The organism is Chlorobaculum sp. 24CR, from assembly GCF_004118635.1.
In the GTDB taxonomy this organism is placed as follows: domain Bacteria; phylum Bacteroidota; class Chlorobiia; order Chlorobiales; family Chlorobiaceae; genus Chlorobaculum.
In genome coordinates this window covers 1-47629 of sequence record NZ_SDGU01000056.1, presented here as the reverse complement: position 1 = coordinate 47629, position 47629 = coordinate 1, and the positions used below count along the sequence as shown (strand labels likewise).

General features: G+C 56.8%; 47 protein-coding genes and 1 tRNA gene. 21 read left to right on the top strand and 27 right to left on the bottom strand.

Going from position 1 to position 47629, the window contains the following annotated elements; all coding sequences use genetic code 11:
• Window positions 1–371 precede the first annotated feature (371 nt).
• A complete protein-coding gene (locus EST62_RS10295) occupies window positions 372–830 on the bottom strand; it encodes a nucleoside deaminase (RefSeq protein WP_129051996.1) in 459 nt (152 codons plus the stop codon).
• 143 nt (window positions 831–973) lie between these two features.
• Here EST62_RS10295 and sucC point away from each other — a divergent pair, with 143 nt between their 5' ends.
• A complete protein-coding gene (gene sucC, locus EST62_RS10290; RefSeq protein ID WP_129051991.1) occupies window positions 974–2152 on the top strand; it encodes an ADP-forming succinate--CoA ligase subunit beta in 1179 nt (392 codons plus the stop codon).
• A gap of 485 nt (window positions 2153–2637) precedes the next feature.
• Here sucC and EST62_RS10280 read toward each other — a convergent pair whose 3' ends face one another.
• Genes EST62_RS10280 through EST62_RS10270 form a run of 3 tightly spaced genes read right to left on the bottom strand, consistent with a single transcriptional unit; the run spans window position 2638 to window position 6831 of the window.
• On the bottom strand, window positions 2638–4593 hold the full coding sequence (locus EST62_RS10280; protein ID WP_129051990.1) for an ABC transporter permease: 1956 nt from the start codon (window positions 4591–4593) through the stop codon (window positions 2638–2640).
• Window positions 4590–5570 carry an efflux RND transporter periplasmic adaptor subunit gene (locus tag EST62_RS10275; protein WP_129051989.1) on the bottom strand — a complete coding sequence of 327 codons (981 nt, stop codon included), beginning with the start codon at window positions 5568–5570 and terminating at the stop codon, window positions 4590–4592. The genes EST62_RS10280 and EST62_RS10275 overlap by 4 nt, the downstream gene beginning before the upstream one ends.
• Window positions 5557–6831, bottom strand: coding sequence for a TolC family protein (locus EST62_RS10270; protein WP_129051988.1), 1275 nt, complete (start codon window positions 6829–6831; stop codon window positions 5557–5559). Before EST62_RS10270 ends, EST62_RS10275 begins: the two co-directional genes overlap by 14 nt.
• Before the next feature lie 179 nt (window positions 6832–7010).
• Here EST62_RS10270 and EST62_RS10265 point away from each other — a divergent pair, with 179 nt between their 5' ends.
• A complete protein-coding gene (locus EST62_RS10265; protein WP_129051987.1) occupies window positions 7011–8966 on the top strand; it encodes an ABC-F family ATP-binding cassette domain-containing protein in 1956 nt (651 codons plus the stop codon).
• A gap of 167 nt (window positions 8967–9133) precedes the next feature.
• Here EST62_RS10265 and sugE read toward each other — a convergent pair whose 3' ends face one another.
• From sugE to hemN, 3 genes are all read right to left on the bottom strand, one after another.
• Window positions 9134–9454, bottom strand: coding sequence for a quaternary ammonium compound efflux SMR transporter SugE (gene sugE, locus EST62_RS10260; RefSeq protein ID WP_129051986.1), 321 nt, complete (start codon window positions 9452–9454; stop codon window positions 9134–9136).
• Between the two features lie 115 nt (window positions 9455–9569).
• Window positions 9570–10715 carry a Gfo/Idh/MocA family protein gene (locus EST62_RS10255; protein WP_129051985.1) on the bottom strand — a complete coding sequence of 382 codons (1146 nt, stop codon included), beginning with the start codon at window positions 10713–10715 and terminating at the stop codon, window positions 9570–9572.
• A 207-nt stretch (window positions 10716–10922) separates the two neighbouring features.
• Window positions 10923–12353 (bottom strand): oxygen-independent coproporphyrinogen III oxidase, encoded by a 1431-nt coding sequence (hemN, locus tag EST62_RS10250; RefSeq protein ID WP_129051984.1) that lies wholly within the window; start codon window positions 12351–12353, stop codon window positions 10923–10925.
• Window positions 12354–12480: 127 nt separating this feature from the next.
• Between hemN and purE the strand changes: the two genes are divergently transcribed.
• The 9 genes from purE (at window position 12481) to fic (ending at window position 19714) form a co-directional block, all read left to right on the top strand.
• Window positions 12481–13008, top strand: coding sequence for a 5-(carboxyamino)imidazole ribonucleotide mutase (gene purE, locus EST62_RS10245; RefSeq protein WP_129051983.1), 528 nt, complete (start codon window positions 12481–12483; stop codon window positions 13006–13008).
• Window positions 12995–13501 carry a cupin domain-containing protein gene (locus EST62_RS10240; protein WP_129051982.1) on the top strand — a complete coding sequence of 169 codons (507 nt, stop codon included), beginning with the start codon at window positions 12995–12997 and terminating at the stop codon, window positions 13499–13501. Before purE ends, EST62_RS10240 begins: the two co-directional genes overlap by 14 nt.
• A 166-nt stretch (window positions 13502–13667) precedes the next feature.
• On the top strand, window positions 13668–14960 hold the full coding sequence (locus tag EST62_RS10235; RefSeq protein ID WP_129051981.1) for an NAD(P)/FAD-dependent oxidoreductase: 1293 nt from the start codon (window positions 13668–13670) through the stop codon (window positions 14958–14960).
• Window positions 14944–15204 carry a hypothetical protein gene (locus EST62_RS10230; protein ID WP_129051980.1) on the top strand — a complete coding sequence of 87 codons (261 nt, stop codon included), beginning with the start codon at window positions 14944–14946 and terminating at the stop codon, window positions 15202–15204. The genes EST62_RS10235 and EST62_RS10230 overlap by 17 nt, the downstream gene beginning before the upstream one ends.
• A 69-nt stretch (window positions 15205–15273) precedes the next feature.
• Window positions 15274–16482, top strand: a complete 1209-nt coding sequence (locus tag EST62_RS10225; protein WP_129051979.1) for an aspartate aminotransferase family protein — start codon at window positions 15274–15276, stop codon at window positions 16480–16482.
• Window positions 16483–16531: 49 nt separating this feature from the next.
• A complete protein-coding gene (locus EST62_RS10220; RefSeq protein ID WP_167599303.1) occupies window positions 16532–16720 on the top strand; it encodes a hypothetical protein in 189 nt (62 codons plus the stop codon).
• 460 nt (window positions 16721–17180) lie between these two features.
• On the top strand, window positions 17181–17630 hold the full coding sequence (locus tag EST62_RS10215) for a hypothetical protein (RefSeq protein WP_129051977.1): 450 nt from the start codon (window positions 17181–17183) through the stop codon (window positions 17628–17630).
• A gap of 1 nt (window position 17631) precedes the next feature.
• On the top strand, window positions 17632–18909 hold the full coding sequence (locus EST62_RS10210) for a hypothetical protein (RefSeq protein WP_129051976.1): 1278 nt from the start codon (window positions 17632–17634) through the stop codon (window positions 18907–18909).
• Window positions 18910–19159: 250 nt separating this feature from the next.
• Window positions 19160–19714: a protein adenylyltransferase Fic gene (gene fic, locus EST62_RS10205; RefSeq protein WP_129051975.1), complete on the top strand. Its 555-nt coding sequence runs from the start codon at window positions 19160–19162 to the stop codon at window positions 19712–19714.
• Between the two features lie 55 nt (window positions 19715–19769).
• Here the strand turns inward: fic and EST62_RS10200 are convergent, their stop codons facing one another.
• The 3 genes from EST62_RS10200 to EST62_RS10190 all read right to left on the bottom strand — a co-directional run bounded on the left by EST62_RS10200 (window position 19770) and on the right by EST62_RS10190 (window position 22456).
• A complete protein-coding gene (locus EST62_RS10200) occupies window positions 19770–20069 on the bottom strand; it encodes a DUF2442 domain-containing protein (protein WP_129051974.1) in 300 nt (99 codons plus the stop codon).
• 139 nt (window positions 20070–20208) lie between these two features.
• Window positions 20209–21459, bottom strand: a complete 1251-nt coding sequence (gene bchY, locus EST62_RS10195) for a chlorophyllide a reductase subunit Y (protein WP_167599302.1) — start codon at window positions 21457–21459, stop codon at window positions 20209–20211.
• Window positions 21440–22456 (bottom strand): SPOR domain-containing protein, encoded by a 1017-nt coding sequence (locus tag EST62_RS10190; protein ID WP_167599301.1) that lies wholly within the window; start codon window positions 22454–22456, stop codon window positions 21440–21442. The genes bchY and EST62_RS10190 overlap by 20 nt, the downstream gene beginning before the upstream one ends.
• 121 nt (window positions 22457–22577) lie before the next feature.
• Here EST62_RS10190 and xseA point away from each other — a divergent pair, with 121 nt between their 5' ends.
• From xseA to EST62_RS10170, 4 genes are all read left to right on the top strand, one after another.
• Entirely contained in the window at window positions 22578–23786 is a 1209-nt protein-coding gene (gene xseA, locus EST62_RS10185) for an exodeoxyribonuclease VII large subunit (protein ID WP_129051973.1), read from the top strand.
• A 76-nt stretch (window positions 23787–23862) separates the two neighbouring features.
• Window positions 23863–24315 carry an SAM-dependent methyltransferase gene (locus tag EST62_RS10180; protein WP_129051972.1) on the top strand — a complete coding sequence of 151 codons (453 nt, stop codon included), beginning with the start codon at window positions 23863–23865 and terminating at the stop codon, window positions 24313–24315.
• Window positions 24312–25607 (top strand): ParA family protein, encoded by a 1296-nt coding sequence (locus EST62_RS10175; RefSeq protein WP_129051971.1) that lies wholly within the window; start codon window positions 24312–24314, stop codon window positions 25605–25607. Before EST62_RS10180 ends, EST62_RS10175 begins: the two co-directional genes overlap by 4 nt.
• The gene (locus EST62_RS10170; protein ID WP_129051970.1) at window positions 25600–27039 is read left to right on the top strand and encodes a hypothetical protein; all 1440 of its coding nucleotides are present in this window, start codon (window positions 25600–25602) and stop codon (window positions 27037–27039) included. Before EST62_RS10175 ends, EST62_RS10170 begins: the two co-directional genes overlap by 8 nt.
• A 29-nt stretch (window positions 27040–27068) precedes the next feature.
• Here EST62_RS10170 and kdsB read toward each other — a convergent pair whose 3' ends face one another.
• The 5 genes from kdsB to EST62_RS10145 form a co-directional block, all read right to left on the bottom strand.
• Window positions 27069–27815: a 3-deoxy-manno-octulosonate cytidylyltransferase gene (kdsB, locus tag EST62_RS10165; RefSeq protein WP_129051969.1), complete on the bottom strand. Its 747-nt coding sequence runs from the start codon at window positions 27813–27815 to the stop codon at window positions 27069–27071.
• A gap of 220 nt (window positions 27816–28035) precedes the next feature.
• Window positions 28036–28485, bottom strand: a complete 450-nt coding sequence (gene dtd, locus EST62_RS10160) for a D-aminoacyl-tRNA deacylase (RefSeq protein ID WP_129051968.1) — start codon at window positions 28483–28485, stop codon at window positions 28036–28038.
• Window positions 28482–28799, bottom strand: coding sequence for a DUF167 domain-containing protein (locus EST62_RS10155; protein ID WP_129051967.1), 318 nt, complete (start codon window positions 28797–28799; stop codon window positions 28482–28484). The genes dtd and EST62_RS10155 overlap by 4 nt, the downstream gene beginning before the upstream one ends.
• 4 nt (window positions 28800–28803) lie before the next feature.
• Window positions 28804–29091 carry an Asp-tRNA(Asn)/Glu-tRNA(Gln) amidotransferase subunit GatC gene (gene gatC / locus EST62_RS10150; protein ID WP_129051966.1) on the bottom strand — a complete coding sequence of 96 codons (288 nt, stop codon included), beginning with the start codon at window positions 29089–29091 and terminating at the stop codon, window positions 28804–28806.
• Between the two features lie 51 nt (window positions 29092–29142).
• Window positions 29143–30486 carry a citrate synthase gene (locus EST62_RS10145; RefSeq protein WP_129051965.1) on the bottom strand — a complete coding sequence of 448 codons (1344 nt, stop codon included), beginning with the start codon at window positions 30484–30486 and terminating at the stop codon, window positions 29143–29145.
• Between the two features lie 218 nt (window positions 30487–30704).
• On the opposite strand from EST62_RS10145, the gene EST62_RS10140 reads away from it, so the two are divergent.
• Window positions 30705–30779 (top strand) — tRNA-Asp (locus EST62_RS10140).
• A gap of 68 nt (window positions 30780–30847) precedes the next feature.
• Here the strand turns inward: EST62_RS10140 and EST62_RS10135 are convergent.
• Complete coding sequence (locus tag EST62_RS10135; RefSeq protein ID WP_129051964.1) at window positions 30848–31054, bottom strand: heavy-metal-associated domain-containing protein; 207 nt, start codon at window positions 31052–31054, stop codon at window positions 30848–30850.
• A 172-nt stretch (window positions 31055–31226) separates the two neighbouring features.
• Between EST62_RS10135 and EST62_RS10130 the strand changes: the two genes are divergently transcribed.
• From EST62_RS10130 to EST62_RS10115, 4 genes are all read left to right on the top strand, one after another.
• Window positions 31227–31841, top strand: a complete 615-nt coding sequence (locus EST62_RS10130; protein WP_245153593.1) for a tetratricopeptide repeat protein — start codon at window positions 31227–31229, stop codon at window positions 31839–31841.
• An 85-nt stretch (window positions 31842–31926) separates the two neighbouring features.
• Entirely contained in the window at window positions 31927–33252 is a 1326-nt protein-coding gene (locus tag EST62_RS10125) for an isochorismate synthase (RefSeq protein ID WP_245153591.1), read from the top strand.
• Complete coding sequence (menD, locus tag EST62_RS10120; protein ID WP_167599299.1) at window positions 33249–35006, top strand: 2-succinyl-5-enolpyruvyl-6-hydroxy-3-cyclohexene-1-carboxylic-acid synthase; 1758 nt, start codon at window positions 33249–33251, stop codon at window positions 35004–35006. Before EST62_RS10125 ends, menD begins: the two co-directional genes overlap by 4 nt.
• Before the next feature lie 120 nt (window positions 35007–35126).
• Window positions 35127–35705 carry a rhodanese-like domain-containing protein gene (locus tag EST62_RS10115; RefSeq protein ID WP_129051961.1) on the top strand — a complete coding sequence of 193 codons (579 nt, stop codon included), beginning with the start codon at window positions 35127–35129 and terminating at the stop codon, window positions 35703–35705.
• Window positions 35706–35909: 204 nt separating this feature from the next.
• Here the strand turns inward: EST62_RS10115 and EST62_RS10110 are convergent, their stop codons facing one another.
• The 11 genes from EST62_RS10110 to EST62_RS13675 all read right to left on the bottom strand — a co-directional run bounded on the left by EST62_RS10110 (window position 35910) and on the right by EST62_RS13675 (window position 47257).
• Entirely contained in the window at window positions 35910–36680 is a 771-nt protein-coding gene (locus EST62_RS10110; RefSeq protein WP_129051960.1) for an arylamine N-acetyltransferase, read from the bottom strand.
• 121 nt (window positions 36681–36801) lie between these two features.
• Window positions 36802–37119 (bottom strand): type II toxin-antitoxin system HicB family antitoxin, encoded by a 318-nt coding sequence (locus EST62_RS10105; protein WP_209019434.1) that lies wholly within the window; start codon window positions 37117–37119, stop codon window positions 36802–36804.
• 2 nt (window positions 37120–37121) lie between these two features.
• The gene (locus EST62_RS10100; RefSeq protein ID WP_129051959.1) at window positions 37122–37373 is read right to left on the bottom strand and encodes a type II toxin-antitoxin system HicA family toxin; all 252 of its coding nucleotides are present in this window, start codon (window positions 37371–37373) and stop codon (window positions 37122–37124) included.
• Window positions 37374–37425: 52 nt separating this feature from the next.
• Window positions 37426–37944, bottom strand: coding sequence for a DinB family protein (locus EST62_RS10095; protein ID WP_129051958.1), 519 nt, complete (start codon window positions 37942–37944; stop codon window positions 37426–37428).
• Between the two features lie 78 nt (window positions 37945–38022).
• On the bottom strand, window positions 38023–39972 hold the full coding sequence (locus tag EST62_RS10090) for an SWIM zinc finger domain-containing protein (RefSeq protein ID WP_129051957.1): 1950 nt from the start codon (window positions 39970–39972) through the stop codon (window positions 38023–38025).
• A gap of 112 nt (window positions 39973–40084) precedes the next feature.
• Complete coding sequence (locus tag EST62_RS10085) at window positions 40085–40411, bottom strand: TfoX/Sxy family protein (RefSeq protein ID WP_129051956.1); 327 nt, start codon at window positions 40409–40411, stop codon at window positions 40085–40087.
• 13 nt (window positions 40412–40424) lie between these two features.
• Window positions 40425–40913: a hypothetical protein gene (locus EST62_RS13520; RefSeq protein WP_167599298.1), complete on the bottom strand. Its 489-nt coding sequence runs from the start codon at window positions 40911–40913 to the stop codon at window positions 40425–40427.
• Between the two features lie 45 nt (window positions 40914–40958).
• On the bottom strand, window positions 40959–43940 hold the full coding sequence (locus EST62_RS10075) for a type III restriction-modification system endonuclease (RefSeq protein WP_129051955.1): 2982 nt from the start codon (window positions 43938–43940) through the stop codon (window positions 40959–40961).
• Window positions 43937–44986, bottom strand: coding sequence for a YhcG family protein (locus EST62_RS10070; RefSeq protein WP_129051954.1), 1050 nt, complete (start codon window positions 44984–44986; stop codon window positions 43937–43939). Before EST62_RS10070 ends, EST62_RS10075 begins: the two co-directional genes overlap by 4 nt.
• 9 nt (window positions 44987–44995) lie before the next feature.
• The gene (locus tag EST62_RS10065; RefSeq protein WP_209019433.1) at window positions 44996–46930 is read right to left on the bottom strand and encodes a site-specific DNA-methyltransferase; all 1935 of its coding nucleotides are present in this window, start codon (window positions 46928–46930) and stop codon (window positions 44996–44998) included.
• Between the two features lie 57 nt (window positions 46931–46987).
• The gene (locus EST62_RS13675; RefSeq protein ID WP_209019432.1) at window positions 46988–47257 is read right to left on the bottom strand and encodes a hypothetical protein; all 270 of its coding nucleotides are present in this window, start codon (window positions 47255–47257) and stop codon (window positions 46988–46990) included.
• Window positions 47258–47392: 135 nt separating this feature from the next.
• Here EST62_RS13675 and EST62_RS10055 point away from each other — a divergent pair.
• The coding region (locus EST62_RS10055) for an alpha/beta fold hydrolase (protein ID WP_129051953.1) at window positions 47393–47629 on the top strand (237 nt) is incomplete at its 3' end.

Genomic DNA, 47629 nt, shown 5'->3' with positions numbered 1-47629 from the left:
AGGAAAACGAATTTCCTGAATCAGGACTTCTCCCCGGATATGCCGTTCGAGACCTGGACGAGCGATATGACCTGCTTGTGGACCGATAGCGGTTGGTAGTACCTCACGGTGATTATGGAACTCTTCAATCGGGAGATCATCGGTTATTCACTCAGCAGGAGTCCTCTTCCATTCTGATCGTGGCGTACCGTACGCCAGCAAATCATTCAGGAAAAAACTATCCGGGTACCGGATGATCCAAAGCATGAGCGGCAAGGGAAACGGTTATTGACAATGCGGCCACTTTTTTGTTGCAATTCCAGTTTTAACCAGACAGTACGGTATAACCCAAACGAAACCCCCTCAGCCTCCTGATTCTCTTCTCTCTTTTTTTACCGCCCCCGCATCCCTCGGAAAAAGTCTTGCAACAAACTCTCGGCTTTGCGCTCCATGATGCCGCCATACACCTCGGGCTGGTGGTTGAGAGCGTTGCAGCCGGTGATGTTGAGGACGGTTCCCGCCGCGCCCATCTTGGGATCCCACGCGCCAAAGACCACGCGGCTGATTTTCGACAGCACGATCGCCCCGGCGCACATCGGGCAGGGTTCGAGCGTAACGGCCAGCGTGCACCCTTCGAGATATTTGCTGTCGAGCGTGGCCATCGCCGAGGTCAGGGCAATCATTTCGGCGTGCGCGGTGGCGTCCGACAGAGTCTCCACCTGGTTGTAGCCGCGCCCGATGATCGAGCCGTTCGGGTCGAGCACCACCGCGCCGACCGGCACCTCCTTGCTTTCATACGCCTTGATCGCCTCCCTGAAGGCGAGTTCCATGCAGTGGTTCAGGTCAGACATCATGATTCGAAGAAATGTGCGCTACGAGCCACAGCGGTTTCAGTAAGACGAGAAATTTTGTTATCATAAAGTTTAAATCTTTTTTCCGCGTTAAGCCCGGTACCGACCGGCAAGCATTCTCCCGTAACCATAGAACCTCTGCGATGAATATTCATGAGTATCAGGGCAAAGGCATCCTGAAACAGTTCGGCGTGGCCGTTCCGAAGGGCATAGTAGCATTTTCGGCTGAAGAAGCAAAACGGGCGGCAGAGCAGCTCTTCGAGGAGCAATCGAGCCCCGTGGTGGTCGTCAAGGCGCAGATTCATGCCGGTGGCCGCGGCAAGGCGGGCGGCGTCAAACTCGCCAAATCACCCGAAGAGGTGTTCGAGGTCGCCCAGAAAATGCTCGGCGCGACGCTGGTGACGCATCAGACCGGCCCCGAAGGCAAGGAGGTTCGCCGCCTGCTCGTCGAAGAGGGGATGAATATCGACAAGGAGTTCTACCTCGGCATCACCCTCGACCGCGCCACGTCGAGCAACGTGCTCATGGTCTCGACCGAAGGCGGCATGGAGATCGAGAAGGTGGCCGAAGAGACCCCGGAAAAACTGCTCAAGATCCACGTCGATCCGGTCTATGGCCTGCAAGGCTTCCAGGCTCGCGAGGCGGCATTTTCCCTTGGTCTCAAGGGTGAGCAGTTCCGCAACGGCGTCAAGTTTATCGAAGCGCTTTACAAAGCCTACACCACCATCGACGCCTCGCTGGCCGAGATCAACCCGCTGGTCATCACCAAGGAGGGCCGGGTGCTCGCGCTCGACGCCAAGATCAACTTCGATGACAATGCCCTGTACCGTCATCAGGATTTCCACGAACTGCGCGACATCACCGAAGAGGATTCGCTCGAATACGAAGCCTCGAAGTCGAACCTCAACTACGTGCGCCTCGACGGCAACGTCGGCTGCATGGTCAACGGCGCGGGGCTGGCGATGGGTACCATGGACCTCATCCAGCTCTCCGGCGGCAGACCGGCCAACTTCCTCGACGTAGGCGGAGGAGCCAGCCCCAAGACGGTCGAAGAGGGGTTCAAGATCATCCTCGGCGACAAGAACGTCAAGGCGATTTTAGTCAACATCTTCGGCGGCATCGTCCGCTGCGACCGCGTGGCCGGAGGCGTCATCGAAGCCGCCAAGAACATCGGTCTGACGGTGCCGGTGATCGTGCGGCTCGAAGGCACCAACGCAACGGAAGCGCAGAAGATGCTCGACGAATCGGGCCTCAACCTCATCTCGGCCAAAGGGCTGAGAGACGCCGCCGAAAAGGTGCAGAAAGCGCTCGCCACGGCCTGACAGCCTGTACATCATACAAACGGAAAAGCCCGCCCCCACAGAACTTCATGGAGGCGGGCTTTTCCGTTTTGCCACTAACAGGAGAAAAAAATGAGGTTTTTTGCAAGCAGCGCTTTCAAATTTCAAAAAAAAGCCGGGCGAAAGGATCAACCAACCTGTCACCCGGCTACGTCAGCAACAACCTGTCCTTCTTCGCGATTTACCTGTACAACTACTGTATTCATCTTGACTCATCACATTCAACCATACATAACGTGGCGAAGAAGAACCGGAACGCTGCTGTCACTCAACACAACAAAAAAAGAACAGCACATCACAACCTTACGCATGAACATTCAACACAATAACTAATCTGATCTTTCAACTCATCTCTTACACTTAGTATGACGATGATCCCTGAAGTTCCTTGCGCGCTTTTTTATTTTTTTCAAAAAATATTTTTCGTGCGCGACCTCCTTCGACTCAGCCGGGTTTGAGGAGAACGATCATTCGTAGCGCAGCGCCTCGACCGGCTTGAGCGCGGCGGCTTTCCGAGCGGGCCAGAGGCCGAAAAAGAGGCCGATCAGCACCGAAAAGCCGGTGGCGAGCACCACCGAGAACATCGAGGTTTGCACCGCCCACCCGGCAAACGTCGAGAGCATCACCGACACGCCGATGCCGACCGCAATGCCGATGAGGCCGCCCGTGAGCGTCATGCCCACCGATTCGATCAGGAACTGAAGCATGATGTCCCCCTTCCGCGCACCGATGGCTTTGCGCAGACCGATCTCGCGGGTGCGCTCCGTCACCGAGACCAGCATGATGTTCATGATGCCGATGCCGCCCACCACCAGCGAGATGGCCGCAATCGAGCCGAGCAACATGCTCATGGTCTGGGTGGTGGCGCTGAGCATCTGCTGGAACTCCGTCATGTCGCGGATGTTGAACGAGTCGTCGTCATCGGGCTGAATCTTGTGCCGTTTGCGGACGAGCGCGTCGATAGCCCGCTTGGCCGGTTCGATGTTTTCGGCGCTCGACACCTCGACGTAGATGCTGTCGAAATACTCCTTGCCAAGCACCCGGTACATGGCGGTCGTCACCGGAATGAGCACCACGTCGTCCTGATCGCGCCGTCCGGCAAAGCCTTTCGGGGGCGCGACGCCGATAATGGTGAAGTTGATGCGGTTGACTTTGAGCGTCTTGCCAACAGGATCACCGTTGCCGAACAGCTCGGAAACCACGGTCGTGCCGACAATGGCCACCTTGCGGCGCGACTGGATCTCCTGGCGGGTAAACCATCGCCCGATGGTGGGCGTCGCATCCCGCATTTTGGCGTAATCGTAGCCAACGCCTTCGACGGTGCTGTTCCAGTTCTTATCGAGATACACCATCTGCGCCGACCCGGTTACATCACCGGAGACGTAATTGACCAGCGGAGCGAGCTCCCGAATCGCCTCGGCATCCTGCGCGGTGAAGCGCGTGAAGGTTCCGGTGCCCTGCGCCGCGCCGCGAATCCTGGCCGAACCGCCCCGAAGGGAGAGCAGGTTCGAGCCCATCGATTTGAGCCGCTCCTCCATCGAGGCCTGCGCTCCCGTGCCGAGCGCCATCATGGCGATCACCGAGGCGACGCCGACCAGAATGCCGAGCACCGAGAGCAGCGTCCTGATCTTGTTGGAGGTGATCGACCGGAACGCCTGCGAAACGAAGCCGAGCATCCGCGAAGGCTTGAAGAGCGGCTGGTGCTCGATCTTCATGACCGCCGGAAGGGCTTCGGGCCGGAACTCCATCCCCTCCCGCTTCCGGTCTTCGATAATCTTGCCATCCTTCATGGTAATCACCCGCCCGGCATATTCAGCGATGTCCGGCTCGTGCGTCACCATGATGACGGTCTTGCCCTGCTGGTGCAGCTCGGTGAGAATCCGCATGATTTCGTGCGAATTCTTCGTGTCGAGATTGCCGGTCGGCTCGTCGGCGAAGATGAGCATCGGGTCGCGAATCAGCGCGCGAGCGATGGCCACCCGCTGCTGCTCGCCGCCCGACATCTGACTTGGACGATGACCGGCGCGGTGGCCGAGACCGACCATTTCAAGACTTTTGAGCGCATCGGCACGGAAATCGCCCTGCTCATCGCTGTAGATGCAGGGCAGCATCACGTTGTCGATGGTGCTCATGCGCCCGAGCAGGTGGAACTGCTGGAACACGAAACCGGCGACGTTGTTGCGCAGCGTGGCCAGCTCATCGCCGTTCAGCTTGCCGACCTCCTTGCCCATCAGGCGGTACTGGCCGCTGTCGGGCACGTCGAGCAAGCCGAGAATGTGCATGAGCGTGGATTTGCCCGACCCCGACGCCCCCATGATGGCCACGAACTCGCCCTGGCCGATCTTCAGACTCACGCCGTCGAGGGCGCGAACCGGACTCTCGCCAATGGTGTAGGTTCGCCTGATGTCAACGACTTCGATCATTCTTTTCTCTTCTGCTTGTCACGCGGCGGGGAGGGCAGAAATGGATTGCTTCCGCCATCATCCTTCGGCAGAACAAACGCTTTGCTTTGAACCACCACGACGTCCGAAGCCGACAAGCCGCTCTCGATCTCGACGTTGCTGTCGTCCTGCAAACCGAGACGCACCGGCACGCGCCGGACGGAGTCGGGAGCCGCCGCCCGCATCAGCACGACCGACCGGCCGTTCTGACTCCTCACGGCGGCGAGCGGCAGGGTGAGCACGTTCTCTTTTTCTTTGACGATGATGTCGATATTGGCGCTCATACCCGACCGGAACACCTCCGGCACCGTCAGGGGAAGGATATCCACATGGTAGATATTGACGTTGTTGACCAGCGTGGATTCGTAATAGATGTGATCGACCACCCCCTCGACGCGGATGTCGGGATAGGCATCGAGGCTGATCCGCGCCTTCTGACCGACTTTGACGTTGCCAATGTCGGTCTCATCCACGTCGGCCTGCACGATGAGCCGGTCGGAGAGCACCAGCACGGCGTCGCTGGTGGTGATGGTCTGGCCCGGGTTGAGATTGCTGACAATCACCTGCCCGTCGATGGGCGAAATGAGCGCGGTCTGGTTATAAACCCGGTTCCAGTAATCGACTTCGCTCTGCCCCTTTTGCGTGGCCGCGTCGAGCAGCGCCGCCCGTTCGGTGGAGCTGACCAGCGCGAGCACTTGGCCTTTTTTGACAAACTCCCCCTCCCTGACCAGAATCTGGTCGATGCGTCCGCTCACGGGCGACTTGATTTCGAGCCGGTTCTGAGGCTTGATGGTCGCCGTGGTCGAAACCATCTGGCGAATATCGCCGATTTCGGGACGGTACTCGCGGTACGAAACCTTCGGCTTGCTGTCGAAAACGGCCCGGAAAATGAAAAATCCGGCGACGACGACGACGGCGGCGACCGCTCCCCAGATGAGCTTCGCTTTACCTGCTTTCAAGAGTGCCTCCTTTTGCCTGAACCCAGGCCGCCTCGGTGAAGAGGAGATTGGACTGGGCGTTGAGATATGATTTTTTCGCGCTCACGAGATTGTCTTCGATGATCGTCCATTCGTTGAAGGAGACCAGCCCCGCGGAGTACTGCGCGTCGGCGATTCGCGCCCGCTCGGAAGCGGCGGCGAGAAATTTTCTCTGCACATCCACGTTGCCGGAGGCATCGATGAAGCTCTTCCACGCCTGCGCGAGGCTGCGCTTGAGCGAAAGAGAGAGGCTCTCCTCGTCGGCGCTGAGCTGGTTCACCACCGCCCGCGCCTTTGCAACGCCCGCCTTGACGGAGCCGCCCGCGTAGATCGGCACCGAAACGTCGATCCCGGCTTGCCAGTCGGTGCGGTCAGGCGGAAGCTGCCGGAATGCGCTGTTGCCGACGCCGGTGCTCAGGTAAACCGACGGCATAAACGCGCTCCGCGCCGCCTGCAAGCTGTACCCGGCGGCATCTTTCTCGGCAGTGAGATTGAGATAAGCCGGACTCTCCTTTGCGATCCGGTCGAAATCTGGCGACTGGCGAATGCTCTCTTTCGCCGTGAACTTGCCGGTCACGCGGAGCGGGCCGGACGAGGCGCGGCCAAGCTGCGTACCGAGCACCACCTGCGCAAGTTTGAGACCACGCCGCGCCTGCGCCACTTCGTACTCCGCCTCGCCGAGGTCGGCGCGGGCCTTGCTGAGTGAACCGATATTCTCCGTACCCGACTTGTAGAGCAGGGCGATCAGGCGCAGATTCTGCTTTCTTTTCGTTGCGATCTCTTCGGCGAGCGACACCTGCTTCTGCGCGGTCAGGAGCTGCACGAACGCCGTGCGCAAAGCGTAGCGGGTATCGACCGACACCGACTCTTCGCTGTAGCGCGACGCCTTCAGCGATTCGGTGGCGGATTTGACCTCGCTGGAGGTTTTCGCACCGTCGAAAAGCAACTGGCTGGCGTTGACGCCGTACGACCACGCCCCCGCGGGAGCCGCGGCGCTCGATCCCGAACGCTCGCCGCCAGCCGACGCGCTGACGGAGGGCAACATACCGCCCTTGACGATCCTGCGTTGCGCCTCGGACTGGCGGACACTTTCCGCCGCCGAGCGCAGATCGGGATGATGCGCGGCAGCTTCGGCGAGGCACTGCGCCCAGTCGAGCGTCTCCGTCGCCAGCGCGGAGGCCTGCGGCAGACAAGCGAAAAGCTGCACGACGGCAATAAAAAGAGCTGACCGGAGTGGTCTCATGATCCTGATATAATGTTAAAATACTTTGCGATACACACGGGTTTGACGCCGCAACCGCTTGTTTCCAGCGCTTCCACCGGAAAATTCCCGAACGCCCGGCTCTTCGAGCTGAATCCGGAGATGGCATGGCGCTTTAACGAAATATCGTATCTTCACACCAAACCTGAAACCGCGACTCCATGCTCGAAGCACGAAATCTCTCTCTTTCGGCAGGCACCAAGGTGCTCTTGCGCGACACCTCATTCCGGATCGGCGACAAGGATCGCGCTTCGCTGGTCGGCCTGAACGGCACCGGCAAATCCACGCTCCTGCGCCTGCTCGCCGGCCAGCTCAAGGAGGACGGGCCGATGAGCGACGGCCATATCATGAAGTCCGCGACTACCTCCATCGGCTACCTGCCGCAGGAGATTTCGTTCGAGGGCGACCTCGACAAAACCGCCCTGCAGTACGCGCTCGAAGCGAACAAAACGCTGCACGAGCTTTCCGAAAGAATCACGAAGATGGAGCACGAGCTCGCCCTTCCCGATCAGGATCACGCGGGCGAGGAGTACCACAAGCTCATCGAGCGCTTCAGCGACGCCTCGCACGACTTCGAGCGGCTCGGCGGCTACCGGATGCAGTCCGACGCGGAGAAGATTCTCTCCGGCCTCGGCTTCAGCGGCGCGGACTTTTACAAAAAGGTCAAGGAGTTCTCCGGCGGCTGGCAGATGCGCCTGCTCATCGCGCGGCTGCTCTTGCAGAACCCGACGCTCCTGCTGCTCGACGAGCCGACCAACCACCTCGACATCGACTCGCTGCGCTGGCTGGAGCAGTACCTCCTGAACTACGAGCACAGCTACCTGATTGTCTCGCACGACCGCTTTTTTCTCGACAAGCTCACCACCAAAACGCTCGAAATCGCATTCTCCGAGATCACCGAGTACAAGGGCAACTTCAGCTATTACGAAAAAGAGAAGGCCGAGCGCTACACGCTCCTGATGTCGCGCTACGAGAACGACATGAAAAAAATGGCCGACCTGAAATCCTTCGTTGACCGCTTCCGCTACAAGGCCACCAAGGCGCGGCAGGCGCAGAGCCGACTGCGCCAGATGCAGAAGCTCGAAGAGGGGTTGCAGGCCCCGGAGGAGGATCTGTCGCAGATATCCTTCTCGTTCCCGAAGGCCAGGCCGTCGGGCCGCGAAGTGCTCCGGCTGGAGGGGGTCTCCAAGTCCTTCGAGCTGCCGGACGGATCGACGAAAACCGTGCTGCGCAACATCGACCTGGAGATCATGCGCGGCGACCGCATCGCCATCGTCGGCTCGAACGGCGCGGGCAAGACGACGTTCTGCCGTATTCTGGCCGACGAAATCGACTTCGAAGGCAAGCGCCAGACCGGCCACCACGTCAGCATGAACTACTTCGCCCAGCACCAGACCGACAATCTCTCGCCCGAAAAGAGCGTCCTCGAAGAGATGATGGACGCCGCTCCCTCCTCCGAGGCGCAGCGCCGGGTGCGCGACATTCTGGGATGCTTCCTGTTCAGCGGCGACGCGGTCGAAAAGAAAACCGCCGTGCTCTCCGGCGGCGAGAAGTCGAGGGTGGCGCTCGCCAAAATTCTGCTTCAGGCCTCGAACCTGCTCATCATGGACGAGCCGACCAACCACCTCGACATGCGCTCCAAGGAGATGCTGATCGACTCGCTCGAAAACTACGACGGTACGCTGCTCATCGTCTCGCACGACCGCTATTTCCTGGATAGCCTCGTCAACAAGGTGTTCGAGATCAAAAACGGTGGAGTGCAGGTCTATCTCGGCACCTACGCCGAATACCTCGAAAAGGCAGAAAAAGCGTGGGAGGAGGAAAAAAAGCAACTGGCCCAGGCCGCCGCAAAACAGGAGGCCGAGCGCAAAGCCGCCGCCTCGAAACCGGTCGCGAAAAAACCCGCCCCGCCCAAAGCCAACCGCAAAAAGATCGAGGCGCTCGAAAAAGAGATTCAGCGCCTCGAAGAGTCGAAAGCCCAGCACGAAGCGATGATGGCCCAGCCCACCTTCTACGACCAACCCGCCGAAGAGAGCCGCAAAGCCACCGCCGAATACGAAGAGGTTTGCCGCGAGCTGGACGCGCTGTACGTTTGCTGGGAAGAAGAGGCGGGGTAGGGGAAATTATGAATTATGAATGTTGAATTATGAATTGAAGAGGGCAGGCGCGAGGGGCTCCATACAGTGCGCAGCAGCAATTCCTCCTCTTATAAGTCCTATAGAGCCCATAAGACCTATAAGTCCTATTCTGCCAAAGCTTTGAAGCAAGAAGAAAAAAACCGCTCTTATTTGCCAGGAAGAAAGCGCAGCCCCGCAACACCGGCGATGATGAGGAAAATGCAGAAGATTCGTGCGAGATCACGCGATTCGTCGAAAAGCAGCATTCCCGCCACGGCGACACCCGCCGCGCCGATGCCGGTCCAGACGGCGTAGGCTGTGCCGACCGGCACGCTCTTCATGGCGATGGAGAGCAGCCAGAAGCTCACCAGCATCGCCGCGACGGTCAGCGCCGACGGCACGGGCCGCGTAAACCCTTCGGAATATTTCAACCCCACCGCCCAGGCGCACTCGAACAGCCCGGCAACAAACAGCATCACCCACGCCATAACACATTGTTTTCAAACAGTTTCACCAGAAAAGCGAACACGCAGGCTCGCCCCGACAAATCCCCATCTTTCAATTCATCATTCATCATTCAACATTCATCATTCATAATTCTCTTCACGCCTTCACCCACCGCTTTTCGCGGTCGGAGTCGAGACCGGCTTGCATCACCCTCTGGATGGCGAGGCCGTCGCGGAAGCTGGCGGCGTCTTGCAGAACGACCGGGTCGCCGCTCTTCAGCGCCTTGACGATGCGGTGCGCCAGAAAGGCGAAGCCGACGGCGAAAATGCCGTGCACGGCCAGCGAGGACTGCTTGATCTTCTCCTGAAGCACCAGCTCGTCCCAGGGCAGAATCGGCTCGACCTGCGTCCAGCGTGGCGCGTCGATCAGGCTGCGACCGCCCTTGAGTTCGCTGTTGACGATCTCCCAGAGCTTGCCTGCGCCGTCGAGCCGAATGGTTTTGAGGCTGCCGACCACTTCGAGCGAGAACCAGGTGTAGGAGCCGACCGTGGTGACGTGCATGAGCGACGACGCGCCGAGCGCCACCGACGAAGGGCCAAACTTCATGAACATGGCGAAGCTGTCGTCCGACGTGACCGGCAGGCTTTTGCCCGGCGTCGAGGCGTCGGGGCGCTGCGGAATCGAGGTCGAGAGGTTGCAGCACACTTCGGAGATTTCGCCGACCAGAAAGCGGTTCAGGTCGATCAGGTGCGAGCCGATCGCCCGGAGCGCACCGCCCCCTTTCGAGGCGTCGCTCCACCACGACCACGGCAGGTCGAGCCGGTTGCGCGAGGCCAGGTTCACCACGGCGCGAACCTCATAGACCTTGCCGATCTCGCCGCTGTCGATCATCTGCTTCATGCTCCTGACCGCCGGATGGAAACGCAACTGGTGATCGATCAGGGAGAGCGATGGCGATCTGGACGCGAGCACCGTCATGCGTTCGGCCTCCTCGACGGTCAAGGCGAAGGGCTTTTCGCAGAGCACGCCGACGCCCTTTTCGAGCACGCCCGACACCATCGGCTCGTGCAGAAAGGTGGGCGTCGTGACGCACACCATATCCAGCGGGCACTCGTCGAGCATCTCGCGCCAGTCGGCGTACCCGTTCGGAATGCCGAAGCGATCCATGAACTTCTGCCGCCGCCGTTCCGTCGGGCTGGCGACCGCCGCCAGCTCCACCTCGTCGATCAGCGAAAAGGCCGGGGCCTGCGCCACCTGCGCCCAGCCGCTGCCGATAAATCCTATCCTGATTCGTTGTTTCATCGTTTGATATGCTTGTTCATCACGCTAAGCGCAAATTCCGGAGGGTTTTAACCCTCCGGACATTTAGGATTCTTACATTCAAATTGCCCCGGCTTTCAAGCCGGGGAACAAATTTCGAGCACCGCAAAACTTTCATAAAAATCAAAAACAACCAAAAAAAAGGGCGATCCTGAGATCACCCTTTGAAGAAATTGTTACCCGGCCACCTCAGGTTGTCTGCTGAAGCTTGGCCTGACGGGCCTTTTCAATGTACTCTTTCTGGATGTCTCGCGACACGTTGTACGCCTTCGAAAGGCTGTCGGAGCGCCAGAGGTGCGCGTCGAAGGCCATGCAGACATTTCGGAGAAACGGTATGCCGATCTCGGTGACTTTGACGCTCTTCTCGCCGAGTTCGACAATGCCGTCGTTCTCCATGTCTTCGAGGCGATAGCGAGCCACGTCGAGTTCCTCGGTGTAGAGGGCCGGGTCTTCCCACGAGGTCTCCTGGCGGCACATCAGGTTCAGGATGTGGCGGCGAAGCACCAGATCCTCATCGGAGAGCAGGTGGCCGCGCATGATCGGGAAGCGGCCCTTGTTGACCTCCTCCATGTAGCGGTCATCGGTGCGCTCGTTCTGCGCGAAGGCGTACCAGGTGTCGCTGATCGACGAAGCGCCGAGAGCGAGCATCATCTGCGTGGTGTTCTCGGTGTAGCCCATGAAGTTCCGGTGCAGGGTGCCGTTCTTCAACGCCTCGTAAAGCGCGTCGCCCTCGATGGCGAAGTGGTCCATGCCGACCTCGTGGTAGCCGATCGATTCGAGCATCGCGCGCCCCTTGTCGTACAGCTCCTGCTTGATGTCGCCCACCGGAAGATCCGCCTCCTTGAAGCGGCGCTGCCCTTCGTAAAGGTGCGGGTTATGGCCGTAGCCATAAAACGCGAGGCGGTCAGGACGCAGCTCCATCACCTTCTGGATGGTGTCGGTGACGGTGGCGAGGGTCTGCTTGGGCAGGCCATAGACGAGGTCGAAGTTGACCGAGTTGAAGCCGATCTTGCGAGCCATGTCGATCTTCTCCTTGACCAGCTCGTAGGACTGCGGGCGGTTGATCTCCTGCTGCACCGCAGGATCGAAGTCCTGGATGCCGAAGCTCATGCGGCGGAAACCGACGCTGTAGAGCGCTTCGAGGTGCTCTTTGGTGGTCGAGCGAGGATTGGTCTCGAAGCTGAAAATGTAGTCGTCCATCTTGTTAACATCCTTGAACAGGGTCTCGACCAGACGGATGATGTTTTCGGGACTGAGGAAGGTCGGTGTGCCGCCGCCGATATGCAGCTCCTTGACGTTGAGCTTGCCGGGAAAGACGTCGAGGTACATCTGCCACTCCTTGATGAGGGCGTCGATGTAGGGCTTCTCGAACGAATGATCGGTAGTGCGGTGAGCGTTACAGCCGCAGAAGTAGCAGTAGTTTTCGCAGAACGGGATGTGGATGTACATGCTGATACCCGAGGTCTCGTTGCTTTCGTTGAAGCCCTTGACCATAGCCTCCTTCCACTGCTCCTGGGTCACGCCATCCTCGCTCCAGGACGGGATGGTGGGGTAACTGGTGTAACGCGGCCCGGGATTGCTGTACTTCAAGGCCAGCTTTGCGACGACATCTGTTGTCATTGTATTCTTCCTTGGCAAGTGTTATTTTTTTTGTTTGACTTGGGGAAAATACAAAAACTCCGCAAATTCATAGCCTTCAAACTGCAACGGCCTTAACATTCGCAAGGTCGCACAATTTCTTTTTTCCATGACACCATTATCCACAGACCCGCAGACGCCGCTGGTCGGCATCCTGATGGGTTCCGATTCCGATTTCGACATCATGAAAGAGGCCGCCACGGTGCTCGACGAGTTCGGGATTCCGTTTGAAATTTCGGTCATCTCGGCGCACCGTACACCGGGCGACCTGGAAGCCTACGCCTCGTCCGCCGAAGAGCGCGGCCTGAAGACGATCATCGCCGGAGCGGGCGGCGCGGCGCACCTGCCGGGCGTCACGGCGGCCATGACGGTGCTGCCGGTCATCGGCGTGCCGATCTACAGCAAAAAGCTCAGCGGCCAGGACTCGCTCTACGCCATCGTGCAGATGCCCGCCGGAATTCCGGTGGCCACCGTCGGCATCGACAACGCCCGCAACGCCGCGCTCTTGGCCGTGCAGATGCTCGCCCTCGGCGACGCCGAACTGATGCAAAAGCTCAAGGAGTTCCGCCAGCGCCTTGCCGAAGCCTCGCGCCAGAAAACCGCGAAAATCCGGGAAAAGCTCCGTGCGAACGGCTGAGTTCTGGATAGAGCGGCTCCGGCTCGAACGCCACCCCGAAGGGGGCTGGTACCGCGAAACCTACCGCAGCGAGGGTGAGTACAACTTCAGCGGAGCCACGACCTTCGGCTCCGTGCGAAGCTACGCGACCTCGATCTACTACCTGCTCCAGCAAGGCGACCGCTCCCGCCTGCACCGCATCCACTCCGACGAGCAGTGGTACTTCCACGCCGGATCGCCGCTCGACGTGCACGGCTTCCCCGAAACCGGCGAGCCGTCGCGGTTCACGCTTGGCGACAATCCGGACGCCGGGCAGACGCTGCACTCGTGGGTTCCGGCGGGATCTTATTTTGGCGCCTGTCTTCCGGAGCAATCCGGCGCCCCGGACGCCTACGCGCTGGTGAGCTGCGTGGTCGCGCCGGGCTTCGACTTCCGCGACTTCACCTTCGCCGACCAGGCAACGCTCGTCGCGCGATTTCCCGCCCATGCCCGGATCATCGAAAAACTGGGCTGAAAAGCCCAGACCGGCGTAACGCTTCGGTAACGGCGATAGCAAGATTCGCATCATTTTTATTACTTTCCAGAGTTTGTGCATGATGAGGGCATCTTTGCCGTAACTTGACATGCTATACGGAAGTCAAGGCATGGATTTGAGAAATGAACGAGAGAATCTGAACGAGATGAAAAAAAAGGTCGTGATTGTCGGCGGTGGTTTTACCGGTCTGAACGCCGCGAGAATCCTCAGTAACAGAAACGATGTCGAAGTCACGCTTATCGACAGGAAGAACTACCACCTCTTCCAGCCGCTGCTCTACCAGGTCGCCATGGCCGCGCTCGGCGAGGGCGACATCGCCACGCCGCTGCGCAACATGCTGGCCAGGGACGGCAACGTCACGGTCTTCAAGGGCGCCGTCTGCAACGTCGATCTCGAAGCCCGGAAGGTGAAAACCGATTTCGGCGATGTCGAGTACGACTACCTCATCCTTGCCTGCGGAGCGCAGCACCACTACTTCGGCAACAACCAGTGGGAGGAGTTCGCCCCCGGCCTGAAAAACCTCGCCCAGGCTTCGGAAATTCGCCGCCGCGTCATGGAGGCGTACGAAGCCGCCGAACGCACCAACGACCCGAAAGAGCGCAAAAAGCAGCTCACCTTCGTCATCGTCGGCGGCGGGCCGACCGGCGTCGAGCTTGCCGGATCGATCGGCGAAATGAGCCGCTTCACCCTTTCGAAATTCTATCGGCACATCGACCCAAAGCTCACCCGCATCTTCATCGTCGAGGCCGCCGAGCGCATCCTCGGCACCTTCTCGCCCGAACTGTCGAGCAAAGCGACCCGCGAGCTGGAAAAGCTCGGCGTGCAGGTCTGGACATCGAGCATGGTGAGCGACGTGGACAGCGACGGCGTGCAGATCGGGCGCGAGCGCATCGAGGCCGCCACGGTGCTCTGGGCGGCAGGCGTCAAGGCCTCGGAAATCGGCCACAACATGGGCGTCGAAACCGACCGCAGCGGACGCATCGTGGTCGAGCAGGATCTGAGCCTTCCCGGCCACCCCGAGGTGTTCGTCGGCGGCGACCAGGCCTGCTTCACGCTCGACAACGGCTCGACGCTGCCGGGCATGGCTCCGGTAGCCATGCAGGCAGGCAACGCCATTGGTCGGGCGATTGTCGATGAGCTGAAGGGCAAGCCGCGCAAACCGTTCAAATATCGAGACAAAGGGCAGATGGCCACCATCGGGCGCAACAAGGCGATTGTCGAAATCGGCAACCTGAAATTCGACGGCGCAATGGCCTGGTTCACCTGGCTGCTCGTGCATATCTATTATCTTTCGACCTTCCGGCACCGCGTCTTTGTTTTGATGCAGTGGGGCTGGTCGTATTTCACCTTCGGCTACGGCGCGCGCCTGATCGTCAACAAGGACTGGCGCTTCTACCGGGAGCAGAAATCGTCGCCTTGCGATGACAAGAACGCCTGACGCCGACCCTGACGGCGCGGTGAGTTCCCGAAAAAAAGGGCGCTTGCCGATCACCATGGCGCTCGACGCGCTGCTTTCCGTCACATTTCTGGTGCTCGCCGCGTATATTGGTTTCTATGCTTCGCGGATGAATGGAGCCGATGGCCGCGACCTCTTCTGGTTCTCGCTGCTGCTCGGCGCATACGGCATCTGGCGAGCGATCCGCAGCCTCATCCGCCATCGCCAACGGAACGAGGAGAGCTGACAGGTCAGCGCTGATTTCGATAAGATGAAAAAAATCACAACCCTGATTTTTAAAGAACAAACCATGACGATGAACACACCTGCAATAAATCTCGAAACTGAAAAGCAGCTCTTTTTTCACAACTACGCCAGACTGCCGCTCGACATAGCCAGCGGCAAAGGTTCATTCCTCTACACCGCCAGCGGCGACCGCTACCTCGACATGATCGCCGGAATCGGCGTCAACGCCATCGGCTACGGCGACAAGCGCCTTCTCGACGCCATCACCGCACAGGCGACGAAATACATCCACGTCTCGAACCTCTTCATGCAGAAGCCGCAGTTCGAGCTGGCCGCGAAGTTGCTCGAAATTTCGGGGCTCTCGAAGGTCTTCTTCTGCAACAGCGGCACCGAGGCGATCGAGGCGGCCATCAAGCTGGCGCGACGCTTCGCCTCGCGTGACGGCGACGCCAGCAAAACCCAGGTGCTCTCGCTGACCAACTGCTTCCACGGCAGAACCTACGGTGCGCTCTCGCTGACCGCCAAGCCGAAGTATGTCGGCGGCTTCGAGCCGCTCGTGCCCGAAACCGGCATGATCGATTTCAACGACGTGGAGGATCTGGAACGCAAGGTTTCCAGCCGCACGGCGGCGGTTTTCGTTGAGTTCGTGCAGGGCGAGGGAGGCATCCACAAGGTGAGCGAAGCGTTCATCGCGAGGCTGAAGGCGCTGGCCGCGGAGCACGATTTCCTCATCGTGGCCGATGACATTCAGGCCGGATGCGGACGCACGGGCGCGTTCTTCAGCTACATGCCCTACGACGTCAAGCCCGACCTCGTCTGCGCGGCCAAGCCGCTCGGCGGCGGACTGCCGCTCGGCGCAATCATCGGCTCGGAGAAGGTCGCGGAGGTCTTTGCCCCCGGCAGCCACGGCACGACCTTCGGCGGCAACCCGGTCGCCTGCGCGGCGGGCCTGGCGATGATCGAGGCGATCTACGCCGACGGACTCATGCAGAACGCCCTCGAAACCGGCGCGATGATGAGGGCGGCTTTCGAGAAGATGGCTGAAAAGTACGCGCAGATTCTCGAAATACGCCAGTACGGCCTCATGATCGGCGTTACGGTGCATCGCGAAGCGAAGTACTACGTCGAGGAGGCGCTGAAGAGAAACGTCCTGGTCAACGCCACCAGCAACAACGTCATCCGCCTGCTTCCGCCGCTCTCGATCAGCAAGGAAGAGGCGCAACTCTGTCTCGATACGCTCGATGAAATCTTCACCGAAGAAGCAAAAGCGGACGCCTGAGCCAGCGGCCAGGCAGCCGCCAGCCCCCGCAAAACCGGCCCCAGCCACGATGCCGCTCGGTGCGATGAACTACCTCTTCATCGCGCTGGGCGCAACCGTACTCGCCCTGAGCTACGCGCTAATGTATGTAGAAAAAGCCGTTGACGGATTCTTCGCCCTCGACATCGCCCCGTTCACGCTGGTCGGCGCATACGCCTGGATTCTCTTCGCGATCTTCTGGCGGGAAAAGAAGAAGTAGAGCCGATCTACCGGAGAGTACTGAGCCGACCAACCCGCCACCGAAACCGAAAGAGAATAATTTCCCGGAACAGCACTTGTACCCCGATCCTTTGTTTGCAATGGCTTACAAATTTTCTACCTTCATACAATGTGTTGGCTGAAGTACAAGGTAGAATCACCTTTCCCCCACAGCAAATGCCTTACGCAAGCGCCATCATACGGTTCACGCCTCTCGAACGCAGGGCAAAAAAGCCACTGCGACCGGGCGCACACCAGAGCCGTTATTGCAAATATTTGCTTATCTCTGAGGCAGATAGGATGATTAGTCTGATGCACCGGCTGGGGCTTCCGCACAAGGGTTACAACGATTCGGCTGTCAAAACGAACACAATACGTTATTACGCTTATTCGTCCAAGATATTGGTAGTATGGCGCATTAGAATAGCGCGACTAAATAAGCTAAGCGTAAGTTGGCAGAAATGTCAAAAAAAATAAAAAACACTATGAAATTTAAAAATATAAATTCTGACACAGATTGCGACTGCACCTCAAAAGCAGAAATTGATTCTTCTAATGAATATGTTAGAAAACTCAGAAAAGACAAAGTTGAGGATAAAGATTTTCAAACTCATTGGGAAAGAGGAATTCGAGCAGAGAATGAAGATTGTGATATAATTTGTTCTTATAAGGCAGTATCAATTAATCAAATTAAGCCTGAATATGAAAATCTAATTTTAGAAAAATATAAAACCACATTCAACTTTAACAAAAAAAAGGGGTCCTATTATTTGAAGTTTCGATTTAACAAAGATGCTGGAAAAGTAATATATTCACCAGAAGAAGATGATAAAAGCCACTACAATTTTTACAAGGCTGATGATTTTAATTTAGGAAAGATAGTTGTGATGGAAACAGTTAAATTTGCATAGAATGAATGACTTTAATCTACATAGAAGACAGTTAATAAAAAACGACCAAATAGAAATCGTCAATAATTATTCTGTCCTGCATTTTGATGACTTTCCGATTCTTTACATCGGCACAAACAAATACGGAAACAAGATTATCGGCTCCCATCTTGAAGAAGATGACGACACAAAAATGATACTAACCTTACACACGATATTAACAAATAAAGAGTTCCATCAATTTTTAAATGGGAAAATTTCATATTTGGAAATATTAAAAAATTCGACGTCCATAAGTATAGTTGAAAAGGATTATAAGTTTAAAATTCTCAAAGCATATGACATAGATTTTGATTCATTACCAAATGAATACCTTCCGACTTCAGAGTCATATTGTCCAGCAACAGTTAAATCCCATTCTTTAACATTCTCTATTAGCTTGCAAGGAAAGCTGGCAGATTTAAATAAAGCCATTGCAGATGAAGTCTCAAAAATTCAGAATGGTTTTACAGAATTTCTTGAAGATAGAATTAAATCTTTAAAAGGGTTTGATTTAGTTCCTAAAGCATTGTTACAACCTTACGCAGAAGGCAGTTTCAAAATTAATTTTGAATTAGATTTAAGTCAAAAAAGTAAGAAAGGCGGAAATCTTTTTCTTTCGCAGGCACCAATTGACAAATATATTGCCAATTACATTAACTACATTTCTGAAAACTTCACAGAAGACAAGGATATATTTACCTCTAAAAATGAGGACTTTTCAGACAAACTAAAAGAACTTGAGGCAACTCTGAGTGATGTTTACGAAAAAGCGTTTATTACTAAACCAAATAACATTAATTCCTTTATTAAAGAAGATTTAATTAAGTCGGCAGGTAAATTTGAAAAAATAACCGAACAAGTCGGAAAGCATTTTGAAAGTGCATCTATTTTAGGTATCACGGAAACTGCCGAAACCTCATTAGGGTTTATTGATATCGATTATTGCAATAAATTTCAAACTATTGTAGAGGATATCGAGGTTTCCAAAAAAGGGATGACTATAGATAGCGAATTCAAGGAGTATAAAATTTACATTTATCATTTAAACACTGACACAAGAACGGGCAACGCGTTTATTAGAAATCTTGACAATGAGGAAGAAATGTCTAAACCAAAAATTAAAATAAATGGAGATGATGGACTCGAACAAACAAAATATACGGAAAGTCTTTATCTTAATAAATGGATCAGCGTTAAAGCAAAGGCAAAAAAAATTGGTGAGAAGTTTAAATATTTAGATATTGATTACGATAATTGATATTCGTATCGTCCAAAAGTGTAACAACTACAAAGTTCATATTGAATAGTGGCGCCTCAGTGCTTAAATCAAGTTTATTGCATCTATCAAAGCATGTGTTGGGTTGACAATGAAGCTTCTAAATCGCTACATTTATGAAGCTGCAATCCGTTACCCGCAAGCGTATAAGACCGCAAAAATAAAAGTATAAAAAGAATTTATTCCGATAGAAGAAAAAGAGTCATGTAATCTAAAATCCTTTTTTCGTACCATGAGAAATATCGACAAACAAAGCATAGAAAACGCTTATCGCTTATTCGAATCAGGCGATATTACAAAAATTGAAATTGGGACAACAAAAGGACTACAACAAATCCACTCTTATCTATTTTATAAACTATTTGATTTTGCTGGAGAAATACGCACCAAAAACATATCAAAAGGCAGCTTCAGATTCGCAAATTCATTGTATCTGAAAGAGATTCTTGTAAAAATCGAACAAATGCCAGAAAACTCATTTGAAGACATCATTGCCAAATATGTAGAAATGAATATCGCCCATCCATTCATGGAAGGAAACGGCAGGACGATGCGCATCTGGCTGGATATGATTTTAAAAGCCAGACTAAAAAAAGTAATAAACTGGCAATTTATCGATAAAGACCTGTACTTGCAGGCAATGGAAAGAAGCCCCGTCAATGACTTGGAAATCAGAACATTGCTTCACGCAAATCTGACAGATGAAATCGATAACCGGGAAATCATCTTCAAAGGAATCGAACAATCCTATTATTATGAAGGGTATAAAAAAGAAGACGACGAATAAACGTTAGGAGAAATTTTAAGATATTAGTAATCGAGGCAAATAGACGGGTATTTCGTTATTGATTACAAGAATGTTCGACTTTGCGCATCTGTGATGCAAAAGCCTTGACATGTTCATCCCATGCGTAGAGCAAATCAGGGTCAAAGTCTGCTCCATTTGGCCATACGATTGTCCCCACTTCATCGTCAACCATCACCTGTCTGAAAAAATCAGGATCGCGAAGCGGTTCATAAAGTTCACCATACAAAACGGATTCCAGATCGATTTCCTTTGCCGTGCCATTATCGAAATGTACGCGCAAATAATAATTGTCGAGTACATCCACCCCAATGATCTTTACAAATTCATGTTTCATCGTGCGTTATTGTATTGGGTGATGACAGTTAAAGATGGTTCGCCACGTCCCGACTTGTCGGCACTCGCGATGACATTGTCAGTGCTGTTTCAAAAGCCGGAATTGCGGAGCTGGGGCTCCGCGCTCCCAGGCCATCCCTTCACTCCGCCGTCGGCATGAAATACTCCTTCATCCTCCCGTAAATTTCGCGCTTTTCGATCAGTCCGGCAATCATGCCAAGTACCGAAGCCGCGCCGGAGGCGAAAAAGATCGGGCGCGCGGAGATGTTGTTGGTGTAGTAGATCGCCGGAATACCGTGCTCTTTGGCAAAGCTGTCGAGCGAGGTGGTGCCGATCACCAGATCAGGCTTGTGCTCCAGCACGGCCTGCATATCCTCTTCGAGATATTTCCGGTAGCGCACCTCGGTGCCGAGCATCGCGAGCAGGCGATGATCCTCCTCGCCGAGCGGCGTGCGGGCGATGGAGGTCGAGGCGTACGGCACGTCGAGGCCCGCTTCGAGCAACAGACGCACCAGCGGCAGCTCGTTGCCCTCGTAGCCCGCGACAATCACCGAACCGTGCAGCTTTTGCGCGAACCCGGCCATCACCCCCTTGGCTTTCTGCCGCTCCTCCTCGGCCACCTGTTTGACGGTCTCCGGGTCGAGGTCGAGCGCCTCGCCGATTCGCTCGATCCACTGGCCGGTGGCGTTCGCGCCGATGGGGTTGCCGCCCACGATCTTCACCCCCGCCGACTCGAAGAGCGCTGCCGTGCGCTCGTAAAACGGATGCAGCACCGCGCAGGCCGACGCGCGTCCCGCCTGCACGTAGTCGTCGAGGTCAGCGCCGGGCAGCGTTATGACCGACACGACGCCGATCTTCTGCAGAACACCGCCAATCATCATCGCATCGACCGGAAAGATTTCCCCCAGCACCACGAGCGTCTTGCCCTTTTTCGGCTCGCCGAACGCGCCGAACCGCTTGACGAGCGACGAAACCGCCACGTCCTTGGCCTCCGGGTGCGTCCGGATCTGGAACGCCGGAAGCCGCACCAGCAGCACCTCGGCGTTGCCGACACGTTTCGGAAGCAGCTCCTCGGCGATGCCCGCCGTCTCCGCGACGCAGGTGCTCACCACCGGAATGAAGCGCACCGCCGGGTCTTCGGCAATCTTCTCGATGGTGCGACGGACGTCGTCGATCATCGTGCCGCCCGAAATCTGCACGTTCATCAGCTCCGGCGACACAATCGAGCGCCGCGCGGCGTAAAAGTGCGACACGAAGGTCAGTCCGTACAGGCAACCCTGGTCGGCAACCATGCAGACCTGCGCGCCATCGATGCGCATGAGGACGCGCAACCCGCCGAACGCGGGGCACATCGATTGCGGATGCAGTTTGTTACAAGCCTTGTTCTCCATACAACACGACATTTTTTGGTGCTTGCTGAATATAGCTGTGAGTCGGCAGGCCTTTTGGCATCGACTTCATGCTGTCGAGCGCGGCATCCCGCGTCTCGAAATCACCGATGACGAGCCGGTAATAGCGGTCTCTGCCGGAAAAAACCGGCCAGAACCTGACCCGGTGTCCAAGTGCTGAAAGACGCTGCCACTCAAGTTTCGCGCTCTTTTTTGACGAGAAGGTCGCAACGACTACTGTAAAGCGTCCCTTGCCGAGCATGGGCGAATCGGCCACTGCGACCTCTGGTTCCGGTGCCTCTTCCGCGAGCGCAACGCTTGCCACAACTGGCGCTGGAACACCCGTATCAGCAGAAACAACAGCGGGTTGCGTATCGGATACGGGTGGCGCGAACTGCCGGTACAGAAACCAGCCCCCGACGAAGAGCGACAGCGCGACGAAGAGCGCCACCGGCTTCATCATCCCCCGGCGCTCCGGAGACGAACGCCCGGACTCGACCGCCGCCTGCTCCGGCATCACGATCTCCTTCAGTTCACCGTAGCCGATGTTGAGCAGCGCTTCAAGCGATCCGTCCGGCTGGAAGCGAAATTTCCCCGACTCCACGGCAAACGATCCGAATCCGCGCAACTCGAACCCGCTCGCGCTGCCGAGAAGCTGCGCGACCATGCCGGAGAGCGCCTGGGCGAAACGCTGCGCCTGGTCGGGCGCCATGTCGAGCCGCGCTGCCGCGATGGTTGCCGTTTCGCCGCTTCCCTTCGGGCGTGACGCGAACTCCACCCGGTTCCTCGGCGGCTGGTAGCGCGTGCCGCCCGAATCCGTCTTGCGCACCGACTGCTCGTGCACGACCGAAAAACCGCCCAGACCGTCGATGGCAAACCGCTTGCGGTCGAGCAGCTCGGCGGTCAGGCCGCCCGCGAACCGGTCGAGCAGTCGCCGGGCCTCGTCCGGCGCGGTGCCGAGAAGCGTGGCGAGGATGTCTGGTGCGGTCTCTACGGCCATTCAGTTCTCCGGAAAAGAGTGAAAAGTCCAGAGAATATAACACATCCCCGCCAAAGCCCGCCCTCCGCCAGACGAGGGAAAGCGCCTGAAAAAGCGTAAGTTCCCGAAAAACCGTAACCGCATGACCGAGACCGCGCAAAGCGTTGGCGAGCTGACCCGCGCCATCAAAAGCGAGCTGGAGAGCCTTTTCCCCTACGTGCGGGTGAAGGGCGAGCTGTCGAACGTCAAGCAGCATAGCTCCGGCCACGTCTATCTGACGCTCAAGGACAGCGAGGCGCAGATTCCGGCGGTGATCTGGAAAAGCGTTCGCGCCCGCTCTCCGCTGGAGCTGCGCGACGGCCTCGAAGTGGTCGCCGAGGGGCGGCTGGAGGTCTGGCCGCCCGCCGGGCGCTACCAGCTCATCTGCACGGCGCTCTTCGAAAGCGGCGAAGGCGAACAGCGAATCGCACTCGAACAGCTCATCGCCAAACTCGCCAAGGCGGGCTGGTTCGACGCCGAACGCAAAAAGCCGATCCCGCGCATTCCGCGCCGCATCGGCATGATTACCTCCTCGACCGGCGCGGTGATCCGCGACATGAGTGACGTGTTCGCACGGCGCTTCCCGGCGGCGGAACTCTTGCTCTACCCGGTGCAGGTGCAGGGCGAGCGGGCCGTCGAATCGATCGTGCGCGCGCTCCGCTACTTCAACGATCCGCCGACGCCGGAGCACCGCGCCGACGTGCTCATCGTGGCGCGAGGCGGCGGCTCATCGGAAGACCTGCAAGCCTTCAACAGCGAAGCGGTGGCCGAAGCGATCTACCGCTCGGCGATTCCGGTCATCAGCGCCATCGGCCACGAAACCGACCTCTCCGTCGCCGACATGGTGGCCGACCTCCGAGCAGGCACGCCGTCAATCGCCGCCGAACGCGCCGTCCCCGACCGCGAGGAGCTGCTGAGGCTGATCGATGGACTGCGCCAGCGGCAATCGATGCTGATGGAGGGAAAAATCTCCGGCGCTCGACTCCAGGTGGACTCCATTGTGAACAGCTACGCCTTCAACCGCCCGGTGCAACTGCTCGCCCAGGTCGAAGAGCGGCTGGCGCAGACGGAAAAGGAGCTGAAGCGAGCCATCTCGGACAAGCTCCGCGACCGCGAACAGCAACTCCGCGCCGCCGCCGACCGCCTCGCGATGCTCGACACGCAGCGAGTGCTGAAACGCGGCTTCGCGCTGGTAACGCAGGACGACCGCTACGTTACGTCCGCCGCAGGGCTGGAAGCCGGAGCGAAGATCGGCGTGACGTTCCACGACGGGCGCCGGGAGGCGAGGGTTGAGGGGGGTAGTGCCTACTGAAAACAATGCGTTTGTCAAACAAGATGAAAATAGGTAACGTCATGTTATTGCTGAACATCGATCATCTTGATATCCCATGAACCCAGATTTTCTTGACGCACACCATCGCCATTGGGAGGATGCAGAGATACTGTTCAATAACAGTCGCTTACCCAATGCCGATCATCTGTATGGAATGGCAGCAGAGTGCGGATTGAAGCGATTGATGATGGTATTCGGTATGATGATTGATGCCGCCACAGGCAAACCATACAAGCCTGCTACAGCTACAAGCCCTATACAGTGGGAAACCAAGCATGTTGACCAGATATGGACACGCTATCAAACATATCTCTCAGGACAACATGCAATCGATTATGCTCTTCCTGCTGATGACCCTTTTAACCTGCCTTTTCCTGAATGGAAGGCGGAACAGCGTTACGCGAGTCGCTCCAATTTTGATAGTGCAAGAGTCCAGTCGCATCGCGAAGGTGCTCTCGAAGTGCAGAACCTCATCAAAAAGGCTGAAATAGACGGACTTATACCATGACCACATTCGATACCATACTGTCAACGATCAGCGAGATATTTCAGGTACACGGCACTGAACTCGCAAAACTGGGATCGGTAGTCATCAATCGCGATCTGAATGGCCGGGTACGTCTGATACTCGAAGAGAAAATACAGGATAATCCTGCGGTGAACACGATTGTTCAGATTCTGGCCGATAAACTGGCACCACACTCTTTTCCTGCCGACCGCATGGTACTGTTCGAGCCGTTTCTTGATGAGGTGACGCAGAATGCCGTGCTGTTTCAGCTTGAAGGTTTCGATCAGGTTACGGTGGTCGATCGTCTGGCAACCGAATCGGACTGGACAACTATTACAAAAGAATCAACCGGAGCACCAAGAATCGTCTTTTTTTCGATCAAGGGTGGCGTAGGCCGTTCTACGGCGATGGCTGTCTCCGCCTGGTCTTTTGCCGAGGAAGGAAAACGAGTGATGGTGCTTGATCTCGATCTTGAATCTCCCGGACTTTCAAGTTCACTTTTGCCTGAGGAGAAACGGCCTGCCTATGGCGTTACGGATTGGCTTGTCGAAGACCTGGTGGACAATACCGACGAGGTTTTTGAAAACATGATCGGAACAAGTGATCTCTCTCACAACGGCGAAATTCTGGTTGTCCCTGCGCATGGAAAAGAGCCTGGCGAGTACATCGCAAAGCTTGGACGGGTCTGGATGCCGAAAATCAGTGCAGAGGGGTCACGAGAATCATGGCCTGTGCGTCTGAACAGACTGCTCAATGAACTGGAAAAACGCTGGAAGCCAGATGTGATTCTGATCGATTCCCGCGCCGGTATCGATGAGGTCGCGTCAGCCTGTATTACCTCTCTGGGCGCAAAAGGTATAATGTTGTTCTCAATCGATGGAAATCAGACGTGGTCAGGCTACCGGATATTGTTCAGACACTGGCATAAAACCGGAGCTGTGAAAGAAATTCGCAATCGGCTGCAAATCGTTGGATCGATGATTCCTGATGATGAAAATCGTCCTAGTTACGAAATAAGATTGCTTGAACACTCATGGAGCGTTTTTACTGACGACCTTTACGATGAGATACCTCCCGGACAAACGTCTGATGAGTATTTCAACTTTGACCAGTTTGACGACACGGCTCCTCATTATCCGTGGTATATTCGCTGGAACAGAGGTTTTCAGGCGCTGGAGTCCATGCATTCGCGTTTAAAAGGTATCGATAAGAATGAAGTAAATGCATTGTTTGGCTCTTTACTTAAAGGCTTGAAGACAATGATAGAAAACGAAGGAGCCTCGCATGTCTGAAGTTTCAAGAATTAGGGCGGCAATAATCAATACCCTTCCAAGGGAAACATCGAACTACGGTGAAGTTCCCGATCAACGCTATGTATATCTGCCTCGGGCACATGTAAAAGCACTGGAACTTTCCACAAACCTTGTTGTCGGTTCAAGAGGCGTTGGCAAGACATTTTGGACCGCAGCACTGAAATCACCAGACATACGGAACATGCTGCGTGACTCTGTTCGAGAACTGGACAATGTTAAGGTAGGAATAGGTTTTTCAGTCAAGCCGATGATTGAACACTATCCTGAAAAGGATGTTATTTCAAAACTTCTCGGCGATGGTTATACACCCTATGAAATTTGGCGAGCTGTAGTACTGAAATGGGTTGCTGATCTCATCGAAACCCCCAATACTCAGGAGAATTGGAGCAATACAGTAGCCTGGGTAAGAGCCAACCCTGAGGAGCTGGCAAGACTCATGGAACAGGCCGATCAGTCACTTCAATCTCAAGGCCAAAAGGGACTTATCATTTTCGATGCGCTGGATTACACGAGCAACAACTGGGAAACCATGGACTTGATCGTCCGTGATCTCCTGAGAGTGGTCTTGTGGCTAAAATCTTATCGGCGCCTTCATGCCAAAGTGTTTCTGCGTGAAGACCAGTTTCAGAGAACCGTTACCGATTTTCCAGATGCATCGAAAATTCTGGCTACCAAAACCGATCTTACCTGGCAACCTCACGACTTGCATGGTTTGCTCTGGCAATGGTTGTGCAATGCACCGGATGAACATGGCGTCATTCTACGGAATATCTATCATAAAATTATTGGTAAAAATCCGGAAATTCATGGTGAATCGTGGCTGCTTGAACGTGAAGCAAAACAGGAAGGTGAGAAGCAGCGCAAATTGTTCGCTGAACTTGCTGGGCCATGGATGGGCAAGGACAGACGGCGCGGTGTGCCATATGTCTGGACGGTCAGTCATCTTGCTGACGCCAAGGGCCGTACTTCTCCGCGTTCTTTTCTGAAAGCGATTCGTGTTGCGGCTGAAGATTCTGATGTACGTTATGCCGATCACTCGTATGCGCTGCACTATGAAAGCATCAAACGAGGCGTACAGGATGCTTCACAAATTCGAATCACAGAGGTCGCTGAAGATTATCCTTGGGTCAGAGAGTTATGCGAAAAATTGATCGGAATGCAGGTGCCTTCAGAGTATGCAAAGATTGAAGAACGCTGGGTACAGGAATATCCGAACGGACCCAAGTCACTTGTTGGAGACCGCTTACCTCCTCAACACCTGGAAAGCGGTTGGGATTGGATTATCAAAGACCTTGAACGTATAGGTATTTTTGAACGGATGAACGACGGCCGATTTAACATGCCAGACCTTTATCGTGTCGGATTTGGCTTGGGCCGCAAAGGTGGCGTCAGGCCTGTAAAGCGAGGATAGCACAGCGCCAACAAACCGATCCACCACTCTCACCCCCCAAACCGCGCCCTGAACAGCCGCCTCACCGCCTCCAGCTCCTCTTCGGTGTTCACGCCCGGCGTGTCGGTTGTCGTTTCGATGCAGCGGATTCGGTAGCCGTTTTCGAGGAGGCGGAGTTGTTCGAGGGATTCTGTGCGTTCGAGCATCGAGGGGGGGAGCGCGACGAACGCTTTGAGCACGTCGGCGCGGAAGGCGTAGAGGCCGATGTGGCGGTAGTATTTCGTGGCTTCGATGGTTTCGCGGCGATAGGGAATCGGGCAGCGCGAGAAGTAGAGCGCGTTGCCGCGAGTGTCGAGCACCGCTTTGACCACGTGCGGGTCGTCGATGATGTGCCGTTCGTCCGGCTTCAGCGCAAAGACGAGCGTGGTGCAGTCGGGTGGCGGGCCATCCTCAAAGAATGGCGCAATGGCGAGGTCGATGGTCGCCGGGTCGATCAGCGGTTCGTCGCCCTGGAGGTTGACGAAGACGTCGCCGCCAACCTGTTCGGCGGCCTCGGCGATGCGGTCGGTGCCGCAGGTCAGGTCGGGCGAGGTCATCACCACCTCGGCCCCGGCCTCGCGGAGCACCGCGAAGATGCGCTCGTTGTCGGTCGCCACCACCACGCGGCTCGCGAGGCGCGACTTGGTCGCCTGCTGCCAGGTGCGCACGATGAGCGGCTCGCCTTCGAGATCGGCGAGCATCTTCTCTTTCAGGCGGCTGGAGCTGAGGCGGGCGGGAATGACGATGACGACGTTCATGGAAAAGTTCTATGATTACTCCGGCGACAATAACTCATAAAAGTCACCGAAAGAAGAAATTGGGCTAAAGCCCTGATTTATTTTGCGTTATCCATAAACCCCGGCTTGAAAGCCGGGGCAATTTGAATGGCAGAATCATGAAAGTCAGAAGGGTAAAACTCTTCTGAATCCAAAACCCGTTTCCCCTGAACCGATCACAACCTGTATCAGCAGCCTTTCCCTACTTTTTCGGTGATTCGAGGATGATGGTGACCGGGCCGTCGTTGATGAGCGAGACCTGCATGTCCGCGCCGAAGCTTCCGGTTTCGACCGTCACTCCGGACTCGCGGCGGAGCAGTTCGACGAAGCATTCGAAGAGCGGCTGGGCGACTCCGGACGGCGCGGATTCGGAAAAGCCGGGACGGTTGCCGCGGCTGGCATCGGCGTAGAGCGTGAATTGCGAGACGACAAGCAGCTCGCCGCCGCACTCCTTGACCGAGCGGTTCATGCGCCCCTCGTCATCTTCGAAAATGCGCAGGTTGGAAAGCTTGCGGCTCATCCAGGCAAGATCTTGCGGCGTGTCCTCGCGCGAGATACCGGCAAGTACCATGAGGCCGCTGCCGATGGAGCTGAAGCGTTTGCCGCCGATGGTGACGCTCGCCTCGCGCACTCGCTGCACAACACACCTCATGCACCCTCCTCCGGTTCGTCACCGAGCACAGAAGCAAGCGCTTTGCGAAGCTCGGAGGGCGTCATGCCCTCCACCTTCAGCACCTTGCTGCGCGAGGTCTGGCCGTTCATAACCGACACGCTGGAACGTGGCACTCCGAGCGTTTTGGCCAGTAGTTGGCAGCACTCCTTGTTGGCGGCATTGTCCACCGGAGCGGACTTGAGGCAGATTTTGACCTGATCTCCGTACCGGCCTGCAATGCCTGTTTTCGAAGAACGGGGCTGCACCCTCACCGAGAGGCAGGCATCATCGCCCTTCTGGCTGATGAACGGCATCGGCTCAGCCGATCACCTTCGGCACCTTGAAGAAGCGATCCTGCCGGTCGGGAGCGTTTCTCAGCGCCTCCTCGTTGGAGAGCGGCGTGTGCTCGACGTCCTGGCGGAGCACGTTGATCTGGTCGTGAATCGTGTTGAGCGGCTCGACCCCTTCGGTATCGACCTCGTTGAGCTTTTCGATGTAGTGCAGAATCGTGTTCAGCTCGTCGGTCATCCGCTCCTGCTCAGGCTCGGTGAACCTCAGACGAGCGAGTTCGGCGATATAGGCAACATCCCTTGTAGTGACAGACATAGTGTAAATCAAATAAATTAAAGCAAATAACCAATATTCGGCACGCAGGAATCAGAGTCGGCAGATGCCGAACTTCTCTTCGTCGTCGCCCTTGCTGGGGCGCTCATCGAGCGGCACGTAATCGCGGCTGGGCGCGCCGAGATAAATCTGGCGCGGGCGGGCGATCTTCTGCTCCGGGTCCTTGACATGCTCGATCCACTGCGCGAGCCACCCCGGCGTGCGCCCGATAGCGAAGAGCACCGGGAACATGTCGGTCGGAAAGCCCATCGCCTGGTAGATCAGGCCTGAGTAGAAATCGACGTTCGGGTAGAGCTTGCGCTCGACGAAGTAATCGTCCTCGAGCGCGATCCGTTCCAGCTCGATGGCGATGTCGAGCAGCGGGTTCCGCCCGGTCTCCGCGAACACGTCGAAGGCGATCTTCTTGATAATCCTCGCGCGGGGATCGTAATTTTTATAAACACGGTGGCCAAAGCCCATGAGCCGTCCCTCGCCCGACTTGACCGATTTGATGAACTCCGGAACCTTCTCGACCGAGCCGATCTTTTCGAGCATCCGGATCACCGCTTCGTTGGCGCCCCCGTGCAGCGGGCCGTACAGCGCAGCGCACCCGGCGGCGATGGCCGAGTAGGGATCGACCATCGAGCTGCTGACCGAGCGCACGGCGTTGGTCGAGCAGTTCTGCTCGTGGTCGGCGTGCAGGATGAAGAGCACGTCGAGCGCCCTCTCCAGCACCGGATTGGGTTCGTACTTGTGCTCGGTCATGCGGAACATCATGGAGAGAAAGTTGCCTGCGTAACTCAGGTCGTTGTCGGGCAGCACGTACGGAAAACCGAGGCTGTGGCGAAAAGTCATCGCCGCCAGCGTCGGAATCTTGCCAATCAGTCGCCGCACCTGAAGCTTGCGGGACTCCTCCTCGCTGACTCGCTTGGCGTCGGGATAGAAGGTCGAAAGCGCGCCCACCGTGCCCACGAGGATGCCCATCGGATGGGCGTCGTAGCGGAAGCCGTCCATGAACTTGGTCAGGTTGGCGTGAGTCATGGTGTGGTGGCGGATGTTGTAAGTCCAGACCGCCAGCCGCTCCTTGTCGGGCAGTTCGCCCTTGATGAGCAGGTAGGCCGTTTCGAGGAACGAGCTTTTTTCGGCAAGCTGCTCGATGGGATAGCCCCGGTAGCGCAGAATGCCCTTTTCGCCGTCGATAAAGGTAATCGTGCTCTTGCAGGAGCAGGTGTTCAGAAACGCCGGGTCATAGCCGAGAAGCCCGAAATCATCATCCGAGGTCTTGATCTTGCGCAGATCCATGCTGCGGATAGTGCCGTTCTCAATGGGAAACTCGTACGATTTTCCGGTGCGATTGTCGGTAATCGTGAGCGAATTGCGATGGTCTGAATCACTCATGAGCGTGTGGCATTTTGCGGTTACAGAAACAAGGGCATCGCCGGAAGCGAAGCTCACCGTCACTACGGCTTTGAATTTACGAAACTCCCGGCATTATCCGTATTCCCGTCAAACGCTTCCCGCCGCCTGCCGGAAGCGGAGAGGCGTTCGTGTCGAAAAAGAAAATTTTGTTTGGAAACAACGATCCGGTTTTCTACATTTGTCCACCAATCAGGAACGGAGCTGTAGCTCAGTCTGGTTAGAGCGCCTGCCTGTCACGCAGGAGGTCGCGGGTTCGAGCCCCGTCAGCTCCGCACCGTTTCCCCCCGAAAAGCCTCCGGAAAACCGGAGGCTTTTTTTATGTCCAGACCTTCTCTTTCCATCATCCGCTGACCGTAAACCCCTGCTTTCCGATGACCGTTTTCATCGATTCGAGATCGACCTTCGACTCATCGTACTCGACCTCCACAATGCCCTTCTGATGGGAGGCGCTGGCTTTTTGCACCCCCTCCAGCTCTTCGAGCGCTTCGCTGACCAGCATTTCGCAGCTTGAACAGCGCATTCCGCTAACACGTATTTCCGTTTTCATCTCTCTATTGTTTATTAATTGAAACGTAACCCACGTAACCCGTTTTCCGGAAAGTGTGCAAAAATCCGGCCACCGGCAACACCGCGCCCCGGCACACTCGGTCTCTTTGGCGAAAACAGCAATGGAACGCGGGAGTTAGCAGAAACATAAACCAGTCGCTATATTGAGGCTTATGACACAAAGCCCAAAACCATACCGCCGCCTTGCGGTCCTCTGCCGCCCGTTTATCATTCTGCTTTGCCTTGCCGGACTCTCCGCCTGCAACAACAAGGAGGCCCGCATCAAGGAGTTGCAGCAAACGGTCTGGAAAAATCCGGAAGATGCGCGAGGCTACCTGAACCTCGGCAAAGAGTACGCCCGCCAGGAGCGTTACGACGACGCCATCCAGGCCTACCGCCGGGCCATCGACATTGAACCCGGTCTCGACGAGGCCTACTCGGCGCTTGGCGCGGCCTTTTTCGACAAGAAGGAGTTCACCTCGGCCTTGCCCTGGATGCAGAAACGGGTCGCCATCGCGCCCGACGACTCCCTCCGCCAGTTCGACCTCGGCAACGTTTACTTCCAGCTCAGTCGCTATGGCGACGCGATAGCATCGTACCAGACAGCGATCGACAACAGCTACTCCTTCCCCGAAGCTCGCTACTCGATGGCTGTCTGCTACATCAAAATGGGAAAAATCGACGAAGCCCGTAAAATCCATAAATGGCTTCAGACGAAAAACAATTATCTTGCCGTCTCCCTTGAACGGCACCTGCAGAACGATGTGCCTGACAAGGCCGGAAAATGAATCTCGTAATCCCATGCCGGCGGACGACAGTATCCTTATGATGCAAAAGGCGCTTCAACTCCTTGAAGAATCGGTGAAGACTGCGATGCAGCAACCGTCTGCCGGGAACGGACGACCGGTGCTTGAGCGTTTCAGCGCGCCGCTCGACGAGATTGACGCCACGCGCTGGCTCTCGGCACAGAGGCTTTTCCCGAAGCTGTTCTGGATGAACCGCGAAAAAAGCGAGTGGATTGCCGGCATCGGAGAAGCCGATCGCATCGAGATTTCCGAAACCGGCCCCAACGACCGGAGCTTCCTCGTGCTCGACGAGGCGATGAAGCAGAAAAACCCGCACGCGAGGTACTTCGGCGGCTTCTGCTTCAACAATCTCCAGAAGCAGAACAAGCTCTGGAGCGCCTTCAGCCCTGGCCTGTTCATCCTGCCGCTTGTCAGCATCGAACAGCGCGACGGCCAAACGGCTATGGCCTGCTCGCTGTGGCTGAAGCCCGGCGACAACCGGCAGCAAGCACTCGAAAATCTCTTGCTTGCCCTGTCAAAAGTATCAGCCGGAGAGCCGCCGGCGGCTGCCGCAATTCCCGAAATGACGCAGGTCTGCTACTGCCCCGACAAACCGCATTGGGTCGAGAGCTGCGAAACCATTCTGAGAAATTTCGATGAGGGGAAACTCGACAAGGTGATCCTCGCCCGGCAGACTGAACTCTCCTTTGCAGGCAAGGTGCCAGCCATCCGCTTTTTGCTCGACTACCCGTTCCCCGACAACTCGACCTACCGCTTTTACTTCGAGCCGGTCGAGGGCCACGCTTTCATCAGCTTCACGCCCGAACGGCTCTACCGCCGCGACGGCGACATGCTCGAAACCGAGGCGCTCGCGGGCACCATCACCAAAGAGGTGCTCAAGGCGGACGACAGCGCCGCTTCCGAGCTGCTGCTCGCTTCCGAAAAGGATGTTCGGGAGCACCGCTTCGTGAAGGACACGATTTACCGCGAACTGCAACCGGTGTGCAGCGATATAGACATGCAGGAGAAGGTCGGCGTACTTCAGCTCAACCGGCTCGCCCACCTCTACGCACGCTGCCGGGCGCGACTGAAGCCGGAGTTCCGCAACGACAGCACGGTGCTGCGCCAGCTCCATCCGACCCCGGCGGTCGGCGGCGTTCCGCGCGAGGAGGCGATGACGCTGATTCTGTCGGCTGAACCGTTCTGTCGCGGCTGGTACGCCGCGCCGGTAGGGTGGCTCAGTCAGGACGCTGCGGAGTTCGCCGTCGGCATCCGCTCGGCGCTCGTCAATGACGACCGCGTCTATCTCTACTCCGGCGCGGGTCTGGTCAAGGGTTCCGACCCCGAATCGGAGTGGGAGGAGGTCGATCAGAAGATCGGCGACATTCTGGCCATAATGCAGCAGACCACATGAATCATAAGCAGATTACGACCCTCTGGTGCGCAGTCATCGTCGAAGAACTGATCCGGCAGGAGGCCGGATTTTTCTGTATCTCCCCCGGCTCGCGTTCGACGCCGCTGACCCTCGCCGTAGCCTCGAATCCAAAGGCGAAGTTCCGGATGTTCCCCGACGAGCGCTCGGCGGCATTTTACGCACTCGGCTACGCCAGGGCGACTGGCAAGCCCGCCGTACTCGTCTGCACCTCCGGCACCGCCGTGGCCAACTACTTCCCCGCCGTCGTCGAAGCCTCGGCGGACTCGCAGCCGATGCTCGTGCTTTCGGCTGACCGCCCCTTCGAGCTGCTCGAAGCCGGCGCGAACCAGACCATCCGCCAGCAGGATATTTTCGGCAACTACACGCGCTGGAACCTCGAACTTCCCGAACCCGGCACTTCGACGCCGCTCGCTTCGCTGCTCTCGACGGTCGATCAGGCCGTCCGCAAAAGCCTCGGCTCCCCCGCTGGCCCGGTGCATCTGAACCTGCCGTTCCGCGAGCCGCTCGAACCCGAAGCGCCCGACCTCGACCATCCTTGGTCGGCGCCGCTCGAAGCGTGGCGGGCCTCCGGCGACCAGCCGTGGACGCGGTTCGCGCTGCCGCTGCACGAACCGGCGGCAAAAAGCATCGTGACTTTACGGAAGCTTCTGGCGCAAGCCGAGCGTCCGCTGCTGGTCGCCGGGAATCTCGACAATCCGGTGGATGGCGAGGCGGTGGCGGCGCTCGCCGACTCGCTCGGCGTGCCGCTCCTGGCCGATCTCACCTCTGGCATCCGGCTCTCGGCAAACTGCACGCCGTGGCAGCTCGCCCTCCAGAACAATGCTTTTACCGAGAGATTTCAGCCCGACGTGGTAATCCATTTCGGCGGCCCGCTCATCGGCAAGCAGCCCGCCACGGCGCTACGGAACCATCCACCGATGCACTACGTGGTTGTGCGCGAGCACCCCGGACGCTTCAGCCCCGACCACAACGTCACCCTGACCATCGAAGCCGCGCCCGCCTCGGTCGCCGAAGCGCTCGAAGCGGGCCGGGAGCCTCTGCCGAAGCACGATTGCAGAGACGCTTTTTCGGCAGCCTCCCGCGTGATCGACGAGATGACGTGCTCGCCGGACGAGCCGGTGAACGAAATCTCCGCGCCGCGCATCGTTTCGTCGCTTGTCGGCGGCGAGCACGCGCTCTTCGTCTCGAACAGTATGCCCGCGCGTGACATGGATCTGTACGCCGCGCCGATGGCGCACAAGCCGTTGCGTTGCGCGCTCAATCGCGGTGTCAGCGGCATCGACGGCATCATCTCGACCGCCGCCGGATTCTCGGCAGGCCTCGGCAAACCGGCGACGCTGCTCATCGGCGACATTTCGCTGCTGCACGACCTGAACGCCCTCTCGCTGCTCGGCAACGCCGCGAACCCGCTCATCGTCATTGTGCTGAACAACCACGGCGGCGGCATCTTCTCATTCCTGCCGATCGCCTCGCAAACTGACCGGCTCGACGAGTGCTTCGCCACGCCGCAGAACTTCAGCGTCGAACTGGCCGCCCGCACCTTCGGCCTCGACTACGCCTGCCCGCAGACGAACCGCGATTTCACGAAACTTTACACCGAAGCGCTCGAACGCAAGGAGAGCCTCGTCATCGAAATCAAAAGCGACCGCCAGGAAAATCTCCAGCTGCACCGCTCGCTCAAGGCGCAACTCGAAACGATTTTCGAGACAGCCAGTTGCTTCGGGAACTCCTGATTCCACGCTTCTGCAAACCGGATGATGCGCTGTACGCACGCCAAATCGCATCCCGATCTTGTAAAAACCCGGCCATCCGGATATATTAACGCTGTTACCAAACAAACAAAAACAGCTCACATGAAAAAAATCGTCTCCCTCGTCGTCGCTTTCCTTCTGGTTTCGACAAGCCTGCTCCAGGCTGCGTCGTTCGATGTCGGCGCACTGCCGAAAAGCAAGCAAACCACTGCCGGCAAATATCTTTCGGCCCAGGACGCTTATGAGATGGTCGTCAAAAATCCCGGCAAGGCACTCTTCGTCGATGTGCGCACTCCTGCCGAAATCGTGTATGTCGGCATCGCCGATCAGGTCAGTCTGAACATTCCTTACGAGCTTGACGACTTCTCGGCCTGGGACGACAAGAAAAACCACTACAAGATGAACGTCAACCCCGATTTCACCCGAAAGGTTGACGATGCCATGACCGCCAAAGGTCTGGGCAAATCCGATCCGGTCATCCTGATGTGCCGCTCCGGCGGACGCAGCGCCTCAGCCGCCGACCTGTTGACCAAAGCCGGTTACACCAACGTCTATTCGGTTTACGACGGCTTCGAGGGCGACAAAAACAAGGAGGGCCGCCGCGAAGTCAACGGGTGGCAAAACTCCGGCCTGCCCTGGAGCTACAAGCTCGACAAGCAGAAAGCATACCTGCCGAAGTAAGATTTTACGCCGCTCGCCGGAGGCGTCGCGCTGACGATGCCTCCGGAAAGGGCTGACTGGATATTACTCCGTCCACAATAAATCGCAATCATTCCTAAAAAAAGAAATTGGGCTAAAGCCCTGATTTATTATGTTTTATCCATAAACCCCGGACTGAAGTCCGGGGCAATTGTTTGACAATTTTAATGGCCGGATTAATAACTATCACCGGTCGCCATCCAGCAAAAACCTCCCCCGCAACAGCTCCCCGACCTCTTCCGGATTGACGATCTTCTCCTCCACCCGCCCTTCCGAAAAATTCCTGAAGCGCTCGCCGCTCAGCACCAGCTTGCCCGATGGATGCTGCAAGACGACGATCAGCCCCTGCGTGAAAATTGTATCGGGATGGGTCGCGTTGAGCCAGTTGGCTGGCTCGAAGTCCACAAACTCCTGCGGGCAGAGGTTGAACTCGTAGAGCTTTTTCCACTCGCCATCGACCTTCGACTGCAACTGGTAATCGCGCTCCGACGCCATCGTCAGACGGAAGGTGTCGAAATCCTGCTTCAACTCCCGGTCGAGCCAGCGGAGATCGATCGGCTCGCGGATGCCGAAACTCCCGAAGCCGAGGTCGCAGAGCCACTCCGCGCCATCGATGGCGGCGATGATCGCCACGTGGGTTTTCGGACGCCGGACGGCGTAGGTCATCGGACGCGCCGCCACCAGCCGGTACGGAATGCCGAGCGCTTCGAGCGCCATCGCGAAGAGGCCGTTCACCTCGTAGCAGTAGCCACCGCGCCTCCGCTCGACGATCTTGGCGCAGATCGCTTCGGGCGCGAGCGAGGGAACCTTGCCCGCCTGCACGTCGAGATTCTCGAACGGCACCGAAAAGAGCTGGCGGCGCATCAGGCGCTTCAGCGTGTCGAAATCGGGCGACGGATCGCCCTCGAAGCCGATACGGGCGAGATATGACTGAAGATCGAAGTTTGTGGCTTTCATCGAGAATCGCTGTTGAGCTTGTGGGTTTTGATTATGGCAGCCTGCCCTGTACTGTTCAGGCAGTGGTCAAGGTGGCGTACAGGTCTTCGATGGCTTTGGCCGGATGTACGCGACCGGTCGATCACGCTGATTCGAGCGTGTCGGAAATCCATTTATTCAGGCTTTTGCCGGACTTTACCGCCTTGACGAACACCTTGTGATGCAGCTCAGGACTCATCCGCAACACCAGTTTTCCTGAAAACGGTTTGTTCGGCTCCTCTCCCCGTTCACGGCAGAAATCGAGATAGTCATCAATCGACTCTCTGAACGCACGCTCGATCTCCTCGACCGTCGTCCCCTGAAACGTGATGACATCCCGGGTATCAAGCACCTCGCCATGAAAAATCCCGGCTTCGTCATCATACTCGACGCAGCCACTGTATCCCTTGTATTTCAGCATAGTTAACGCACTCCGGCTTCTTGCAGAAAACGTCTTATCGATTGTAATGCGCCTTTATCGGTCTCTTTCCGGGGATGTGGCCGGTGAAAAACCGCGCGGACGCCATTGAGAACAATCCGCACACGCGAGCCGCTTCCTTCTGTCAACTCGGCGCCAAGCGCCAGCAACAGCCTTTCAATGTCCGCCCATTCGATATCCGACCGTACCGGGTTCTGGAATATCTGGTCGAGAATCTTTTGGTGCCGATTGTTCATGATACCATTTTACGATACTAAACCCGTTTTTGCAACGACAAACCTGCACCACTCAGAAAAACTCCGGCCACGCCGCATCCGGCTTGTGACGCCAGACCCAGGCGATGTAGTCGGTCATGGGCGGATCGACGCCGAGTTCGCGCAGCCGTGCAGCGACCTGCCCGCGATGGTAGGCGCTGTGCTGCGGAACCTGCACGAGCGTTTCGGCAAGCGTGTGCGCGGCGACCTCGAAGCCGAGCTTTGCGGTCGCCGTCTTCGACCACGGCAGATTGACGACGCGCTCCAGCTCCGCCGGTGTCAGCGCTTCGAGAAAGCGCATCGATTCCTGATGGACGCCACGCGCGAACGCGCCGAGAGCGCGGAGATCGAGATCATCGGCCACTCGCGGATCGAGCGGACGAGCGAGCCAGACGTCAAGAAAAATCTTCTGCACCGCGTGCAAGTGCCGCAGCTTGTCGAGGATGCAGTCATCCGCCGCCGCCACCGGATTGCCGGAAATCGTGGAAAAAACCAGCGCATCCGCCCAGGCCATATGGCGGAACTGATCGAGAAGCAACGAAAGAGCGTCCATAAGGAATCGAATTTGATAACGTCTGTAAAGTGTTTTCAATGAATGCTTTGAGCGATCACAAATCCATGCCGGGCGGTATCAGTCGCCATCTTGCTCCATCTTTTTCAGCAGCGACATCAGGTTTCGCTTGGCTTTGTGGCGCGTACGCAGTTCGGCGATGAGCGCGCTCCACTCCTCCAGCCGATCCGTTTGCCGCCAGACCGAGCGCATCTTGCGCAAATAGCCCGTCGCCTCCTCATACGCGCTGGTCTTGACTTCGGCGATCAGGTTATCGACCGTGATCCGCCATATCTTCAGGGCGATATCCGGGTGGCTGGTTGCGACCGATTCGGCGACCTTTTCGCTGATGTCGCGCCCACACATTCCGGTCTGGCACAACTCTTTGAACAGGGCGACCGTGTCATCGCGCCGCGCTTCGAGGATGGCGATTTCGATCAGCACGGCGAGCTTCGGAAACGACCGGAGTCCCGTTTTGGCGGACGTCACCGCTGAGCCGACCTCCGGCTTCGGCAACGGCCATGCGCCGCCGGTTGCCGAACCATCGGGACGCCGCCCCGTTCGCAGATAACCGAGGGCCGCTTCGCGCACGGCTGGCCAGGCATCGATCTTTTCCGACGCTTCGCGCAACTCGCTGAACGCACCCACGGAGGGATACCTGAAAAAATCCTGCGCCCGGTACGCCGCCACGAGAGCCAGATTTCCCTCTTTTTCGGCCAGCTCCCGCAAGTGCCGCTGCAACATCGAGGCAATGCCCGGAGCCTGTTCGACCGTTTTGCCGTACCCCTCGATGCACCACGACCGGGCGCGTTCGACCACTCCGGCGGCAAGCAGATGCTCGACAAGCACATCATGATACAAGCAAGGATCCGCCTCTTTTTCCAGCAACGGGATCACTTTTTCCGCCTCCCCGCCGCGTCGGTAAACATCGATCAACTGATCGACCACGTGGCGGCGGCGATAGTGTTCATCCCGTCGGCCACCCGTGGAAACCGGCATGTTCGCCAACCGCGCTTCGAGCGCTGCGGCAAGCTCGCGCCAGTCCGCGACGGCGTAGCGCCTGCTGCCGATGAGCATGTCGGCCCCGGCGAGCAGGTCGAATTGATCTTCCCGCAAACGGTCATGGAGCCAGACGAGCTGGTCGAGCCGCGACAGCTTCGTGTCGGGCAACGCTTTCAGCACAACCTGCATACATCCGGCGATGCCGCTGGCAATCATTCCGTCGTCCTCGAAGCTTTCAAGCTGTCCACCGCATCGGCTCCACAGCTCCTCGCCCAGCCCGAAAACCGCGTCGGCGTGACCCCGGTCGAGCAGATTTTGCAAGCGCTGCTGAACGCCGGAGTAATCGGGCGAATCCTCGAAAAAGTCGCCGTAAACCGGCCAGGCGTCGATGGCCGTCAGGGCGAAAATCTCCTTGCGCAGGGCGTGGATGAGCTGGTCGATCTTGCCGGTCGCCAGTTGCTCCCGTTCGCCAAGCCACCGGGTGACTTCGGGAAAATTGCGCGTGACGTCGGCCATGATCTCCAGAAGCTCCTCCCGGCTTTTTCCGGCAAGCATCGACTCGACCGATGAGGCCGCCGACCCGCCGCGCTCGTCGCCGGGTTCGTCGTCATCGGTCTCGCCATCGAGATAATCCGCCAATTCGAGATACAGCTCGTCGTCCGGCTGGAGTACGGGAATCTCCTCGCCCCGCTTCGCCCGCGCGAGCGCCACGAGCAGCACCGCCACAACGTGCTTGCACGGGCCGCCGTGGTCGTACGGGCAGGTGCAGGCGAAATCGAACTCGCCCTTGCCGCCTCGCCTCACCGTCGTCACATACTCGTCGCTGCCAAAGACCCATGCCGCGAGCCGCCCGTCTTCGGTGCGCGAAAGTTCTGTAACGTCGTCAATGTAACTCTTGCCGCGAGCGTAGATGGTGCTCCCGGCCCAGTCGGCAATTTCCTTTTCGGTGAAACCGTTCAGCGAGGCGTGGATCGATGGCATGGCGTCAAGCGGGATAGGGTTGCCTGAGAGGAAACGACGCCGGAGCATGATCGAACGCCCCGGTGCTCCGAAAATCTGAAGATAACCGGGATGCGGTACAAGCCGAAAGTTTTCGGCAATGCGTCTTTTTGACCGGACGCGCTGGCTTTCGATGCGCCACTCACCGGCGCTTCTTCCGCTCCTTCGGCTGAGGCAACTCGCGCCCGGTCACGCGGATGAGGTTCGAGAGCCACTCGCGGTCGTCAAGTTCTTCGCCGACAAGGAGATACGGCTTCGCTCCCTGGTAGGGCGGCGCTTCGGCGAGCTGCCCGGCGATGGCGCGCCCGGCGGCGGTCGGCTTCACGAAGAGCCGGTTATCGCACACGAGCGCCACCACCTTGCCGTCGCAGTACACCGCATACTCGCCGAACATCTTGCGGAAGGTGATCGCGCCCGCGCCGCTCATCTGCTCGCACGCATATTCAACAAACGGCAGATCGGAGGACATGGGATGAATCGTTTCAGATTTGAAAGTCTGGATGCTCTCCGAAGCAGCAGATACCTGCGCGTTCGGCCTTGCAGAACACGCAGTCCGGCGGCCAGGCCGCGCAGAGTTCAAGATACTTTCCGCTCACCATCGAGGCGATGAAGCGATGGCGCGACTGCCGGTTGACGATCCTTTCAGCCTCCGCCGCCGTGACGATCTCCGCCTTTTCGACGCCCGCCATCGCCTCGGCAAGCTCGTCGAGAAACACCGTCTGCGTTACCGGCGACTCCGGATGCAGCGCCCGGCAAACGCGCTCGCCAACCGCGACGATCTCCGCCTGCCGGATCAGCTCTGCCACCTGTTCCGCCGTGATCCAAACGGGCCTGAACGCCACGACCTTCTCCCGGATACGCTCGAACGCAGGATCGCCAGCCGCCAATGCGGATCGGCTGTCGAGCACCATCTCGGCCTTTCTGATCCCCTCGACAATTTTGCCGGTACGATAGTCGTCTGTGGTGGACATAGCTAAAAGAAAAATACATTAAAAATACTTCGACCCGTATAATCCTCAAGGTTGAACGGAAGCGGTTTTCAGCACATCATCCAGTGACCGGGCGACAACGTAGCGGGCCGGAGTTTCGCCAACACCGATCGCCTTGAAGTGAGCCTTGCCGCACTCGATTTTCGCGCTCTCCTTGTCGCCAAAATCGTCGGTGAAAAGGCCGCTTTTGGTCTCGACGACAAAGTAAACCCGCTCCTCGCCATCCTGTTCGACAAGTACCGCCCAGTCGGGATTGTAGGTGTCGAGCGGCGTGGGAATCCTGAACCATCCCGGCAGCTTGGCATAGACCTTGACGGCCAGATTCTTCTCCAACTGATCGGCAAAGGTTGCTTCAACGCCGGAGTCACAGACCACCTGTTCATAGACCGATTTCTGAACCGGAATAAGGTTCTTCAGATAACCGGTCAGCTCTTTTTCTTTAAAAAGCTCCTGGGCATAAAAATGTTCGTCGCCAAGCCGGTGATACTTTATGCCATCCACAATGGCGAGGCGCTTGCATCGATTGATAGCTTCGGCGGCAAGCTCGATGAACTGTTGCGGGTTGCGCTTGAAATCGTTGAGCCGCCCGGAGGCCGTCAAAATACGATGGATGGTTCGACGGGTAAGCCGGGTGCGATCCTGCAAATCCGTCAGCAGGTCAGGCAGCTCGATATTGTTTTCATCGAGCACGACCGTTGCGGCTCCGCTTCGTTCGGTTGCTTCGACGCCTGATTTGCCAATAACAATATCCGCCTTGTGCCACTGCATTTGGGTCTTCGAAATTGGCGGAGCCTGCTGTAATGCCTTGATGCAGCTCTCCACCAGCTTTTCATTGTCGAACTGCAAGCGATAGGTTGTTTTGTGCTTGATTCGCTCCCAAAGCTCTTTGAACTCCGGGCTGTGCAGTACGGCCTGCCGGGTGAGTACCTGTCTCCGCTCATCGGCGTTCCTGATTTCGAGCCGTCCGGCGAGCTTTTTCAGCACCGCAGTAATCTGATCGAGCTGTGCCGTCAATGGTTCTGGCACAACCAGAGTTCCCTCCTTGAGCGCTCGCTTCAGCGACTCCTGCACCTTGCCGTTGCTGTCGATATAGTTCTGCTCTTTCAGATGCTCCCACAACACCTTCGACTGCTCGAATCCAAGGGGAACCGGCTCACCTTCAGCAGTGGTAACTGAAATAGCTGCGAACTGGTGCTCCTCCACAATCCCAAAGCGGATACCGGTCTCCTGCTCAATCTCTTTCTGAAGGTTCTCGGCAAACTGCTCATAACTCTCGGTTGCAATGACCGTGAGGGTGTTGACCGCAAATCCGCGCAGGCGCTGGCCCTGCTGGTTGACGCAAAGGCGCAGGCCACGGCCTATCGTCTGGCGGCGTTCGCGCTCGGTTCCCATTTCACGCAACGCGCAAATCTGGAACACGTTGGGGTTGTCCCACCCCTCCTTGAGCGCCGAGTGGGAAAAGATGAATTTGAGTGGTGTATCCAGAGAGAGCAGCTTTTCTTTCTCCTTCATAATCAGGCTGTAGGCCCGTTCAGCGCTTTCCCGGTTCCCCTGGTTGTTCTCCGCGGTATTGCTCCAGCCGCCTTTTTTGTCTATCGAGAAATAGCCGTTATGCACCTGTTCGGCGGCATGAGTCAGGTCAACTTCGCCGAAAAGCGTCTGGTAATCGGGCAGCCGTGCCGCCCGGCGGTACTCCTCCTCGAAAATGCGGGCATACTCGCCCTTCACCGGGTTACCGGCAGCGTCGTACGAGCGGTATCTGGCGACCTCATCGATAAAAAACAGCGACAGCACCTTGATGCCCTGGGGGCGCAGGCGCAGCTCTTTGTCGAGGTGCTCCCTGATGGTGCGGCGAATCATCTGGCGCTGCACGGCAAGAATATCGACGTCACCGTAAGCTTCACCGGGTTTCAGGAACTGCTCGCCACCGGGGAAGCGCAACTCCATAAACTCCCTGCCCTTTTCGACGCGGATTTCACCGACGGCGCAATCGGCATAGATCGCCCGGCCTGTTACCATTTCGAGATTATCGCCATCCTGCACGGCCAGCTCCTTTCGCTTGACGCCGGAGGCCGTCAGCTTGTCCAGCTCAACGAGCGCGGAAATCGTGCCTCGCTTGTTCTCGACCTTCAGGAGACGAACGTAGGGTTTGTTGAACGCCGCTTCCACCGTTGCGGCGGCCACCTCGATCTGCTTGACCAGCCCCTTGTCGTGCGCATCAACCGCATCGAGACGATAGACCATCTGGTGCTTGTCCACATGCGTAGCCGAGTAACGCAGGGTACAGAGCGGGTTCATGGCATCGAGCGCACTCTTTCCCGCTCCCGACAGACCGCCATCGACGCTTTGCGGTTCGTCCACAACAAGAATTGGGCGGGTCGATTTGATCAGGTCAATCGGCTTCTCGCCTCCGGTTTTTTCACTCTCCTTGTAGAGGTTGTTGACCTCCTTTTTGTTGATGGCGCCAACCGTCACCACCATGATCTGAATCTGCGAACTGGTGGCAAAATTGCGAACAGGCCCCGGTTTTGAAGAGTCATAAAGGAAATAGTCGAACGGAACTCCGGCATAGAGACCCTTGAAGTGCTCCTCGGTAATCTGAAGGGTTTTATACACGCCCTCCTTGATCGCCACCGACGGAACGACTATCACGAACTTGGTAAAACCGTAGCGCTTGTTGAGTTCAAAAATGGTGCGCAGATAAACATAGGTCTTGCCCGTTCCGGTCTCCATCTCTACGGTAAAGTCACCGGAGGCGAGACTGCCAGATGGCGGCAGGCCGTTGCGGAGCTGAATGTCGTGCAGGCTTTTGAGCAGCTCATCGTCGAGCAAGGTCAGCCGGTTGCCAATACCGAGGTCACTCTCCATGCCAGGAATCTGCATGGCTTTCGTCGTCGGCATGGTCACGGTGAATTCCGTGCGGCAAATCTCCTGGCCGCGAAAGAGGTCGCAAACCGCTTCAACCGCCTGAAGCTGATAGTCGAGGTTGGGTTCAAAGTGCAGCTTCATGCTTTATCCTCCATGGCCTGCGCGGCCTCGATGGCATCGCGTTCACGCTCGATCTCCGCGCGAAGCTCCTCTTCCGACGGCAGCACCAGCCTGTACCTGGTCGCAAACAGTTGTGCGCTCTCATGCAGAACGGAGTAGCGAACGACGGAGTGATCCTTATGCTCACAGAGCAGAATACCGACCGTCGGGTTGTCGCCTTCGCCACGTTTAAGGTCGTCGTACATACGCACATACATGTCCATCTGCCCGATGTCCTGATGCGTGAGCTTGCCGGTCTTCAGGTCGATCAGCACGAAGCACTTGAGCAGATAGTTGTAAAACACAAGATCGATGTAAAAGTCCTGCGTCTCAGTGCTGATGCGTTGCTGACGGGCGACGAAAGCGAACCCCTTGCCCAGTTCAAGCAGAAACGCCTGAAGCTTGTCCATCAGCGCCTGCTCCAGCTTCGACTCCAGCAGCTTGCCCGTGCCGGGCAGCCCCAGGAATTCGAGCATCACGGGGTCGCGCACGAACTCCCGCGGTGTTTGTTGCAGTGCTGAGATGTTGGCGTCGGCCTCGGCAGCCACGCCGGCTTTGTCGCCGCTGAGCAGCAATCGCTCATAGTACAACGTGCCAATCTGCCGATCCAGCGCGCGGGCGCTCCAGTTCTGCGAGGCGGCTTCGTGTACGTACCACTCACGGGCCTCCTTGTTGCTGACTCGCAGCAGCGCCCGATAGTGCGTCCAGCTCAATTCGGTACGCACTGAGTGCCAAATCGGGAATACCTGATAAAACGCACGCATGTTGCGCAGGTTACGATCATCGAACCCCTTGCCAAATTCACGGGTCAGCGATTCCGCCAGTCGTGGCAGCAGCTTTTTGCCGTATGCCGCACGGGCCTGGCCACCCTGCTCGAACTCGACGATATGGCGGCCAATCTCCCAGCAGGTTTGCACCTGCACCCTGTCCACGGCTCGCAAAGCCTGTTGCCGACCTTGCTGAATCAGTTCCCGCAAGGCATTCAACAAGCCCGATAAGGGCGGCGTGTTCGGTATCAGATTTGCCATTGGTTCACCTCACAGGCTCCGGATAATTTCAAGGCCGTGCTGCTGGAGAATGGCGGCAAGGTTCGTTTTGGCAACGTCATCGGCAAAGGCGCTGTCGCGGAACACGCAGGTGGTGTCACGCGCAGGCGCAAGCTCGCCGTGCCAGGCTACGATGCCTTGCGCCAGAGGCTCGACCTCTTCACGAGTGACAAGCGTGGCAAGGCAGACAAGCAGCACGCCACCGCCGACGGAGTGAACCGCTTTACCTGCAAATGTCCTTTTCTCGACAGGAACACAGAGGTCAAGACCGAGTTTGAGCAGCAGCTCATAGAGAATATCCGCCTCGCTGCGATCCGCCTTCAGGTGTTCGATGGAGTTGAAAAGCGATGCTTCGAGATCGTGAGGGTCCGGCTCCCAGGTGCGGATGTTGCTTGAATCCAGCTTGAAGACGCGGAAACCGAGGTCGCCATGAAAGCGTGGATTCTCCTCTTTGATCTTTTTCGCAGCACGACGAAGACGCTCTTTGGTGATTTCGGCGATGGTTCGCGGTTTGCCATGTTGATCACAAAAATTGGCAGCAACTTTCTGGTCTTTGTTCTCTGGATCAAGTGGTTCTGGAAGCTGGACGAGAATATATCGGCGAGTACCTCCATCGATAGCGTTCTGCGCCATCACTGCATGACCTGTTGTGCCGGAACCAGCAAAAAAATCGAGATAAATACCTTCTTTGGACTTATCACCATTAAAAATGAGCGCCACAAAGTATTTCAGAAGCGCCATAGGTTTCGGAAATGAAAATATTTTTTCTGGAAATAGTGTCGCGATATCTCGAGTACCTTCCTGGTTGAACGGTCCATTCATGATGGATAACGGCTTTCCTAAACGTTCTATCCCATTTTCATCGCGAAGATACTGCTTGGTTCTAACGCTAAACTTACCCTCAGACTCATTGATTACTATCTCATTATTTTTGTATGCTTCTTCAAACCTTTCTTTTGCCCAAACCCATTGTTTTTCAGGCCAGATTTCTTGACCATTATAAAAGATTGGATAAACCAGATTAGGACGAGGATCTTTGCTTGTCGTTGCTAATGGCTGCGTTAAATACCCTCCTCTATATTCAAATTTTTCATCCTGGAGACGGTAAGCCGCTCGCTGCTCATCATCAAGTGGTGCCGATATATCCTGAATTGGCTCCTTTGAATAAACAATTATATACTCATGAACATTTGCGAACCCCTTTGTGAGAGCACCGGAGCCGTACTTATTTTTCCAAACAATTCGCTCGACAAAGTTCTCGAAACCGAAAATATCATCACAAATATTTTTTAAGTTGTCAGCCTCCATCTCGTCTGAAGAAACCAGAATCACTCCGTCATCCCGCAACAAATTCCTTGCCAGCTTCAATCTCGGATACATCATGTTCAGCCAGTCGGTGTGAAAGCGTCCGCTGGCTTCGGTGTTGCTGCTGATCTTCCGACCTCCCTCAACCTGGCCGGTGAGTTCGAGGTAGTTTTCGATGTTGTCCCGAAAGTTGTCGGGATAGACGAAATCCTTGCCGGTGTTGTATGGCGGGTCGATGTAAATAAGCTTCACCTTGCCGGAGTAGCTCTTCTGCAACAGCTTGAGCACTTCGAGGTTGTCGCCCTCGATCATCAGATGCTGCGTACTGTCCCACTCGACGCTCTCCTCCGGGCAGGGACGCAGGGTTCCGGTTGACGGGGTAAGCGCAAGCTGACGGGCTTTCCGCTTGCCGTGCCAGTTGAGGCCGTACTTCTCCTCCCGCTCCTCCACCGTGCCGCCGAGAAGCTGGCGGAGCACCTCGAAATCGATTTTGCCTTCGGTGAACGCTTCAGGAAAAAGGCTCTTCAACTGCTCGATATTGCCCGCCAGCAAATCGGCTGATCGGGCTTCGGGATCATCTGCGGTGAACAACTTGATGGGCGACTCTTCGTGTCCGGTCATAATTGTTGTTTTACTGTTGCCGGCTGCGCTTCAACCCGCCTTGGTTCCGGGTTCAGCTCAACCTGCCGGGGAATCTGCTTCTCTTTTGCCGCGCACGGCGCAGAGGGACGAACTCGCCATGCAGCCCGCACGGGCGTCGATCATGAAAATGCCTTTAATATACCCAAACCAGACAAGGTTGCGCCGCATTTCAGCTCCACCATTGCTCCGAAAATACGTCATGCCCCCGCGCAAGGCGTCGCAGCTCTGCCAGAGGGTGGAATAGAGATCGGATTTCCTGAGAGCCATTCGTTTTTTTGATACTTCTGATGTTGCAGTGCAGCTCATCGAGCCGGAGGGGGGTGATGAACCCGCCAAGGCATTCAATTTCCACTATTAGCACATAAGTCGCAAACGCATAGTGAACGGCTCGCTGGCTATATTGCTCGCACAGCCACATCGACAACGAACGCTTGATTCACCATGACAACCATCCCCCTCCACCTCGCCACCGTCGGCGATCCGGCGTTGCCGAAGATCGTGTTTCTGCACGGATTTCTCGGATCGGGAAGCGACTGGCTGCCGTTCGCCCGCAAACTCGACGGACGCTTTTGCAGCGTCTTGGTCGATCTGCCGGGGCATGGCGAAGCGGCGATTCCGGCGGACGGAGAGGCGGACGGATTTTTCATGCGCACGGTCGAGGCGCTGGCGGGCGAAGTT

What these genes read in the sequence shown, in the direction of transcription:
- menD (WP_167599299.1), top strand. Translation starts at nt 33,249, where the DNA reads ATGAATCATAAGCAGATTACGACCCTCTGGTGCGCAGTCATCGTCGAA.
- EST62_RS10085 (WP_129051956.1), bottom strand. Translation starts at nt 40,411, where the DNA reads ATGTCCTCCGATCTGCCGTTTGTTGAATATGCGTGCGAGCAGATGAGC.
- EST62_RS10135 (WP_129051964.1), bottom strand. Translation starts at nt 31,054, where the DNA reads ATGAAAACGGAAATACGTGTTAGCGGAATGCGCTGTTCAAGCTGCGAA.
- EST62_RS10100 (WP_129051959.1), bottom strand. Translation starts at nt 37,373, where the DNA reads ATGAACAATCGGCACCAAAAGATTCTCGACCAGATATTCCAGAACCCG.
- EST62_RS10105 (WP_209019434.1), bottom strand. Translation starts at nt 37,119, where the DNA reads ATGCTGAAATACAAGGGATACAGTGGCTGCGTCGAGTATGATGACGAA.
- EST62_RS10190 (WP_167599301.1), bottom strand. Translation starts at nt 22,456, where the DNA reads ATGGCCGTAGAGACCGCACCAGACATCCTCGCCACGCTTCTCGGCACC.
- EST62_RS10070 (WP_129051954.1), bottom strand. Translation starts at nt 44,986, where the DNA reads ATGGCAAATCTGATACCGAACACGCCGCCCTTATCGGGCTTGTTGAAT.
- EST62_RS10255 (WP_129051985.1), bottom strand. Translation starts at nt 10,715, where the DNA reads ATGAAACAACGAATCAGGATAGGATTTATCGGCAGCGGCTGGGCGCAG.
- EST62_RS10090 (WP_129051957.1), bottom strand. Translation starts at nt 39,972, where the DNA reads ATGCTCCGGCGTCGTTTCCTCTCAGGCAACCCTATCCCGCTTGACGCC.
- gatC (WP_129051966.1), bottom strand. Translation starts at nt 29,091, where the DNA reads ATGTCTGTCACTACAAGGGATGTTGCCTATATCGCCGAACTCGCTCGT.
- EST62_RS10175 (WP_129051971.1), top strand. Translation starts at nt 24,312, where the DNA reads ATGACCACATTCGATACCATACTGTCAACGATCAGCGAGATATTTCAG.
- EST62_RS10215 (WP_129051977.1), top strand. Translation starts at nt 17,181, where the DNA reads ATGTCAAAAAAAATAAAAAACACTATGAAATTTAAAAATATAAATTCT.
- EST62_RS10155 (WP_129051967.1), bottom strand. Translation starts at nt 28,799, where the DNA reads ATGCCGTTCATCAGCCAGAAGGGCGATGATGCCTGCCTCTCGGTGAGG.
- dtd (WP_129051968.1), bottom strand. Translation starts at nt 28,485, where the DNA reads ATGAGGTGTGTTGTGCAGCGAGTGCGCGAGGCGAGCGTCACCATCGGC.
- bchY (WP_167599302.1), bottom strand. Translation starts at nt 21,459, where the DNA reads ATGGAGAACAAGGCTTGTAACAAACTGCATCCGCAATCGATGTGCCCC.
- EST62_RS10280 (WP_129051990.1), bottom strand. Translation starts at nt 4,593, where the DNA reads ATGATCGAAGTCGTTGACATCAGGCGAACCTACACCATTGGCGAGAGT.
- EST62_RS10225 (WP_129051979.1), top strand. Translation starts at nt 15,274, where the DNA reads ATGAACACACCTGCAATAAATCTCGAAACTGAAAAGCAGCTCTTTTTT.
- EST62_RS10235 (WP_129051981.1), top strand. Translation starts at nt 13,668, where the DNA reads ATGAAAAAAAAGGTCGTGATTGTCGGCGGTGGTTTTACCGGTCTGAAC.
- EST62_RS10210 (WP_129051976.1), top strand. Translation starts at nt 17,632, where the DNA reads ATGAATGACTTTAATCTACATAGAAGACAGTTAATAAAAAACGACCAA.
- EST62_RS10180 (WP_129051972.1), top strand. Translation starts at nt 23,863, where the DNA reads ATGAACCCAGATTTTCTTGACGCACACCATCGCCATTGGGAGGATGCA.
- purE (WP_129051983.1), top strand. Translation starts at nt 12,481, where the DNA reads ATGACACCATTATCCACAGACCCGCAGACGCCGCTGGTCGGCATCCTG.
- xseA (WP_129051973.1), top strand. Translation starts at nt 22,578, where the DNA reads ATGACCGAGACCGCGCAAAGCGTTGGCGAGCTGACCCGCGCCATCAAA.
- EST62_RS13675 (WP_209019432.1), bottom strand. Translation starts at nt 47,257, where the DNA reads ATGAGCTGCACTGCAACATCAGAAGTATCAAAAAAACGAATGGCTCTC.
- EST62_RS10230 (WP_129051980.1), top strand. Translation starts at nt 14,944, where the DNA reads ATGACAAGAACGCCTGACGCCGACCCTGACGGCGCGGTGAGTTCCCGA.
- EST62_RS10270 (WP_129051988.1), bottom strand. Translation starts at nt 6,831, where the DNA reads ATGAGACCACTCCGGTCAGCTCTTTTTATTGCCGTCGTGCAGCTTTTC.
- EST62_RS10130 (WP_245153593.1), top strand. Translation starts at nt 31,227, where the DNA reads ATGACACAAAGCCCAAAACCATACCGCCGCCTTGCGGTCCTCTGCCGC.
- EST62_RS10220 (WP_167599303.1), top strand. Translation starts at nt 16,532, where the DNA reads ATGCCGCTCGGTGCGATGAACTACCTCTTCATCGCGCTGGGCGCAACC.
- kdsB (WP_129051969.1), bottom strand. Translation starts at nt 27,815, where the DNA reads ATGAACGTCGTCATCGTCATTCCCGCCCGCCTCAGCTCCAGCCGCCTG.
- EST62_RS10145 (WP_129051965.1), bottom strand. Translation starts at nt 30,486, where the DNA reads ATGAGTGATTCAGACCATCGCAATTCGCTCACGATTACCGACAATCGC.
- EST62_RS10110 (WP_129051960.1), bottom strand. Translation starts at nt 36,680, where the DNA reads ATGAAAGCCACAAACTTCGATCTTCAGTCATATCTCGCCCGTATCGGC.
- sucC (WP_129051991.1), top strand. Translation starts at nt 974, where the DNA reads ATGAATATTCATGAGTATCAGGGCAAAGGCATCCTGAAACAGTTCGGC.
- EST62_RS10075 (WP_129051955.1), bottom strand. Translation starts at nt 43,940, where the DNA reads ATGAAGCTGCACTTTGAACCCAACCTCGACTATCAGCTTCAGGCGGTT.
- hemN (WP_129051984.1), bottom strand. Translation starts at nt 12,353, where the DNA reads ATGACAACAGATGTCGTCGCAAAGCTGGCCTTGAAGTACAGCAATCCC.
- EST62_RS10265 (WP_129051987.1), top strand. Translation starts at nt 7,011, where the DNA reads ATGCTCGAAGCACGAAATCTCTCTCTTTCGGCAGGCACCAAGGTGCTC.
- EST62_RS10295 (WP_129051996.1), bottom strand. Translation starts at nt 830, where the DNA reads ATGTCTGACCTGAACCACTGCATGGAACTCGCCTTCAGGGAGGCGATC.
- EST62_RS10200 (WP_129051974.1), bottom strand. Translation starts at nt 20,069, where the DNA reads ATGAAACATGAATTTGTAAAGATCATTGGGGTGGATGTACTCGACAAT.
- sugE (WP_129051986.1), bottom strand. Translation starts at nt 9,454, where the DNA reads ATGGCGTGGGTGATGCTGTTTGTTGCCGGGCTGTTCGAGTGCGCCTGG.
- EST62_RS10115 (WP_129051961.1), top strand. Translation starts at nt 35,127, where the DNA reads ATGAAAAAAATCGTCTCCCTCGTCGTCGCTTTCCTTCTGGTTTCGACA.
- EST62_RS10065 (WP_209019433.1), bottom strand. Translation starts at nt 46,930, where the DNA reads ATGACCGGACACGAAGAGTCGCCCATCAAGTTGTTCACCGCAGATGAT.
- EST62_RS10095 (WP_129051958.1), bottom strand. Translation starts at nt 37,944, where the DNA reads ATGGACGCTCTTTCGTTGCTTCTCGATCAGTTCCGCCATATGGCCTGG.
- EST62_RS10170 (WP_129051970.1), top strand. Translation starts at nt 25,600, where the DNA reads ATGTCTGAAGTTTCAAGAATTAGGGCGGCAATAATCAATACCCTTCCA.
- EST62_RS13520 (WP_167599298.1), bottom strand. Translation starts at nt 40,913, where the DNA reads ATGTCCACCACAGACGACTATCGTACCGGCAAAATTGTCGAGGGGATC.
- fic (WP_129051975.1), top strand. Translation starts at nt 19,160, where the DNA reads ATGAGAAATATCGACAAACAAAGCATAGAAAACGCTTATCGCTTATTC.
- EST62_RS10125 (WP_245153591.1), top strand. Translation starts at nt 31,927, where the DNA reads ATGCAGCAACCGTCTGCCGGGAACGGACGACCGGTGCTTGAGCGTTTC.